The 57,671-nt window shown below is 66.4% G+C and carries 49 protein-coding genes (1 of these 49 running past the window's edge); 31 read left to right on the top strand and 18 right to left on the bottom strand.

Going from position 1 to position 57,671, the window contains the following annotated elements; genetic code table 11:
* Positions 1 to 298: the 5' end (the start) of a haloacid dehalogenase type II gene (locus AB4Y44_RS32635; protein WP_368701852.1), read on the bottom strand. It extends 476 nt beyond the left edge of the window; 298 of the gene's 774 nt are visible here — the first part of the coding sequence; the start codon lies at positions 296 to 298; its stop codon lies beyond the left edge, outside the window.
* 165 nt (positions 299 to 463) lie between these two features.
* On the opposite strand from AB4Y44_RS32635, the gene AB4Y44_RS32630 reads away from it, so the two are divergent.
* On the top strand, positions 464 to 1,366 hold the full coding sequence (locus AB4Y44_RS32630; RefSeq protein WP_201697182.1) for a LysR family transcriptional regulator: 903 nt from the start codon (positions 464 to 466) through the stop codon (positions 1,364 to 1,366).
* A gap of 192 nt (positions 1,367 to 1,558) precedes the next feature.
* Positions 1,559 to 1,993: a universal stress protein gene (locus AB4Y44_RS32625; RefSeq protein WP_028204090.1), complete on the top strand. Its 435-nt coding sequence runs from the start codon at positions 1,559 to 1,561 to the stop codon at positions 1,991 to 1,993.
* A gap of 227 nt (positions 1,994 to 2,220) precedes the next feature.
* Here AB4Y44_RS32625 and aceA read toward each other — a convergent pair whose 3' ends face one another.
* From aceA to AB4Y44_RS32610, 3 genes are all read right to left on the bottom strand, one after another.
* Entirely contained in the window at positions 2,221 to 3,528 is a 1,308-nt protein-coding gene (aceA, locus tag AB4Y44_RS32620; RefSeq protein WP_342921390.1) for an isocitrate lyase, read from the bottom strand.
* 419 nt (positions 3,529 to 3,947) lie between these two features.
* Positions 3,948 to 5,666: a DEAD/DEAH box helicase gene (locus tag AB4Y44_RS32615; protein ID WP_342921389.1), complete on the bottom strand. Its 1,719-nt coding sequence runs from the start codon at positions 5,664 to 5,666 to the stop codon at positions 3,948 to 3,950.
* Positions 5,667 to 6,078: 412 nt separating this feature from the next.
* Positions 6,079 to 6,348, bottom strand: a complete 270-nt coding sequence (locus AB4Y44_RS32610; RefSeq protein ID WP_028204087.1) for an acyl-CoA-binding protein — start codon at positions 6,346 to 6,348, stop codon at positions 6,079 to 6,081.
* Positions 6,349 to 6,536: 188 nt separating this feature from the next.
* Between AB4Y44_RS32610 and tsaB the strand changes: the two genes are divergently transcribed.
* The 4 genes from tsaB (at position 6,537) to AB4Y44_RS32590 (ending at position 9,850) form a co-directional block, all read left to right on the top strand.
* A complete protein-coding gene (tsaB, locus tag AB4Y44_RS32605) occupies positions 6,537 to 7,337 on the top strand; it encodes a tRNA (adenosine(37)-N6)-threonylcarbamoyltransferase complex dimerization subunit type 1 TsaB (RefSeq protein ID WP_368701851.1) in 801 nt (266 codons plus the stop codon).
* Complete coding sequence (rimI, locus tag AB4Y44_RS32600; RefSeq protein ID WP_321925390.1) at positions 7,334 to 7,828, top strand: ribosomal protein S18-alanine N-acetyltransferase; 495 nt, start codon at positions 7,334 to 7,336, stop codon at positions 7,826 to 7,828. Before tsaB ends, rimI begins: the two co-directional genes overlap by 4 nt.
* Complete coding sequence (locus tag AB4Y44_RS32595) at positions 7,815 to 8,807, top strand: uracil-DNA glycosylase family protein (RefSeq protein WP_368701850.1); 993 nt, start codon at positions 7,815 to 7,817, stop codon at positions 8,805 to 8,807. Before rimI ends, AB4Y44_RS32595 begins: the two co-directional genes overlap by 14 nt.
* An 83-nt stretch (positions 8,808 to 8,890) precedes the next feature.
* Positions 8,891 to 9,850, top strand: coding sequence for a DUF1853 family protein (locus AB4Y44_RS32590; RefSeq protein ID WP_368701849.1), 960 nt, complete (start codon positions 8,891 to 8,893; stop codon positions 9,848 to 9,850).
* A gap of 6 nt (positions 9,851 to 9,856) precedes the next feature.
* Here the strand turns inward: AB4Y44_RS32590 and thiD are convergent, their stop codons facing one another.
* Together thiD and lplT are read right to left on the bottom strand one after the other, a co-directional pair.
* Positions 9,857 to 10,663, bottom strand: coding sequence for a bifunctional hydroxymethylpyrimidine kinase/phosphomethylpyrimidine kinase (gene thiD, locus AB4Y44_RS32585; RefSeq protein ID WP_368701848.1), 807 nt, complete (start codon positions 10,661 to 10,663; stop codon positions 9,857 to 9,859).
* 119 nt (positions 10,664 to 10,782) lie between these two features.
* The gene (gene lplT / locus AB4Y44_RS32580) at positions 10,783 to 12,093 is read right to left on the bottom strand and encodes a lysophospholipid transporter LplT (RefSeq protein WP_368701847.1); all 1,311 of its coding nucleotides are present in this window, start codon (positions 12,091 to 12,093) and stop codon (positions 10,783 to 10,785) included.
* Positions 12,094 to 12,313: 220 nt separating this feature from the next.
* Between lplT and alr the strand changes: the two genes are divergently transcribed.
* The 3 genes from alr (at position 12,314) to AB4Y44_RS32565 (ending at position 15,181) form a co-directional block, all read left to right on the top strand.
* A complete protein-coding gene (alr, locus tag AB4Y44_RS32575) occupies positions 12,314 to 13,384 on the top strand; it encodes an alanine racemase (protein ID WP_368701846.1) in 1,071 nt (356 codons plus the stop codon).
* A 16-nt stretch (positions 13,385 to 13,400) separates the two neighbouring features.
* Complete coding sequence (radA, locus tag AB4Y44_RS32570; protein WP_368701856.1) at positions 13,401 to 14,777, top strand: DNA repair protein RadA; 1,377 nt, start codon at positions 13,401 to 13,403, stop codon at positions 14,775 to 14,777.
* Between the two features lie 140 nt (positions 14,778 to 14,917).
* Positions 14,918 to 15,181, top strand: coding sequence for a DUF2866 domain-containing protein (locus AB4Y44_RS32565; protein ID WP_028204079.1), 264 nt, complete (start codon positions 14,918 to 14,920; stop codon positions 15,179 to 15,181).
* A gap of 68 nt (positions 15,182 to 15,249) precedes the next feature.
* On the opposite strand, the gene AB4Y44_RS32560 is transcribed toward AB4Y44_RS32565, so the two are convergent.
* A complete protein-coding gene (locus tag AB4Y44_RS32560) occupies positions 15,250 to 16,497 on the bottom strand; it encodes a CaiB/BaiF CoA-transferase family protein (protein WP_342921382.1) in 1,248 nt (415 codons plus the stop codon).
* Positions 16,498 to 16,563: 66 nt separating this feature from the next.
* Positions 16,564 to 18,513, bottom strand: a complete 1,950-nt coding sequence (locus AB4Y44_RS32555; protein WP_368701845.1) for an ATP-binding cassette domain-containing protein — start codon at positions 18,511 to 18,513, stop codon at positions 16,564 to 16,566.
* A gap of 175 nt (positions 18,514 to 18,688) precedes the next feature.
* Here AB4Y44_RS32555 and AB4Y44_RS32550 point away from each other — a divergent pair, with 175 nt between their 5' ends.
* Complete coding sequence (locus AB4Y44_RS32550) at positions 18,689 to 19,171, top strand: glutathione peroxidase (protein WP_324141169.1); 483 nt, start codon at positions 18,689 to 18,691, stop codon at positions 19,169 to 19,171.
* Between the two features lie 24 nt (positions 19,172 to 19,195).
* Here AB4Y44_RS32550 and cls read toward each other — a convergent pair whose 3' ends face one another.
* From cls to dapC, 6 genes are all read right to left on the bottom strand, one after another.
* Positions 19,196 to 20,638 carry a cardiolipin synthase gene (cls, locus tag AB4Y44_RS32545; protein WP_368701844.1) on the bottom strand — a complete coding sequence of 481 codons (1,443 nt, stop codon included), beginning with the start codon at positions 20,636 to 20,638 and terminating at the stop codon, positions 19,196 to 19,198.
* 176 nt (positions 20,639 to 20,814) lie between these two features.
* Positions 20,815 to 21,711, bottom strand: a complete 897-nt coding sequence (prmB, locus tag AB4Y44_RS32540; protein WP_368701843.1) for a 50S ribosomal protein L3 N(5)-glutamine methyltransferase — start codon at positions 21,709 to 21,711, stop codon at positions 20,815 to 20,817.
* A 33-nt stretch (positions 21,712 to 21,744) separates the two neighbouring features.
* A complete protein-coding gene (gene dapE, locus AB4Y44_RS32535) occupies positions 21,745 to 22,884 on the bottom strand; it encodes a succinyl-diaminopimelate desuccinylase (RefSeq protein WP_368701842.1) in 1,140 nt (379 codons plus the stop codon).
* Between the two features lie 123 nt (positions 22,885 to 23,007).
* Positions 23,008 to 23,373, bottom strand: a complete 366-nt coding sequence (locus AB4Y44_RS32530) for an ArsC family reductase (RefSeq protein ID WP_368701841.1) — start codon at positions 23,371 to 23,373, stop codon at positions 23,008 to 23,010.
* Positions 23,373 to 24,200: a 2,3,4,5-tetrahydropyridine-2,6-dicarboxylate N-succinyltransferase gene (gene dapD / locus AB4Y44_RS32525; RefSeq protein WP_069265609.1), complete on the bottom strand. Its 828-nt coding sequence runs from the start codon at positions 24,198 to 24,200 to the stop codon at positions 23,373 to 23,375. Before dapD ends, AB4Y44_RS32530 begins: the two co-directional genes overlap by 1 nt.
* Before the next feature lie 82 nt (positions 24,201 to 24,282).
* The gene (gene dapC / locus AB4Y44_RS32520) at positions 24,283 to 25,506 is read right to left on the bottom strand and encodes a succinyldiaminopimelate transaminase (protein ID WP_368701840.1); all 1,224 of its coding nucleotides are present in this window, start codon (positions 25,504 to 25,506) and stop codon (positions 24,283 to 24,285) included.
* 309 nt (positions 25,507 to 25,815) lie between these two features.
* On the opposite strand from dapC, the gene AB4Y44_RS32515 reads away from it, so the two are divergent.
* The 5 genes from AB4Y44_RS32515 (at position 25,816) to def (ending at position 34,914) form a co-directional block, all read left to right on the top strand.
* Positions 25,816 to 26,919, top strand: a complete 1,104-nt coding sequence (locus AB4Y44_RS32515) for a DMT family transporter (protein ID WP_368701839.1) — start codon at positions 25,816 to 25,818, stop codon at positions 26,917 to 26,919.
* A 169-nt stretch (positions 26,920 to 27,088) separates the two neighbouring features.
* Positions 27,089 to 30,607: a chromosome segregation protein SMC gene (smc, locus tag AB4Y44_RS32510; protein WP_368701838.1), complete on the top strand. Its 3,519-nt coding sequence runs from the start codon at positions 27,089 to 27,091 to the stop codon at positions 30,605 to 30,607.
* Between the two features lie 114 nt (positions 30,608 to 30,721).
* Positions 30,722 to 32,017, top strand: a complete 1,296-nt coding sequence (locus AB4Y44_RS32505; RefSeq protein WP_368701837.1) for a cell division protein ZipA C-terminal FtsZ-binding domain-containing protein — start codon at positions 30,722 to 30,724, stop codon at positions 32,015 to 32,017.
* Between the two features lie 297 nt (positions 32,018 to 32,314).
* A complete protein-coding gene (gene ligA / locus AB4Y44_RS32500; protein WP_368701836.1) occupies positions 32,315 to 34,384 on the top strand; it encodes an NAD-dependent DNA ligase LigA in 2,070 nt (689 codons plus the stop codon).
* Positions 34,381 to 34,914, top strand: a complete 534-nt coding sequence (gene def, locus AB4Y44_RS32495) for a peptide deformylase (RefSeq protein WP_342921372.1) — start codon at positions 34,381 to 34,383, stop codon at positions 34,912 to 34,914. The genes ligA and def overlap by 4 nt, the downstream gene beginning before the upstream one ends.
* Positions 34,915 to 35,001: 87 nt before the next feature.
* Here the strand turns inward: def and AB4Y44_RS32490 are convergent, their stop codons facing one another.
* The 4 genes from AB4Y44_RS32490 to map all read right to left on the bottom strand — a co-directional run bounded on the left by AB4Y44_RS32490 (position 35,002) and on the right by map (position 40,707).
* Positions 35,002 to 35,901 (bottom strand): pseudouridine synthase, encoded by a 900-nt coding sequence (locus tag AB4Y44_RS32490; protein WP_368701835.1) that lies wholly within the window; start codon positions 35,899 to 35,901, stop codon positions 35,002 to 35,004.
* Entirely contained in the window at positions 35,898 to 36,581 is a 684-nt protein-coding gene (locus AB4Y44_RS32485; RefSeq protein ID WP_368701834.1) for a hypothetical protein, read from the bottom strand. Before AB4Y44_RS32485 ends, AB4Y44_RS32490 begins: the two co-directional genes overlap by 4 nt.
* A 455-nt stretch (positions 36,582 to 37,036) precedes the next feature.
* Positions 37,037 to 39,616 (bottom strand): [protein-PII] uridylyltransferase, encoded by a 2,580-nt coding sequence (locus AB4Y44_RS32480; RefSeq protein ID WP_368701833.1) that lies wholly within the window; start codon positions 39,614 to 39,616, stop codon positions 37,037 to 37,039.
* Positions 39,617 to 39,885: 269 nt separating this feature from the next.
* Entirely contained in the window at positions 39,886 to 40,707 is an 822-nt protein-coding gene (gene map, locus AB4Y44_RS32475) for a type I methionyl aminopeptidase (protein WP_069265615.1), read from the bottom strand.
* A gap of 418 nt (positions 40,708 to 41,125) precedes the next feature.
* Here map and rpsB point away from each other — a divergent pair, with 418 nt between their 5' ends.
* The 16 genes from rpsB to AB4Y44_RS32395 all read left to right on the top strand — a co-directional run bounded on the left by rpsB (position 41,126) and on the right by AB4Y44_RS32395 (position 57,506).
* Entirely contained in the window at positions 41,126 to 41,881 is a 756-nt protein-coding gene (rpsB, locus tag AB4Y44_RS32470) for a 30S ribosomal protein S2 (protein ID WP_342921368.1), read from the top strand.
* A gap of 210 nt (positions 41,882 to 42,091) precedes the next feature.
* Entirely contained in the window at positions 42,092 to 42,973 is an 882-nt protein-coding gene (tsf, locus tag AB4Y44_RS32465; RefSeq protein ID WP_069265617.1) for a translation elongation factor Ts, read from the top strand.
* Positions 42,974 to 43,240: 267 nt separating this feature from the next.
* Positions 43,241 to 43,957 (top strand): UMP kinase, encoded by a 717-nt coding sequence (pyrH, locus tag AB4Y44_RS32460; protein ID WP_028204061.1) that lies wholly within the window; start codon positions 43,241 to 43,243, stop codon positions 43,955 to 43,957.
* 92 nt (positions 43,958 to 44,049) lie between these two features.
* Positions 44,050 to 44,610 (top strand): ribosome recycling factor, encoded by a 561-nt coding sequence (gene frr / locus AB4Y44_RS32455; RefSeq protein ID WP_110384055.1) that lies wholly within the window; start codon positions 44,050 to 44,052, stop codon positions 44,608 to 44,610.
* A gap of 72 nt (positions 44,611 to 44,682) precedes the next feature.
* Positions 44,683 to 45,459, top strand: a complete 777-nt coding sequence (locus AB4Y44_RS32450) for an isoprenyl transferase (protein ID WP_254339278.1) — start codon at positions 44,683 to 44,685, stop codon at positions 45,457 to 45,459.
* Positions 45,453 to 46,262, top strand: coding sequence for a phosphatidate cytidylyltransferase (locus AB4Y44_RS32445; RefSeq protein WP_342921367.1), 810 nt, complete (start codon positions 45,453 to 45,455; stop codon positions 46,260 to 46,262). Before AB4Y44_RS32450 ends, AB4Y44_RS32445 begins: the two co-directional genes overlap by 7 nt.
* Positions 46,263 to 46,299: 37 nt before the next feature.
* Positions 46,300 to 47,481: a 1-deoxy-D-xylulose-5-phosphate reductoisomerase gene (locus tag AB4Y44_RS32440; RefSeq protein WP_368701832.1), complete on the top strand. Its 1,182-nt coding sequence runs from the start codon at positions 46,300 to 46,302 to the stop codon at positions 47,479 to 47,481.
* A 109-nt stretch (positions 47,482 to 47,590) separates the two neighbouring features.
* Entirely contained in the window at positions 47,591 to 48,979 is a 1,389-nt protein-coding gene (rseP, locus tag AB4Y44_RS32435; protein ID WP_342921365.1) for an RIP metalloprotease RseP, read from the top strand.
* 68 nt (positions 48,980 to 49,047) lie between these two features.
* Positions 49,048 to 51,354, top strand: a complete 2,307-nt coding sequence (bamA, locus tag AB4Y44_RS32430; RefSeq protein WP_069265622.1) for an outer membrane protein assembly factor BamA — start codon at positions 49,048 to 49,050, stop codon at positions 51,352 to 51,354.
* A gap of 71 nt (positions 51,355 to 51,425) precedes the next feature.
* On the top strand, positions 51,426 to 51,974 hold the full coding sequence (locus tag AB4Y44_RS32425) for an OmpH family outer membrane protein (RefSeq protein ID WP_342921424.1): 549 nt from the start codon (positions 51,426 to 51,428) through the stop codon (positions 51,972 to 51,974).
* Positions 51,975 to 52,011: 37 nt separating this feature from the next.
* Complete coding sequence (lpxD, locus tag AB4Y44_RS32420; RefSeq protein WP_342921364.1) at positions 52,012 to 53,085, top strand: UDP-3-O-(3-hydroxymyristoyl)glucosamine N-acyltransferase; 1,074 nt, start codon at positions 52,012 to 52,014, stop codon at positions 53,083 to 53,085.
* Between the two features lie 243 nt (positions 53,086 to 53,328).
* Positions 53,329 to 53,793: a 3-hydroxyacyl-ACP dehydratase FabZ gene (gene fabZ / locus AB4Y44_RS32415; protein WP_342921363.1), complete on the top strand. Its 465-nt coding sequence runs from the start codon at positions 53,329 to 53,331 to the stop codon at positions 53,791 to 53,793.
* Between the two features lie 78 nt (positions 53,794 to 53,871).
* Positions 53,872 to 54,660: an acyl-ACP--UDP-N-acetylglucosamine O-acyltransferase gene (gene lpxA, locus AB4Y44_RS32410; protein ID WP_342921362.1), complete on the top strand. Its 789-nt coding sequence runs from the start codon at positions 53,872 to 53,874 to the stop codon at positions 54,658 to 54,660.
* Positions 54,661 to 54,663: 3 nt separating this feature from the next.
* On the top strand, positions 54,664 to 55,833 hold the full coding sequence (lpxB, locus tag AB4Y44_RS32405; protein ID WP_368701831.1) for a lipid-A-disaccharide synthase: 1,170 nt from the start codon (positions 54,664 to 54,666) through the stop codon (positions 55,831 to 55,833).
* Positions 55,830 to 56,618: a ribonuclease HII gene (gene rnhB, locus AB4Y44_RS32400; protein WP_342921360.1), complete on the top strand. Its 789-nt coding sequence runs from the start codon at positions 55,830 to 55,832 to the stop codon at positions 56,616 to 56,618. The genes lpxB and rnhB overlap by 4 nt, the downstream gene beginning before the upstream one ends.
* Positions 56,619 to 56,720: 102 nt before the next feature.
* Positions 56,721 to 57,506, top strand: a complete 786-nt coding sequence (locus tag AB4Y44_RS32395; RefSeq protein ID WP_368701830.1) for a TrmH family RNA methyltransferase — start codon at positions 56,721 to 56,723, stop codon at positions 57,504 to 57,506.
* Positions 57,507 to 57,671 lie beyond the last annotated feature (165 nt).

Raw genomic sequence — 57,671 nt, 5'->3', positions numbered from 1 at the left:
GGCGCTTTTCGCCCGCGCCCGTGAGCGGCAGGTTCAGGCGGCGCGCGGCGTAGCGCAGCGCGTCGAGCGTGATGTCCCAGAACGGGCGATAGCGCGCGCCGGCAGGGTCCGAGAGCGTGCGCAGCTGCGTGTACTCGATTTGCTTGAGGCGCCACAACTGCGAGAGCGCTTCGCCCTGGCCGGGGAACATCTGCTCGGCGGCAGCGACGACCGAATGCACATCGAACAGCGTGCCGTACGCGTCGAAGACAACTGCCTTGGGAAATCGTGTCGTTGAGGGTGTCGTTGTGGCCGACATAGCCTTGCACTCCATCTTCAGAGGTCGAGGTCGATTGTATTCATGAGTCGTATCACTGAAAAAGGCGGGATTGATCACTTGATCTTTTACTTTTACCCACCTAATCTGTCGGCCTACCTTCTCTTTTCCACTGTTTCTGTCGCCCAGCGCGCGCAGTGTCCGCCGATGGACCGCTTCAAGCAGATCGAGACCTTCGTCACCGTGGCTGCCAAGGGCAGCCTTTCCGCCGCCGCCCAGGCCGAGGGCGTGGCGCCCGCCATCATCGGCCGGCGCATCGACGCGCTCGAAGAGCGCCTCGGCGTGAAGCTGCTCGTGCGCACCACGCGGCGCATCACGCTCACGTTCGAAGGATCGGCGTTCCTCGAGGACTGCCAGCGCATCATTCACGACATGCAGAACGCCGAGGCGAGTGTGTCCGAGGGCGGCGTGAAAGCGAGCGGGCACCTGCGCGTGTCCGCGCCGGCGGGCTTCGGGCGTCGCCACGTGGCGCCGCTCGTGCCCGATTTCACGGTTGCGCATCCGGACGTGAGCATCGCGCTCGATCTTTCGGACCGGCTCGTCGATCTCGTGAACGAAGGCTTCGACTGCGCCGTGCGCCTCGGCGAATTGCCCGATTCGTCTCTCGTGTCGCTCAAGCTCGGCGAGAACCGCCGCGTGTGCGTGGCGGCGCCTGCGTATCTGTCGCGCCGCGGCGAGCCCGAAACGCCCGCCGACCTCGCCCGCCACAACTGCCTCGCCTTCGGCGCGAGTCTGAACCAGCAGCGCGGCTGGGCGTTCCAGCAAGAGGGCAAGGTGGTGTCGATCCGCGTGGCGGGCACGATGGAATGCTCGGACGGCGCCGTGCTGCATGAGTGGTGTCTCGCGGGCCACGGTCTGGCGTGGCGCTCGTGGTGGGAAGTCGGCGAGGACATTGCGGCGGGCCGGCTCGTGACCGTGCTCGACGCGTTCGCCGCGCCGCCCATCGGCATTCACGCCGTGTTTCCGCAGCGCCGCCATTTGCCGCTGCGCGTGCGCCTCTTTCTCGACTATCTCAAGCATACCTACGGTCAACCCGGTTACTGGGGATAGGGGCGCCGTGCGTGTTTCCGATATCCGGAATGACCCGCACGCACGGCTTGCACTGATTTTTCGCGCACTACAATCGACTTTAGGGCCCAGGCGCTTGCTTGCGCGAGACGCCCGCCGAGTCTTTGCCCCGCGGCTTCACCCTTGACTTTGACCCTAGCCTTGCCCGTAATCCGATAGACCACGGAGGGCGCCATGTTCAAGCACATCCTCGTTCCGACGGACGGTTCCGAACTGTCGAAAAAGGCGATCGACGGCGCCATCGACCTCGCCCGTACCGTGGGCGCGCGCGTGACGGCCTACGCGTGCCTGCCGCAATATCCGTACTCGCCTTATGCCGACGTCGTGATCGAGCCGCCCGGCGACTTCCAGACGCGCAGTGAGCGAGAGGCGCGCGTGCATCTGGACGAAATCGAGGCGGCGGCGCGCAACGCGGGCGTGATCTGCGACAGCCGCACGAGCGTGCATCCTTCGCCGTATCTCGGCATCATCGAAGCCGCCGAAGCGGGCGGCTGCGACGTCATCTTCATGGCCTCGCATGGGCGTCGCGGGCTCGGCAGCCTGCTGATCGGCAGCGAGACGCAGCGCGTGCTCACCCATACGAAGATTCCGGTGATCGTGTATCGCTAGCGGGCGTGTTCGCGTGGATTCGCGATGAAGCACGAGGCCATGCTCGCCCGCTGCGTTGGCTGGGCGAGCCGCGGGCCGGATTCTGTCCAGCACGCGCGACCTGTGTCCTTTACCGCTTCCTCCCTGAACGTCCTGCGGCAAGCGGCCGGGCCGCGTCGGCAGGCGGCCGGCGCGCCCCGCCAAGGTACGCGTGCCGGCTGCCCGTTCGAGCGCGGCGGCCGGTGGTCTTACGCCACCTTCTTGTCGAAGAACTGCTCGTCTTCCGTCGAACCGTGCAGCGCCGTGGTCGAAGCCTCGCGCTCGACCGTCTGCGTCACGGCGTCGAAGTAGCCGGTGCCCACTTCGCGCTGATGCTTCACGGCGGTGAAGCCCTTCTCGGCGGCGGCGAACTCGGCCTGCTGCAGTTCCACGAACGCGCTCATGTTCTGGCGTGCATAGCCGTGCGCGAGGTTGAACATCGAGTAGTTGAGCGAGTGGAAGCCCGCGAGCGTGATGAACTGGAATTTGTAGCCCATCGCGCCCAGCTCGCGCTGGAAGCGGGCGATCGTCGCGTCGTCGAGGTTCTTCTTCCAGTTGAACGACGGCGAGCAGTTGTACGAGAGCAGCTTGCCCGGGAACTGCTTGTGGATCGCTTCGGCGAACTTCTTCGCGAATTCCAGATCCGGCTTGCCCGTCTCGCACCAGATCATGTCGGCATACGGCGCGTAGGCGAGACCGCGCGAGATCGCCTGCTCGAGGCCGTTCTTCGTGCGGAAGAAGCCTTCCACGGTGCGCTCGCCGGTGAGGAACGGGCGGTCGTTGTCGTCGATGTCCGAGGTCACGAGGTCGGCGGCTTCCGCATCCGTGCGGGCGAGCAGCACGGTCGGCACGCCGCAGACGTCGGCGGCCAGACGCGCGGCCGTGAGCTTGGCGACGTTCTCGCGCGTCGGCACGAGCACCTTGCCGCCCATGTGGCCGCACTTCTTCACCGAGGCGAGCTGGTCTTCGAAGTGCACGCCCGCGGCGCCCGCTTCGATCATCGCCTTCATCAGTTCGAACGCGTTGAGCACGCCGCCGAAGCCGGCTTCCGCGTCGGCCACGATCGGCTGGAAGTAATCGACATAGCCTTCGTCGCCGGGGTTCTTGCCTTCGGACCACTGGATCTGGTCGGCGCGCGTGAGCGTGTTGTTGATGCGCTTGACCACCTGCGGCACAGAGTTGGCCGGGTAGAGCGACTGGTCCGGGTACATTTCGCCGGCGAGGTTGGCGTCGCCCGCGACCTGCCAGCCCGAGAGATAGATCGCCTTGAGGCCGGCCTTCACCTGCTGCATGGCCTGGTTGCCCGTGAGCGCGCCCAGTGCGTTGATGAAAGGCTCGGTGTTCACGCCGTTCCAGAGCTTTTCGGCGCCGTGCTTCGCGAGCGTGTGCTCCGGCTGGAGCGAGCCGCGCAGGCGCACCACGTCTTCAGCGGTGTAGTTGCGCTTGATGCCCTTCCAGCGCGGATCGGTTTCCCATTGCTGTTGGAGTTGCTGAGCTTGCTGTTGACGAGTCGACATGGTGGGCTCCTTCGTTTGCCTGATGAGTGGATCGCTGAAACGAAACGGCTGAACCGCTGAATCGCGCGAAACGCAAGCGCCGGGGTTCTGGGTTTGGGCGTTTCGTTTCACGAACTCTTATATAAGAGTCTAGGCAAATCGATCGACCGGCGACAGGCAGGCAACGGGCTTTTTCGAGGTTTTTTATTTGAATAAATTCAATCGGTTATGTGATTTGTTTTGAGATGTGAAACGTTATTTTCCATCTTGCAATGGGTCCCTTTGTGCCACGCAGCACGATTTTTTACAAAGCAAAAAAATTTTTCGTATCGTGAAATTTGCGCGGGGATAAAAAAAGACCGGTGCCTGAACACCGGTCCTTGGTATTTCGCTACGGCGGCGGGGCGGCTCGAAGGCCGCGCCGCGCCGTTTTAGGCGATTTAGCTGTCGCGACGTGCGCCACGCGGGCCGTCGTTACGGCGCGCGCCGTAACCGCCACCGCCTTCGCGCGAACGGCCGTAGCCTTCGCGTTGCTGGCCGTAGCCGCCGCCGCGGTTGCCTTCGCCGCCGCGCGGGCCGCCGCCGAAGCCGCCTTCACGCGAACCCGAGTTGTAGCCGCCTTCGCGGGCACCGTAGCCGCCGCGCGAGCCTTCGGGCTTGTTGCCCCAGCTGTTGCCGTTGCGATCGCCGCCGTTGCCGCCATTGCCGCCACGGGCGCCGTAGCCACCCGGCTTGCCGTTACCGTTGCCGAAGCGACGGCCACCGCCATTGCCGCCACCCGGGCGACCGCGGCCGCCAAAACCACGGTTGGCCGGCGGCGCCTTGCGCGGCTCGAAGCCTTCCACGACGTTCACCGGCAGCGGCGAACGCACGAAGCGCTCGATACGCTTGAGGGCGCCTTGCTCGGCGTGATGCACGAGGCTCACTGCCGTGCCCGAACGGCCTGCACGACCGGTACGGCCGATACGGTGCACGTAGTCTTCGGCGAACTTCGGCAGGTCGTAGTTGAAGACGTGCGTGATGCCGGGGATGTCGATACCGCGCGCCGCCACGTCGGTCGCGACGAGCACGCGCACGCGACGCTCGCGCAGCGCACGGATCGTGCGGTTACGCGCGCCTTGCGGCAAGTCGCCGTGCAGCGCGGCGCTTTCGAAGCCGGCGTCGGCGAGCTTGCCGGCGAGCTGGTCGGCGTCCATCTTGGTGGCCGTGAACACGACGGCCTGGTCGAGGCTCTCGTCGCGCAGCAGGTGGTCGAGCAGGCGATCCTTGTGATCGCGGTCGTCCACGTAGTGCACGGTCTGCGCGATGTTCGAGTTTGCTTCGACCTTGCGCACGATCTCGATACGCTCCGGGTCCTTCAGCAGGCGGCCGGTGATCGAAGCGATCTTGCCGTCGAGCGTGGCCGAGAACAGCATCGTCTGACGCGTTTCGGGCGTAGCGGCGACGATCGTGTCGATGTCGTCGATGAAGCCCATGTCGAGCATGCGGTCGGCTTCGTCGAGCACGAGCATCTTGAGTTCGGACAGATCGATGCGGCCGCGCTCGAGGTGATCGAGCAGACGGCCCGGGGTCGCCACGAGAATCTCGGGGTTCTTCGCGAGCAGCATCAGCTGCTGGCCGTATGCCACGCCGCCGAGAATGCTGACCGTGCGCAGACGGCGCAGGTGCTTGCCGTACGTCGAAGCGGCCGTGGTCACCTGCATCGCCAGCTCACGCGTAGGCGTGAGGACGAGCAGTCCGGGGCGTGCCACCGGTTGCGGACGGCGTTGGCGGCGATCGCCTTGCTGGCCGTTCGCGCCTTGCGGGCGCGGCTCGCGCGGCTGGGCGGCCTGGGCCTTCTGGATCTGCGCGAAGCGCTCGATGGCGGGCAGCATGAACGCTGCGGTCTTGCCCGAACCGGTCGGGCTCGAGACCAGCAGGTCGCGGCCGGCGATGGCGGCAGGAATGGCGCGTTCCTGCACGGGCGTCGGGGCCTTGTAGCCCGCTGCGATCAGCGCGGAGACGATCTCCGGCGACAGACCGAGCGACGCGAACGCCGAACCGTCGGTCGCATCGGCAGCCTGCGCGGGGGCTTCAGCGGAAGCGTCGGCGGCGGCGGAAAGACCGAGGGCCTGATCGGCGATGGCGTCCAGGGGGCTTTGGGTATTGCTCGAAGTCATGAAAATCCTTGTTACACAGGAAATAGAACGTCGGCGCCAATCGGCATACCCAAGTCGTCGGATTTTGCGAACAAATCGAAAAACGGGGGCAATCCGCCCATAATGGCGGATTTTTCGTTAGAAGCTGTTTTGGGTGCGGCTCAGGCCGGGATTGGCCAGCCGCCAGCCTGATATTGACGGCCCGAAAAACAGGGCCATGGCAGGGGGGGACAGGTTCTAAACTGGATTGGAGCTTAACGCTACGTGGCGTTGTGCTGATCGAACGAGCGACCGGAGCGCAACGCAGCACGCAGTATATCTCGTTTTGTTGCGGCGCGCCAGAGCGACGCACCGCGAGGGCACGGGTGCGGCGGTGTGACGCAGTGGGCCGGGCGCCTCAACTCGTCACGCGCGCCTTGTCAGTTGCGCGCGTTCAGCTCGTGGCGCCGCTCTTGAGCGATTCGACGAGTTCGACGTATTGCTGCCTGGCCGTTTCCTGCGCGGTGCCTTGCAGCGCGGCCCACGCTTCGTACTTGTACTTGCCGACGATATCCGTGAAGCCGGGCTTGTCGCCGTGCACGTCGCCTTCGGTGGCCTGCTTGAAGAGTGCATAGAGGCGCAGCAGCGTCAGATTGCCGGGGCGCTCCGGCAGTTGCTGCACGTCTTGCTGGGCTTGGGCGAACTGGGTGTTCACGTCGCTCATGATTGTTTCCTCCGCATAGTGGTTCAGGTCAGCGCGCCGATGGTAGCAGCGCAAACTCCGGAAAAGCTGGAGCGATTCCTCCACTCGCGCCGGGCACGGGTGAGCCAGAGGAGGCCATGACGCCTGTGCATCCGCCAGTTGGCGAGAGCCCTGGGCCCGCGCGGGGGCGGGGCATTACAATAGCGCTCATGACCGAAACCGTGCTGCTTGCCCTCGATACTTCGACCGAATATTGCTCGGTCGCGCTGCTTCGCGTCGCCCCTGGCGACGCAGATCGTTCTCCCTCAACTGGTGGCGAGACCGCCTCCGCGTCGCGCTCGGAAGTCAGCGTCTGGGTGCGCCACGAAGCCACGGGCGCCGTCTCCAGCACGCGGCTCCTGCCGGCCATTGGCGAATTGTTCGACGAAGCCGGCCTCACGCTCGCCGACTGCGACGCGATCGCGTTCGGCGCGGGCCCGGGCTCCTTCACGGGGCTGCGCACGGCGACGGGCGTGGCACAAGGGCTCGCGTTCGGCCTCGACATCCCGGTGGTGCCCGTGGGCACGCTGCTCGTGTGCGCCGAGAGCGCGCGGCTGCGCGATCCCGCCGCGACCCGCGTGCTGGCCGCGCTCGACGCGCGCATGGACGAAGCTTACTGGGCCGACTACGCTTGGGACGCCGCAGCCGGCGACTGGCGCACGCTGCAGGCCGCATCGCTCGACTCGCCGGAGCACATCGCCGCGCCCGACGCGCCGTTCACGCTGGCGGGCAACGCCGCCGCCGCGTTCGGCGCGCGCCTGACGGCCGCCGCCGCCGCGCGCACGATCGACGCCGAGGCGCTCCCGCACGCGTTGCCGCTGGCGCACGCGGCGTTGCGCGCGTATCGCGCGGGCCGCACCCAACCCGCCGACCAGGCCGCGCCCGAATACGTGCGCAACAAGGTCGCGCAGACCACGGCCGAGCGCCTCGCCGCGAAGGCTGCCGCCCAGGGTGGCGAGGGCGCGCAATGAGCGGTGTGCTCATGACCGACCGCTACCTGTCGCCGATGACCGAAAGCGACCTGGACGAAGTCGCGATCGTCGAGCGTTCCGCCTATGAGTTTCCGTGGTCGCGCGGCAACTTCGAGGACTCGCTGCGCAATGGCTACTACGGGCTGTGCATGCGCCACGTCACCGGCACGCTGATCGGCTATTGCGTGCTGATGCCCGTGGTCGACGAGATGCATCTGCTGAATCTGTGCGTCGCGCCTCAGGCGCAGGGGGCGGGCGCCGGGCTCGCCATGCTGCGCGAGGCGGTGCGCATCGCGCGCATGCAGGGTCTCGAAGGCCTGCTGCTCGAAGTCCGGCCGTCGAATCACCGGGCAATCCGGCTTTACGAACAGTTCGGCTTCGTCACGATCGGCCGCCGCAAGAACTACTATCCGGCCCGGCATCACAGCCGCGAGGACGCACTCGTGATGCGTTTTTCTTTTGCAGGGGAGGGCGCGGATGTCGCTCGATGAGATCGCGCTGGAAGAGCTTGGGCTCGCGCCGCGCTGGGTGCGTAAAGGGGCGCGGGGTGCCGCGCCGCTCGAAGCGGCTCGCGAAAATGTGACCGTTGCGCCGTCGTCCGCGGTGACACGCGCGCAAGCCGAGGCACCGGCGGCGCCGGTGGTGCCGGTCGTGCAATCGACGCGTCCGGTCGCTGCGCCAGAGCCAGCCGAAGCACAACCGGCCGCCGCGGAGCGCTCGCAAGCACCGCAGCCCGTTGCGCGCGCCGCGTCGCCATCGACGCCCGCATCGCATTCATCCGACGAACCGCCGCCCCTCACCGACGAAGATTTCGCCTGGTTCGACTCAGTGGCCCAGCCGGTTCTGCCTCACGACGCCGAGCCGGCGGAGGCTGGCGGCGCACCGCGCAACGATGTCGCGACGCTCGACTGGGACGCGCTCGCCGAACGCGTGGCCTCGTGCACGCGTTGCCGCCTGTGCGAGAAGCGCACCAACACCGTGTTCGGCGTGGGCGATCGCGCGGCCGACTGGATGCTGATCGGCGAGGCGCCCGGCGAGAACGAAGACCGCCAGGGCGAGCCCTTCGTCGGCCAGGCCGGCAAGCTGCTCGACAACATGCTGCGCGCACTCTCGCTCGCCCGTGGCGAGAACGTCTATATCGCGAACGTCATCAAGTGCCGCCCGCCTGGCAACCGCAATCCTGAGCCCGACGAGGTCGCGCGCTGCGAGCCGTATCTGCAGCGCCAGGTGGCGCTCGTGAAGCCGAAGATCATCGTCGCGCTCGGACGTTTCGCGGCGCAAAGCCTGCTCAAGACCGATGGCAGCATCGCGTCGCTGCGCGGACGCGTCCACGAGTACGAGGGGGTGCCCGTCATCGTCACCTATCACCCCGCTTATTTGCTGCGCAGCCTGCACGACAAGGCGAAGGCCTGGACCGACCTCTGTCTCGCCCGCGACACCTGGCGTGCAGCGTCCGGCGGCGAGCAATGAACGCCGCGCGGCCCGCGAACGTGTCCGGCGCCCAATGTGCCGGGGGCGACGGCGGGCCGCAAGATGATGTTGGGTCTCAGCGCGTGCCCGCTACCGGCGCGAACCACGACATACTCGATCGCCTCGCCGATCCGGCCGTGCGCGATCTCGCGTGGCTGCTCTTCAGCGCCGATCTGTTGCGTGCGCAACCACCGCTCGCGCCATTGGCGCAATGGTGCGCCGATGCCGATGAAGCGCGCGCCACACGCGACTGGCTCGCGCAACTCGATCGCGATCCGGCGCGGCTGCACGAAGCGCTCATGGCCGCGCCGACGCACCGCCTCGGCCGCTACGCCGAAAGTTTGCTGGGATGGTTTCTCGCGCATGGACCGGCGGCGCAGCTCGTCGCGCAGAACGTGCCGCTGCGGCGTGCGGGGCTCACGCTCGGCGAGTGCGATTTTCTCGTGCGCACGCGCGCCGGCGAACGTCTGCATTGGGAACTGGCGGTGAAGTGCTACCTGCACGCAGGACCGGGCGATGACGCACGCGCATCGCTCGCCGAATTCGTCGGGCCGAATCTACGCGATCGCTTTGATCTGAAACTCACGCATCTACGCGACCGTCAACTGCGGTTGAGCGCACACGAAGAATTCGCCTCGCTGGGCTACGAAGGCCAGTGGCTCGCGCAGATGTTCGTGAAAGGCTGGCTTTTCTACCGGGCGGGAGAGGCGGCGCCGTCACGGGTGGAAGACGCCCCCGAGCTTGCCGCCGATCATGGGCGCGGTTGGTGGGTGACGCGCTCGGACTGGCTGGCTTTCGCCGGGCAACAGGCTGCCGATGGCTGGAGCGTGCTGCCGAGGCTCGCGTGGCTCGCGCCGCGCAGGCTGGCGGATGCGCCCTGCGTCGACCCCAACGCCTTACTCGACGCGTTAGCCCGGCCAGACGACCCCGTGCTAGTTGCGGCATTCACGGCCGACAGCGCAGGCGGCTACCGCGAACAGTCACGCGGCTTCATCGTTCCCGACGACTGGCCTGCGCGCGCCACGGCATTTGCACGTCAATAAGCACGCTCACCACCAGCGCCAGAAGTGATGCACGGGTCCGACGCCATGACCGACGTCGAGCCGCTCACTGGCCTCGAGCGCGGCCGTCAGATACTGCTTGGCTTCGCCAATGGCCGTTGCGAGCGTCCCGCGCTGCGGCCACAGTGCGGCAATCGCAGACGAGAGCGTGCAGCCCGTGCCGTGCGTATTCGTGACTGGCACGCGCGGGCCGCCCAGGCGCAGCGTGCCACTGGCTTCGATGAGCCAGTCGGGGCTGTCCGCGCTGCCCAGATGCCCGCCTTTCATGAGCACCGCCTGCGCACCGAGCGCGCGCAGCGCTTCGCCTTGCTCGACCATCGCGGCTTCGTCTGCGGCGGGCGGCACGCCGAGCAGCGCCGCGGCTTCCGGCAGATTCGGCGTGACGACGCCTGCCAGGGGCAGCAGCTCGTCGCGCAGCGCAGCGACGGCTTCGGGCGCGAGCAGGGCGTGATTGCTCTTCGAGATCATCACGGTGTCGAGCACGACGCGCGGCGGCTGATGGCGGCGCAGCGCGTCGGCGACGGCGCGCACGATCTGCGCGTTGGCGAGCATGCCGATCTTCACGGCGTCGATGCGGATGTCGTCGAACACGGCGTCGAGCTGCGCCGTGACGAAACTCGCGTCGGGCGCGTGGATCGCGGTGACGCCGCGCGTGTTCTGCGCGGTGAGCGCCGTAATGACGCTCGCGCCGTACGCGCCGAGCGCGGAGAACGCCTTGAGGTCGGCCTGAATGCCCGCACCGCCGCCCGAGTCGGAGCCGGCGATCGTGAGAACGTTGGAAATCGGTGAAGTCATGGCAGCGTCAGGTGCGCGTCGCGCGCGGCCGGGTCGACAAGACGTGCCGCGCGTGCGCAGGGAGGAAGGATCGATTCAGCAGACGTGGCGGCCGGATGGTGTGCGCACAGGCACGCCCGTCAATGCCTGTGATTTTCGCCGATCAGCGCGACCGAGTCGAACGAGCGTTGATTCGCCTGATGGCGACGCATCACGAGCCACATCATCAGACAGACGAACGTGCCGAACAGTACGATCACGATGGTCACCGGCACGTCGAGCCAGACGAGCACGGCGTAGAGGCACAGCATCACGAGCACCGAGAGGTTCTCGTTGAAGTTCTGCACGGCGATGGAGTGGCCCGCGGAGAGCAGCACGTGGCCGCGGTGCTGGAGCAGCGCGTTCATCGGCACGACGAAGAAGCCCGAAAGGCCGCCCACGAACATGAGGAAGAGGTACGCAAAGATCAGGTAGCCGGGAATGCGCATGTGGCCGATATGCAGGCCCCAATGCGGCGGAAAGAGATGGCGTGTGTAGAACGCCATCAGCATGACCGCAAGACCCATGATGATACCGACCGGCAGCACCGAGAGCGACTTCTTGAGCGGCACGCGCGCGGCCGCGATCACGGCGCCGGCCGCCACGCCGACGGCCACCACGGCCTGCAGCACAGCGCCTTCGGAGAGCGACATGCCGAGCGAGACTTCGGCCCACTTGAGCACGATGAATTGCAAAGTCGCGCCCGCGCCCCAGAAGAGCGTCGTGACCGCGAGCGAGATCTGCCCGAGCTTGTCGTTCCAGAGCGTGTTGAAGCAGTCGGCGAAGTCGGTGATGAGGCGGATGACACCGTGCTGCTGGCGCGGGTAGCGTGCGCCGGTGTCGGGAATGCGCAGATTGAAGAGGGCGGCGATTACGTAAATCACCATGATGACGACCATCGCGGCTTCGGCGGGCGTGCTGATCGCGCCGGGCGTATGGCGCAGGACATGCGAGGCGATGTGGGGGCTGATCAACGCGCCGCCGAGCACGGTGCCGAGGATGATCGAGCCGACTGTCGTGCCCTCGATCCAGCCGTTGGCGGCGACGAGGCGCTCAGGCGGCAGCAGTTCGGTCAGGATGCCGTACTTGGCGGGCGAATATGCCGCAGCGCCGAAACCCACTACGCCATAGGCCAACAAGGGATGGGTGCCTGCCAGCATCATGGCGCAGCCCACGACCTTGATCGTGTTCGTGATGAACATCACGCGGCCCTTGGGGCGGGAATCTGCAAAGGCGCCGACGAAGGCGGCAAGAACGACGTAGGAGAGGACGAAAAACAGCTTGAGCAGCGGCGTCATCCAGTTCGGGGCGTTGAGGTCTTTCAGCAGTGCAATTGCAGCGATGAGGAGCGCATTGTCGGCCAACGACGAAAAAAACTGCGCGGCCATGATGGTGTAAAAGCCTTTTTTCATCTGATGCGATGCTTTCCTCGCTGCGGTCCGTCCGCCCCGGACGGGTGGGAGGCATCCGGGCTTATTACGTTCGAAATGGGTTGTGCGCAGGGCTTTATATCACGAAAATAGGTGCATTCGGACTAGCACAATCCTTGAGCGCCCGTCAGGCGGGCCTGCGGGGTGCTGAAAACACCCTGTAAGCTCCTGATTCGAAAGCGTCTTTGCGAAAAAATCTCCCATGCCGCGCCCCCTCTCAGCAACGATTCACACCGCCGCTCTCGCCAATAACCTCGCCGTCGTCCGCAAGTACGCGCCAAAGTCGAAAATCTGGGCCGTGGTGAAGGCCAACGCCTACGGACACGGGCTTGCGCGCGCGTTCCCCGGCCTGCGCGCAACCGACGGTTTCGGCCTGCTCGACCTCGAGGAGGCCGTGAAGCTGCGCGAACTCGGCTGGGCCGGGCCGATCCTGCTGCTCGAAGGTTTTTTCCGGCCGACCGACATCGACGTGATCGACCGCTATAGCCTCACGACCGTCGTGCACAGCGACGAGCAGATGCGCATGCTCGAAATGGCGCGTCTGTCGAAGCCGGTCAACATCCAGCTCAAGATGAACAGCGGCATGAACCGGCTCGGCTATACGCCGGAGAAGTACCGTGCCGCATGGGAGCGTGCGCGCGCCTGCGCGGGCATTGGCCAGATCACGCTGATGACGCACTTCTCCGACGCCGACACGCCGCGCGGCGTCGGCGAGCAGATGGAGACGTTCGAGCGCGGCGCGCAAGGCATTGCCGGCGCGCGCAGCCTCGCCAATTCGGCCGCCACGCTCTGGCATCCTTCGACGCACTTCGACTGGGTGCGCCCCGGCATCATTCTTTATGGCGCGTCGCCATCGGGCTTCGCCTCGGCGCTCGAAGGCACCGGTCTGCAGCCGGCCATGACGCTCGCGTCGGAACTGATCGCCACGCAGCATGTGGCCGAAGGGCAGACCGTTGGCTACGGCTCGATCTTCACGGCGCGCAAGCCCATGCGCATCGGCGTGGTGGCGTGCGGTTATGCCGACGGCTATCCGCGCGTCGCGCCCGAAGGCACGCCCGTGATCGTCGACGGCGTGCTCACGCATGTGGTGGGCCGCGTCTCGATGGACATGCTCACCGTCGACCTCACGCCAGTGCACACCGCGGGCGTGGGCGCGCGCGTCGAACTGTGGGGCAACAATCTGCCGATCGACGACGTCGCGAAAGCCTGCGGCACGATCGGCTACGAGCTGATGTGCGCCGTTGCGCCGCGTGTTCCCGTGCGGGCCGAATAACGCCATGGCAAAGAGCATGGCGAAGGTCAAGACACTGTATACGTGTACCGAATGCGGCGGGCAGGCGCCCAAGTGGCAGGGCCAGTGCCCCGCGTGCGGCGCGTGGAACACGCTCGTGGAAGGCGTTGCCGAAACGGCGAGCAGCCACCGCTTCCAGTCGCTCGCGAAGAGCGCCCCGGTGCGGCGTCTCGCCGATATCGAGGCGTCCGACGTGCCGCGCTTCACGACCGGCGTAGGCGAGTTCGATCGGGTGCTGGGCGGCGGCCTCGTGGCGGGCGGCGTGGTGCTGATCGGCGGCGACCCCGGGATCGGCAAATCGACGCTGCTGCTGCAGTCGCTCGCGCAGATCGCCGCTGAGCGTCGCGCGCTCTATGTAAGCGGTGAAGAATCGGCGGCGCAGATCGCGTTGCGCGCGCAACGACTGGCGCTGCTCGACCCCGGCTCCATGGCGAGCGAGTTGCAGCTGCTCGCCGAGATCCAGTTCGAAAAGATCCAGGCGACGATCGAGGCCGAGAAGCCCGACGTCGCGGTCATCGACTCGATCCAGACGATCTACTCCGAAGCGCTGACTTCCGCACCCGGCTCGGTCGCGCAGGTGCGCGAGTGCGCGGCGCAGCTCACGCGCATCGCGAAGCAGTCGGGCACGGCGATCATCATGGTCGGCCACGTGACGAAGGAGGGCAACCTCGCGGGGCCGCGGGTGCTCGAGCACATCGTCGACACCGTGCTGTATTTCGAGGGCGACACGCATTCGTCGTTCCGGCTGGTGCGCGCGTTCAAGAACCGCTTCGGCGCAGTCAACGAGCTGGGTGTGTTCGCGATGACCGAGAAAGGCCTGCGCGGCGTGGCGAATCCGTCGGCGCTCTTCCTCTCGCAGCACGAGCAGAGCGTGCCGGGCTCCTGCGTGCTCGTGACCCAGGAAGGCTCGCGGCCGCTGCTCGTCGAGGTGCAGGCGCTCGTCGACACGGCGCACGTGCCGAATCCGCGGCGCCTCGCCGTCGGTCTCGAACAAAACCGGCTTGCCATGCTGCTGGCGGTGCTGCATCGCCATGCCGGCATCGCGTGCTTCGATCAGGACGTGTTCCTCAATGCCGTGGGCGGCGTGAAGATCACGGAGCCGGCCGCCGATCTGGCCGTGCTGCTCGCCATTCACTCTTCGATGCGTAACAAGGCGTTGCCCAAGGGTCTGATCGTTTTTGGCGAAGTCGGCCTCGCGGGCGAGATCCGACCCTCGCCGCGCGGCCAGGATCGTCTGAAGGAAGCGGCGAAGCTCGGTTTTTCATGCGCCCTGATTCCCCGCGCCAATGCGCCGAAGCAGCCGATCGAAGGCTTACAGGTGATTGCCGTGGAGCGCCTCGAAGAAGCGATCGACCGGATACGCGAGCTGGATTGAGCACGCCGCGCGCGCCGACGGCCTGTACTGGCGCGTAATGATTAGTAACAACCCTGGTTCCGGCTGTAACCATTTCAGACTGCGATTTCCCTATCCTTGGCGCGGTGTTCAACCCGTGTCGAGCGGAAAAGGATAGCGACTTGAAACAGACTGATACGTCCTTCGACGGTCGTTCGATCGTCGTGCGCGGCTGCCGGGTGTCCGAGCCGCTCATGCAACCCTGGGGCAGCACGTGCCGCATCGTCGAGTGGATCGACGGCGACGGGCGCATTTCGCGCCGCGTCGTGGCGGAAGACGTGACGGCGGCCGAAGTGCGCAGCACCATTGCGCACCACGTGGAAGGCCGCAAATACGTGATGTACGACGACGAACGGACGCCGCGGCAAACGCTGCCGCGACGCTAAATAAAAGTGGGCGCTGCGAAGCGCCCATTTTTCATTGTGCCCACGGATGATGCGGGAGACGGCGAGGGCTAGCCCCAAGGCCCGTAAGTGAAGGGCTTTTTGCCGCCAGGCGCGCCCGATGTGTCGGCGCCCTGGCCGGGCTGCGCAGGTTGGCCGGGTTGGACCGGCCGGGCAGGTTGGACGGCATGCGTGTCCGGCGGCTGACCGCCCGGCTGAAAAGGCGCCGCCTGCATACCGGGCGCGGCCTGCTGCGTTTGTCTCGCGGCCAATTCGTCCATCATGGCCTGCAGCACTTCGGCATTGAAGAGGGGATGGCGCGAAGCCTCGCCTGGCGTGAGGACGGGCGAAACACAGGTGTCGATCGCCTCCAGACGGTCGATCCAGGTCTGCAGCGACTCCGACTCGATGATGGCTGCCAGCTCGCGTGTGAGCGCGGCGGCATCGGCGCCGCCGATCGCCTGACCGAGACTCCAGTGACGCTCGGACCAGTCGTCGCGGCCGATGGCCCGGCACAGCGTCTGCCAGAACTTCAGTTCGAGCGCGCCCACGGCGAGCCACCGCCCGTCCTGCGTGCGATAGAGGTTGTAGCAGGGCACGCCGCCGTTGAGCAGACCGCCGCCCGGCTGCAGCGCCGCGGCGTCGTCGTTGGCCAGCGCGACCTGGGCGACCACGTTGTGCGCGTAGCTTGCATGCGCCATCGAAACATCGACGAAACGACCCTCGCCGCCGCGCGCCACATGCCAGAGCGCCGCGAGAATCTGCGTGACCGCGCTGAGCGCGCCGCCAAGCAGGTCGGCGATCTGGAAGTTGGGCAGCACCGGCACGCCGTCTCGCGTGGCCAACTGGTCGAGCACGCCCGAATAGGCGACATAGTTGATGTCGTGGCCCGGATGGCCGGCGAACGGGCCGGTCGTGCCGTAGCCCGTGATCGCGCAGTAGACGAGTTTCGGATTGACCTTGCGCAAGGCCTCGTAGCCTACGCCGAGGCGGTCCATCACACCGGGCCGGAAACTTTCGACGAGGACGTCGGCGTCGCGCGCGAGCGCGAGCAACACCGAGCGGCCGCTCTCGGTCTTCAGATCGACGCGCGTTTCGCGCTTGCCGCGATTGACGAGGCGATAGAACGCACCGGGGCGCGCGGCCACTTCGTCCACTGCACTCTGCATCATCACGCGCGCCGCGTCGCCGGCACCGGGCGGCTCGATTTTCAGGACATCGGCGCCCATTTCCGCGAGCCGCAAAGTGGCCACGGGCCCGGGCAGAAGGCGGGTCAGATCCAGTACGCGAAGGCCCTGCAATGCGGCGGGTGACGACACTCGTGGCTCCCTGGCGAAAATACCTGGCGAAAGCGCCTGATGGCGCGATGGTGACTCAGCGCTGCGCTAGCCGATCTGTTCGAGTTCCTCGTGCGCATCGAGCCATTCGGCTTCGAGCGTTTCGAGGCGCGCGGCGACTTCGGCCTGGCGGCGAATCGCTTCGGTCAGGCGGCTCTTCTGCTGAGGCTCGTAGCTCGCCGGGTCGGCGACGAAGGCATCGAGCGTGCTCTTTTCGCTGTTGAGCGCATCCATTTCCGTTTCGATCTTGCTGATTTTCGCCTGTAACGGCTTCTTCAGGTGCGCAACCTTCTGGCGCTGCTCGGCTTCCTGGCGGCGCTGTTCCTTGCGGTTGACGCCATCGGCGGCAGCTGCACCATTTGCCGCATCCGCCGTGCCGGAAGCGGCCTCCTTGAGCGCTGCGCGTTGCTCGGCCGCGTGCTGCAGCAGCCAGTCGCGGTAGTCGTCGAGGTCGCCGTCGAACGGCTGCAGACGGTGCTTCGCCACCAGCATGAATTGATCGGTCGTGGCGCGCAGCAAATGCCGGTCGTGCGACACGAGGATCAGCGTGCCTTCGAACTGCGCGAGCGCCATGGTCAGCGCATGGCGCGTTTCGAGGTCGAGGTGGTTGGTCGGCTCGTCGAGCAGCAGCAGGTTGGGCTTTTGCCAGATGATGAGCGCGAGCGCGAGGCGCGCCTTTTCACCGCCCGAGAACGGCGCGATGGGCGCCGTGGCCATCTCGCCGGGGAAGTTGAAGCCGCCGAGGAAGTCGCGCAGCTCCTGCTCGCGCGTGTCGGGCGCGAGCCGGGCGAGATGCTGGAGCGGCGAGTCGTCCGGGCGCAGCGTTTCGAGCTGGTGCTGCGCGAAATAGCCGATCTGCAGGCCCTTGCCCGTGCCCAGCTCGCCGGCGAGCGCCGCGAGCGTGCCTGCGAGCGTCTTGATGAGCGTGGACTTGCCCTGGCCGTTCGCACCGAGCAGGCCGATACGCTGGCCGTTCTGGATCGATAGCGTGACGCGCTCGACGATGGGCGTTTCGCTGCCGTCCTCGGCCCGATAGCCGCAGCGCACGTCTTCCATCACGAGCATCGGGTTGGGCGCGGAGTCGGGCGTGCGGAATTCGAACGTGAACGGCGAGCTGGCGTGCGCCGGCGCGATCAGCTCCATCTTTTCCAGCGCCTTCACGCGGCTTTGCGCCTGGCGCGCCTTGGTGGCCTTGGCCTTGAAGCGGTCGATGAAGCTTTGCAGGTGGGCGACGGTGCGCTGCTGCTTTTCATACGCGCTTTGCTGGAGCGCCAGTTGTTGCGCGCGCAGGATCTCGAACTGCGAGTAGTTGCCGCCGTAGCGCTTGATCTGCTGGTTCTCCAGATGCAGTGTGACGTTGCAGATCGAGTCGAGGAATTCGCGGTCGTGCGAGATCACGACGAGCGTGCCGGGATAGCGGTGCAGCCAGTCTTCGAGCCAGACGATCGCGTCCAGATCCAGATGGTTCGTGGGCTCGTCGAGCAGCAGCAGGTCGGAGCGGCACATGAGCGCCTGCGCGAGATTCAGGCGCATGCGCCAGCCGCCCGAGAAGCTCGAGACGCTCTGGCGCGTTTGTTCGAGCGTGAAGCCGAGGCCGAGCAGCAGCGCTTCGGCTCGCGCGGGGGCGGTGTAGCCATCGGCGTCCGCGAAGGCGCCGTGTGCTTCGGCCTCGGCCGCGCCGTCGTGCGCCGCCGAGGCCGCGGCGATGCGGGCCTCGATGTCGCGCAGCGCGGCGTCGCCGTCCAGCGCGTAGTCGAGCGCGGTGCGGTCGACCGCCGGAGTTTCCTGCGCGACGTGGGCGATACGCCAGGACGGCGGCAACGAGAAGTCGCCGGCGTCCGCGTGCAGCTCGCCGCGCAGCACGGCGAACAGGGTCGATTTGCCCGCGCCGTTCGCGCCGATGAGACCGACCTTTTCGCCCGGGTTCAGCGTGAACGAGGTCTGTTCGAAAAGCGGCTTGGTGCCGCGGGCAAGACTGAATTGGTTGAAGCGGATCACGACGGCGCCGGCGGGAAGAAAACGAAAGAAGGCGCTATTTTAGACCGGGACGCGCAGACCGGGGCGCGCAGCCTGGGCGCGCTGCAGCCGACATTGGCCGGACGGCTGGCCGTCTGGTCGAGTGCTAATTGCGCGTTTTCTCACGTAGACTGGCGCTTTTCCACGGGAGAGCCAGATGACATCGATCTATTCGTTTTCGGCGCAACCGCTCGGCGGCGGCGAGCCGGTGAGCCTCGAGCGCTATACGGGCAAGGTGCTCCTGATCGTCAATACCGCGAGCGAATGCGGTTTCACGCCGCAATACGCGGGTCTGCAAACGCTCTACGACCAGTACGCCGCGCGCGGGCTCGCGGTGCTCGGCTTTCCGTGCAACCAGTTCGGCAAGCAGGAACCCGGCGACGCCGCGCAGATCGGCAGCTTCTGCGAGAAGAACTTCGGGGTCACGTTCCCGATGTTCGAAAAAATCGACGTGAAAGGGGCGAACGCGCATCCGCTGTATCGCTGGCTCACGGGCGAGGCGCCGGGGCTGCTCGGGCTCGGCGCCATCAAGTGGAATTTCACGAAGTTTCTGGTCGATCGCAACGGCGACGTGGTGAAGCGCTATGCGCCGATGACGAAACCCGAGGCCATTGCGGCGGACATCGAAAAGCAGCTCTGAGCGCAGCCGGGCGGCACAGGCGCGCTAGAGAATCGGCGCGAAGAGGCGCGCGAGATGCATCGTGATCTTGCGCCACGCGGGCGCGTCGCGGTACTCGCTGCGATCGATCTCGAACGTCTCGTCGAAATCGCGCAGCAGCATCGCTTCGACTTCGGCCGCGAAGCCGCGATGAACGGTCAGCACCATGATCTCGAAGTTCAGGCGAAACGAGCGGTTGTCCAGATTCGCGCTGCCGATGGCGGCAGCCACGTCGTCGATCAGCACGACCTTCTGGTGCAAGAAGCCCGGCTTGTAGCGAAAGATGCGGATGCCCGCGCGCACCGCATCGAAGGCGTACAGCATCGACGCCTCGAAGACCACGTAATGGTCGCGCCGGCTCGGGATCATGATGCGCACGTCCACGCCTCGCAGCGCTGCGAGGCGCAGGGCCGAAAACACGGCCTCGTCGGGCACGAGGTAGGGCGTCGTGATCCACAGGCGTTTTTTCGCGGCGTTGATCGCCTCGACGAAGAATAGCGAGCAGGTCTCCTGGCGGTCCGCCGGCCCGGTGGGCAGGACGAGGCAATACATGTCGTCGCCGTCCTGCGGCACGACCGTCGGCGGCTCGCAGCCAGGAAGCTGCTGGGTGGCCCAGTACCAGTCCTCGGTGAAGGCGAACTGCACGTTGGCGACCGCCGGTCCGCGCAGCTCGATATGCGTGTCGCGCCACGGAGAAAGGCGCGCGTTCGCGCCCAGGTATTCGATGCCCACGTTGTGGCCGCCCACGAACGCGTGCTGGCCGTCTACCACGACGATCTTGCGGTGGTTGCGGAAGTTGAGCTGGAAGCGATTCACGAAGTGGCGCTTCGTCGAAAACGGGTGCACTTCCACGCCGCCGTCCTGCAACTCGTGCACGTAGCTGGCGGGCAGGTCGAACGAGCCGATGCTGTCGTACAGGAAGTACACGCGCACGCCGCGTTTGCTGCAGTCGAGCAGCACGTCCTTGAGCATGTCGCCGAGCGCGTCGGCGCGCACGATGAAGAACTGCACGATCACGTAGTGCCGGGCTTGCTCGATCGCATCGAAGATGGCGGAGAAGGTCGCTTCGCCGTTCACGAGCGTGCGCACGGCGTTGCCTGGCACGAGCGGCATCCCGCCCAGGCGCGCGAACGTGCGGATCACGCGTACGCCCAGATCGTCGGCGGGCCATTCGCCCGCGGAGACGAGCTTGTCCCAGTCGGGCGCGTGGGCGCGTGAGCGCAGGGTTTCGTTGCGCAGGCGCCGCGCGTCCGCATAGCCCGCGAACTTGCTGCGGCCGAGAAAGAGATACGGGACGAGCGTGAGGTAGGGCATCGTCGCGAGCGAGACGGCCCAGGCAATCGCGCCTTGCGAGGTGCGCGTGTTGAGGATGGCGTGGCACGCTGCGATCAGTCCGAGCAGATGGATGATCGCGAGCAGCGTGCCGAGGTGTGACCAGTCGAATCGCATAGATGCGTGGGACGCTCCTTCAGCCGGACGCAGTGCCGGCCCGCGCCGGGAAGCGCACGGCCGGAGGGTTCAATCTTACCGAACCCGCTGCGATGACGGCGATCGTCCCGGTCTTGCACGCGGCGAGACACGGCGCTCGGGCGCCGCGGCTCGCTCGGACAAGACGCACAGGACGATCAGACCGGCAGGTCGCAGGCCTGAATCAGGAAGACCTGGTCGTCGCCGGCGCTCGTCGAGAGCCAGACGAGATCGAGGCCGCCGAACGCCGCTTCCACGTTCTCGCGCTCGTTGCCGATCTCGATCACCAGCACACCGTCGTCGGTGAGCCAGTTGCGTGCGTCCTTGACGATGCGGCGCACGATGTCCATGCCGTCTGCGCCGCCCGCGAGCGCCATTTCCGGCTCGTGGCGGTATTCGGGCGGCAGCGCCTGCATCGAGTCGGCGTTCACGTACGGCGGGTTCGTGATGATCACGTCGTAGCGGCGCTCGGGCAGCGGCGCGTACAGGTCGCCTTCGAAGAGGGCGATGCGCTCGTCGAGATCGTGTTCGTGCACGTTACGCCGCGCGACTTCGAGTGCGGGCGCGGACAGATCGACGGCGTCGATGTCGGCGTTCGGAAATGCGTGCGCCGCGAGAATCGCAAGGCTCGCCGAGCCGGTGCACAGCTCCAGCACCGCGGTGACCTGCTCGGGATCTTCCACGTAGGGCTGCAGGCCATCTGCGAGCAGCTCGCCAATGAACGAGCGCGGCACGATGACGCGCTCATCCACGTAGAAGCGCAGGCCGTGCATCCACGCTTCCTGCGTGATGTAGGCCGCGGGGACGCGGTCGGTCGCGCGACGCTCGATCACGCCGAGCACCTTGTCGATTTCCTCGCTCGTGAGGCGCGCGTCGAGAAACGGGTCGAGCAGGTCGAGCGGCAAATGCAGCGTGTGCAGGATCAGGTACGCGGCTTCGTCGTAGGCGTTGTTCGAGCCGTGGCCGAACGCGAGTTGCGCGGCCGAAAAGCGCGAGACACCGTAGCGCAGCAGGTCGCGAACGGTGGCGAAAGTGGCGGCGAGCGGATGGGTCATGTTCTGGACTCCAGAGCGTGTTCGGAGGGCCGGTCAGGCGATCAGCTGTTCGAGCACGCGGCGATAGACGTTCTTGAGCGGATCGATGAATTTCACTTCGATATGCTCATCGATCTTGTGGATGCTGGCGTTCGGCGGCCCGAACTCCACCACCTGCTCGCACATGCGCGCGATGAAGCGGCCATCGGAAGTGCCGCCCGTGGTCGAAAGCTCGGTCGTGACGCCGGTTTCGTCGTGGATCGCTTTTTCGAGCGCATTCGAGAGCGCGCCGCGCGGCGTGAGGAAGGGCAGTCCGCTCACGCTCCAGTGCAGGTCGTACTCGAGGCCGTGCTTGTCGAGGATTGCGTGAACGCGCTTTTGCAGGCCTTCCACCGTGCTCGCGGTCGAGAAGCGGAAGTTGAACATCACATCGGCGTGGCCCGGAATCACGTTGCTCGCGCCGGTGCCGCTGTGCATGTTCGAGACCTGCCACGTGGTGGGCGGGAAGTACTCGTTGCCGTCGTCCCACTTTTCGGCGACGAGTTCGGCGAGCGCGGGCGCCAGCAGATGCACCGGGTTCTTCGCGAGATGCGGATAGGCGATATGCCCCTGCACACCTTTCACGACGAGCTTGCCCGACATCGAGCCGCGGCGACCATTCTTCACGCAGTCGCCGAGCGTATGCGTCGACGTCGGCTCGCCCACGATGCAGTAATCCATCTTCTCGCCGCGCGCCTGCAGCGCCTCGACGACCCTCACGGTGCCGTCGGTGGCCGGGCCTTCTTCGTCGCTCGTGATGAGGAATGCGATGGCGCCGCGATGCTGCGGATGCGCCGCCACGAACTCTTCGCTCGCCACCACGAAGGCCGCGAGCGAGGTCTTCATGTCGGCGGCGCCGCGGCCATAGAGAATGCCGTCGCGATGAGAGGGCTGGAACGGCGGCGAACTCCATTGCTCGATGGGGCCGGTGGGCACGACGTCGGTGTGGCCCGCGAAGGCGAGCAGCGGGCCTTGCGCGCCCGCGGTGCCGCGCTTGACGGCCCACAGGTTGGTCACGCCGTTGGATTCGATCGTTTCGCACGCGAAGCCGAGCGCGCCAAGGCGTTCGGTCATGATGCGCTGGCAGTGCTGGTCGTCGGGCGTGACGGACGCGCGCGCGATCAGGGCTTCGGTAAGGGCGAGGGTGGCGGACATAAAAAGACCACTTTCAATAAAAATGCCGGCGCCGCTGATGGAGCAGGGGCCGGCAACAACTTGTCATGACCGTGTGCCCGACCTGCCATGGGGCAGTTCAGGCGCACCGGTCTCATGCGGCGCTCAAGCGAACAGCTCCGCATACTGGTCGGCGGAAAAGCCGAGCGTCTTCACGCGGCCGTTCACCACGACGACGGGCCGCTTGATGATCGACGGCTTGTGGATCATCAGCGCGATCGCGCCGGCGGTCGTGTCGGCTTCGGCTTTGTGCACATCCGACAGGCCGCGCCAGGTCGTGCCGCGCTTGTTGATGAGCTGATCGAGCGACACGTCCTTGACCCAGTCCTGGACCAGCGCATTCGAGACGCCCGCTTTCTTGAAGTCGTGAAACTCGAACTCGACGCCGTGCTCTTCGAGCCACACACGGGCCTTCTTCACGGTGTCGCAGTTCGGAATGCCGTAGACGACGGTTTTGGCCGACTTCGCCATCAGTCGCCTCGCAGCAGCTCGTTCAGGCCGACCTTGGCGCGCGTTTTCGCGTCGACCTTCTTGACGATCACGGCGCAGTACAGGCTGTGCGAGCCGTCCTTCGAGGGCAGGTTGCCCGCGACCACGACCGAGCCCGCCGGGATGCGGCCGTACGAGACTTCGCCGGTTTCGCGGTCGTAAATCTTGGTCGACTGGCCGAGGTACACGCCCATCGAGATGACCGAGTTCTCTTCGACGATCACGCCTTCCACGACTTCCGAGCGCGCGCCGATGAAGCAGTTGTCTTCGATGATGACCGGGTTGGCCTGCAGCGGCTCCAGCACGCCGCCGATGCCGACGCCGCCCGAGAGGTGCACGTTCTTGCCGATCTGCGCGCACGAACCGACCGTGGCCCACGTATCGACCATCGTGCCTTCATCGACATACGCGCCGATGTTGGTGTACGACGGCATCAGCACGACGTTCTTCGCGATGAACGAGCCGCGGCGCGCGATGGCCGGCGGCACGACGCGGAATCCGCCCGCGGCGAAGTCTTCGGCCGTGTAATTGGCGAACTTCGAGGGTACCTTGTCGTAGAACTGGCTGTAGCCGCCGGCGGGCATCGGTGCGTTGTCTTCCAGGCGGAACGACAGCAGCACGGCCTTCTTCACCCATTGGTTGACGACCCAGTCGCCGTCCTTCTTCTCGGCGCAGCGCAGCGCGCCTTTGTCCAGCTCGGCGATGACGTGGGCGACGGCTTCGCGCACGTCGTTCGGCGCCGACCTGGGCGAGAAGTCGGCGCGGTTTTCCCAGGCGGTGTCGATGATCTGCTGAAGTTGTTGCGACATGGTGGTGATTTCGTGAGATTGATGGTTGAAAGCTGTGTTGCGCGCCGCGAGGTGCGGGACCCCGGCGCGCACGAAAAAGGCTTTACGGTTTGAGCGAGCGGCAGAATTCGACGATGCGCTGCGCGCCCTCGATGCACTCCTCGACGTCGGCGACGAGCGCCATGCGCACGAAGTCTTTACCCGGATTCGTGCCATGCGCCTCGCGCGCGAGGAACGAGCCGGGCAGAACCGTCACATTATAGTCGGCGTAGAGACGCTGGGCGAACGCGGTGTCCGTGAGGCCGGTGCGCGCGACGTTGGCCCAGAGATAGAACGCGGCGTCGGGCAATTTCACGTCGAGCACGTCGGCGAGCATGGGCGTGACGGTCGAGAACTTGCGCACGTATTTCGCGCGGTTTTCGCGCACGTGCGCCTCGTCGCCCCAGGCCGCGATGCTGGCGGACTGCCAGACCGGCGACATGGCCGAGCCGTGATAGGTGCGGTACAGCAGGAACTGCTTGAGGATGGCGGCGTCCCCGGCGACGAAGCCCGAGCGCATGCCCGGCGCGTTCGAGCGCTTCGAAAGGCTCGACAGCATGACGAGGCGCTCGAAGCCGCGGCCCAGCTTGTGCGCCGCTTCGAGACCGCCGAGCGGCGGCGTGGCTTCGTCGAAGTAGATCTCCGAGTAGCACTCGTCCGAAGCGATCACGAAGCCGTAGCGGTCGGAGAGCGCGAACAGCTCGCGCCAGTCGTCGAGCGTGATCACGGCACCCGTGGGATTGCCGGGCGAGCACACGTACAGCAGCTGCGTGCGCGCCCAGACTTCTTCGGGAACCTGCGAATAGTCGCAGGCGAAGTTGCGGGCCGGATCGCTGTTCACGAAGTACGGCTCGCCGCCACCCAGCAGCGCGGCGCCTTCGTAGATCTGGTAGAAAGGGTTCGGGCAGAGTACGATCGCCCGCTTTGCCGGGTCTTTCACGCCCGCGGTCGGGTCGATCACGGCCTGCGCGAGCGCGAACAGCGCCTCGCGCGAGCCGGACACAGGCAGGATTTCCGTGTTCGCATCGATGGCCGGCAGCCCGTAGCGCGCCTTCACCCAGTTCGCAATCGACTCGCGCAGCGCCGGGGTGCCCGCCGTGGCCGGGTACGACGAGAGGCCGTCGAGAGAAGCGACGATGGCGTCGCGGATCAGCGCCGGCGTCGGGTGTTTCGGCTCGCCGATCCCGAAGCTGATGTGGCGCAGGCCGGCGTTCGGCGTGACGTCCTTGAAGAGCACACGCAGCTTTTCGAAGGGGTAGGACTGAAGGGTGTCGAGTAGCGGATTCACTTGGGGCTGGACAGGCGTGAGCGAAAGACGGATGGCGTGGCGCGCAGGATTGGAGTGGCCACTGCGGGCCGGCGAGCCGTTTGCACCGCGCTGGGCGAAAAAACGGATGCGCGGCGCGGCCTTGCGGCTGCAAGCGGTCGATTATAGCGTGGCGCCGCTGCTGCTGCGGGCGCCGGCCGGATCCCGCCCCGGCGCCGCCGGTGCCGGCCGGGCGACACAATAAAGGAAAAGCATGAAATCTTCGAACGACGTTTCGAACCGCGGCGCAGGCGCGGCGAACGCGCGGCCGGCCCAAGGGCAGCGCGAGCCATGAGCCAGAGCACGGGCTTGCGCGCCGCCTGGCCGACGCTCGCCATCATGATTGGCGCGTCCGTCTGGGGTTTTGTCTGGTATCCGCTACGCATGCTGGCGGCCGCCGGGCTCACCGGTACGGCCTCGAGCGCGGCAACGAGCGCGGCCGGCTGCCTCTTCGTGCTGGTGCTGCGCTGGCGCTCGCTCGCGAGCGTGCGCTGGCACTGGGTGCTGCCGATGCTCGGACTCGCCGCGGGCGTGACCAACGTCGGCTTCGTGTGGGGCGCCATCCACGGCGAAGTGATGCGCGTGCTGCTGCTCTTTTATCTTACCCCGGCGTGGACGGCGATCTTCGCGCACTTCATCCTGCACGAGCGCCTGAACTGGGCGGGCGGCGCGCTTGCCGCGCTTTCGCTGCTCGGTGCGGTGCTGATGCTCTGGTCGCCGCGGCTCGGCGTGCCGCTGCCCGCCAACGCGGCCGAATGGGCGGGGCTGATCGGCGGCATGGGTTTCGCGATGAGCAACGTGCTGGTGGTGAAGACGAGCCGCGTGCTGCCGCACATGAAGCCCGAGATGCGCACGGCCGTGATCTTCGCGGGCGCGGCGCTGTTCGGCGCACTGACCTCCTGTTTCGAGCCGATGTCGACCGCGCCGGCGGGCGAGCATCTCGCGCGCGTCGTGCTGCTCGTGCTCGCGCTCGGCATCGTGCTCGGCAGCAACAACATGCTCGTTCAGTACGGGCTCGCCTGCGTGCCGGCGAACCGCGCCTCCATCATCATGCTGTTCGAGATCGTCGTGACGGCGCTCACGTCGTGGCTCTTCGCCGGCGAGACGCCGGGCCCGCGCGAATGGGCGGGCGGCGCGTGCATCGTGCTGGCTTCCCTGCTGTCGAGCTGGGTGCACCGGGCACAGGATGCGCGCAAGCGCGGCGCGCACGCGAGCGCCGATGCGAGCGTCATGACCCACGCCGACGCGAGCCGCACCGATGACGCGGACGCCGCCGACGGCAACGGCCCCGGCGGCGACGATGACAACGGCGGCGGCAACGGCGACGGTAACGCAGGCGGCGGGACGGGCCCAGGGCCTTCCCGCGCGCGGAATGGCGCGCGTGCGATGGTATGATTGCCGCTGATTCCCGTCGGCCGCACGCGTGCATGCGCGTTCGTACGGCGAGCCGTGGCGGCTGCCCAGTGCGCACTCCGCCGTCGCGCGATCGATTGCGGATGCGCGGCGGCAAGCGAGGTACGGCACGGGCGGTCCCGTTCACCACTATTCAAACAGCGATATCGCCGTGCGTCTGACCTCGATTAAACTCGCTGGCTTCAAATCATTCGTCGATCCCACGCATTTCCAGGTTCCGGGCCAACTCGTCGGGGTGGTCGGGCCAAACGGCTGTGGGAAATCCAACATCATCGACGCGGTGCGCTGGGTGCTCGGAGAATCCCGGGCGTCCGAGCTGCGCGGCGAGTCGATGCAGGACGTCATCTTCAACGGTTCCACCGCGCGCAAGCCGGGCAGCCGCGCGAGCGTCGAACTGGTGTTCGACAACGCCGATGGCCGCGCCGCCGGCCAGTGGGGCCAGTATGCCGAGATCGCCGTGAAGCGCGTGCTCACGCGCGACGGCACCTCGAGCTACTACATCAACAACCTGCCGGCGCGCCGGCGCGACATCCAGGACATCTTCCTCGGTACGGGCCTCGGCCCGCGCGCCTACGCGATCATCGGGCAGGGCATGATCGCGCGGATCATCGAGGCGAAGCCCGAAGAGCTGCGCGTGTTCCTCGAAGAAGCCGCGGGCGTTTCGAAATACAAGGAACGCCGCCGCGAGACCGAAAACCGCCTGCACGACACGCGCGAGAACCTCACGCGGGTCGAGGACATCGTGCGCGAGTTGTCCAGCAACCTGGAAAAGCTCGAGGGCCAGGCGGTCGTCGCCACGAAATACCGCGAGCTGCAGTCCGAGGGCGAGGAAAAGCAGCGCCTCCTGTGGCTCCTGCGCAAGAACGAGGCAGCGGGCGAGCAGCAACGCCAGCAGCGCGCGATCGAGCAGGCGCAGATCGACCTGGAGCGCCATACCGCGCAGCTGCGCGAAGTGGAAGCGCAACTCGAAACGCTGCGCGTGGCCCACTACTCGGCGAGCGACGCCATGCAGGGCGCGCAGGGCGCGCTTTACGAGGCGAACGCCGAGGTGAGCCGCCTCGAGGCCGAGATCAAGTTCATCGTCGAGTCGCGCAACCGCGTGCAGGCGCAGATCGCCGCGCTCACCGCGCAGCGCGAGCAATGGCAAGTCCAGGCGCAGAAGGCGCAGGACGATATCGAAGACGCCGAAGAACAGCTGGCGATCGCCGAGGAAAAGGCGGCGCTGGCCGAGGAAGATGCGGCGGCGAAGCAGGAAGCGCTGCCCGCGCTCGAAAACCGCTGGCGCGACGCACAGGCGCAACTGAACGACGAGCGCGCGGGCATCGCGCGCACCGAGCAGGCCATCAAGCTCGAAGCCGCGCATCAACGCAACGCCGACCAGCTGCTCCAGCAGCTTCAGCAGCGCCACGAGCGTCTGAAGTCGGAGGAAGGCGGCCTCGACGCGCCCGACGAAGCCCAGCTCGAAGAGCTGCGTATGCAGCTGGCCGAGCAGGAGGAAGTCCTGCACGAAGCGCAGGCGCGTCTCGGCGACGCTCAGGAAACAGTACCGCGCCTCGACGCGGAACGCCGCGCCGCGCACGAGCGCGTGCAGGCGGAAAATGCACAGATTCACCAGTTCGAAGCCCGTCTCGCTGCACTCAAGCAGTTGCAGGAAAACGTGCAGACGGAAGGCAAGATCCAGCCGTGGCTCGAACGTCACGAACTGGGCGCGTTGCCGCGGCTGTGGAAAAAGCTGCACGTCGAAGCGGGTTGGGAAACGGCGCTCGAATCGGTGCTGCGCGAGCGGCTCGCCGCGCTCGAGGTGTCGAACCTCGACTGGGTGAAGGCCTTCGCGAGCGATGCTCCGCCTGCCAAGCTCGCGTTCTACTCGCCGCCGGCCGCGGGGCAGGCGCCCGCAGCGGCCGCGGGCCTCACGCCGCTGCTCTCGCTCGTGCGCATCGACGATGCGGGCTTGCGCGCGGTGCTCACCGAATGGCTCGGCTCGACCTACGTTGCGAACGATCTCGCCGAGGCGCTCGCCCAGCGTGCGCAGTTGCCCGGCAGCGGTGCGTTCGTCGTGAAGGCCGGTCATATGGTCACGCGCGTGGGTGTGCAGCTGTACGCCGCCGACACCGAGCAGGCCGGCATGCTCGCGCGTCAGCAGGAAATCGAGAATCTCGAGCGCCAGGTGCGCGCCCAGACGCTGCTCGCCGACGACGCCCGCACGGCTGTCGTGCGCGCGGAAGCGGCGCACACCCAGGCCGCCCAGGTGCTCACGGATGTGCGCCAGCAGGCCGAGCGCGCGACCCAGCGCGTGCATGCGCTGCAGATGGACGTGCTCAAGCTCACCCAGGCGCATGAGCGCTACACCGCGCGCAGTACGCAGATCCGCGAAGAGCTCGACGAGATCCGCACGCAGATCGAAGAGCAGCGCGCGTTGCGCGCGGAGTCGGAAGCGAATTTCGAGCGCCACGATGTGGAACTCGCCGAACTGCAGGCCCGTTTCGAGGACAACCAGCTCGCCTTCGAGTCGCTCGACGAGGAACTCGGCGCGGCTCGCAATGAGGCGCGCGACCTCGAGCGTTCGGCGGCCGACGCACGCTTTGCCGCGCGCAACATGGCGAACCGCATCGAGGAGTTGAAGCGCAACATTCAGGTCGCGCACGATCAGAGCGAACGCGTAGCGGCGTCGCTCGAAGACGCGCGCGCCGAACTGGAAACGATCAACGAGCAGACTGCGCACACGGGCCTGCAGGACGCGCTGGAAATTCGCGCGCAGAAGGAAGACACGCTGCGCGCCGCGCGCGCCGAACTCGACGACCTGAGCGCGAAGCTGCGCGCCGCCGACGAAACGCGCCTTGCCGCGGAGCGCGCACTGCAGCCGCTGCGCGACCGCATCACCGAACTTCAGCTGAAGGAGCAGGCCGCGCGCCTGAACGGCGAGCAGTTCGTCGAGCAGCTGCAGGCCGCGGGCGTCGACGAGGCCGCGCTGCAGGAAAAGCTCACGGCCGATATGAAGCCGTCGTATCTGCAAGGCGAGGTCACGCGCATCAACAACGCAATCACGGCGCTCGGCCCCGTGAACATGGCCGCGCTCGACGAGCTGGCCGCGGCGAAGGAGCGCAAGACTTTCCTCGACGCGCAGTCGGCCGACCTTACGAGCGCGATCGAAACGCTCGAAGACGCGATTCGCAAGATCGACCAGGAAACGCGCACGCTGCTGCAGGGCACCTTCGACGAAGTGAACCGTCATTTCGGCGAGCTGTTCCCGCGCCTGTTCGGCGGCGGTCAGGCGAAGCTCATCATGACCGGCGACGAGATTCTCGACGCCGGCGTGCAGGTGATGGCGCAACCGCCCGGCAAGAAGAATTCGACGATTCACCTGCTTTCCGGCGGCGAGAAAGCGCTCACGGCCACGGCCCTCGTGTTCGCGATGTTCCAGCTCAACCCGGCGCCGTTCTGCCTGCTCGACGAAGTGGACGCGCCGCTCGACGACGCGAACACCGAGCGCTTCGCGAACCTTGTTCGCGCGATGTCGGACAAAACACAGTTCCTGTTCATTTCGCACAACAAGATCGCCATGGAGATGGCGCAGCAGCTCATTGGCGTGACGATGCAGGAGCAGGGCGTTTCGCGCATCGTCGCGGTCGACATGGAAACTGCGGCGGGTTTCGCCCAAAATACGGTCTAATCGATTTATACGGTCTAACGGACGGCGCGCGATGGCGCGGCCGGCGGCGCCATCGGTGACAGCCGCCGCGCGCAATGCGCGCGCCGTCGAATAAGAATTGCTGATGGAGCATGCATGGATGAGTTGACTCTCGGGTTGATCGGCGCGGGCGCCGTGGTCGTCGGGGGCGTGGTGGTGTACAACGCGTGGCAGGGCGCGAGGGTGCGCCGGCGCATGCCGCGCCCGATGCCCGAAGAGGCGGTCGAAGCGCCGCAGCGCGACGAGTTCCAGGAGCCCAGCCCGTTCATCGAACCGGCGCATGCGCCGTCGCGCCGCGAGCCGTCGCTCGCGGGCAACACGGAAGCCGAGCGGGTGGAGCCGGGTTTCGGGACCGCGGCGCCGCTCGACACGCCGGCCGACATCCAGGCGGAAACGACGACGCCCAACGGCTTTCCGGAGGCCGAATCCGGTGCTGAGGAGGCTGCCGAAAAGGCCGCTGACAAGGCGCCGGCTGCAAGTGCGGCTGCCCCGCAACCCGCAAAGGACGACGCCGACGAAGCCGAGCGCATCGAGCCGGTCATGCCGGCCGCCACGACGATCTCTTCGGCGCCGCCCGCCGTGGTCGACCGTCGCATCGACTGCATCGTGCCGATCCGGCTGGGTGCGCCGGTGGCGGGCGAGCGGGTGATTCCGTTTGCGCAGCGGCTGCGCCGCGCGGGCAGCAAGCCGGTTCACATCGAAGGCAAGCCCGAAGGGGGCGACGGCTGGGAGTTGCTCCAGAGCGGCGTGCGCTACGAAGAACTGCGCGCGGCTGCGCAACTCGCGAATCGCAACGGCCCGCTCAACGAACTCGAGTTCTCGGAATTCGTGACCGGCGTGCAGCAGTTCGCCGACGCGCTCGACGCCGCGCCCGAGTTCCCGGACATGATGGAGACGGTCGCGATGGCGCGCGAGCTGGACGGCTTCGCGGCACAATGCGACGCGCAGCTTTCCGTCAATGTGATGTCTGATGGCGCGCCTTGGTCGGCAAACTACGTGCAGGCGGTGGCGGCGCAGGACGGCCTGCTGCTTTCGCGCGACGGCACGCGCTTCGTGAAGCTCGACGCGAAGCAGAGCCCGGTTTTCATGCTGCAGTTCGGCGACACCAACTTCCTGCGCGACGACCTCACGTACAAGGGCGGCGAGCTGATCACGCTGATCCTCGACGTGCCCGTGGCCGACGAAGACATCCTGCCATTCCGCCTGATGTGCGACTACGCGAAGTCGCTCGCCGAGCGCATTGGCGGGCGCGTGGTCGACGACCAGCGCCGGCCGCTGCCGGAATCGGTGCTGCAGTCGATCGACAAGCAGCTCATGACGCTTTACGCGAAGCTGGAGCAGGCCGGCATTCCGGCCGGCTCGCCGGCCACGCGGCGATTGTTCAGCCAGTAACGCCGCGCGCCTGCAGGCGACCAACAGACGAGGCGCGACGCCCTAAGGGCGCCGCGCCTTTTTTGCGCGCAGGCGATACAGCGTAGCGGGCATCGGCACGCGTGTTGCAGTGCATTCGGGTTCGTCTTGCTGGACCTGGGCGGCAATGCGACGGAAGCGGCGTTCGCCATTCGGCCAGGGCGCTGGCGAGGCCCGTTCGGCGGCGCACGAAGATGGCCGCTCGGCCGATGCGACACGCGCTGCTTCCTGAGATAATCTGACGTCCGAAATCATTTCTCACAGCGAGTTGCCCAAGGCATGGTCCGTACTCCCGCCCGTCCTCCCGAAGAAGCCACCGCTGCGCAGCGCGCGGTGTGGTTGCGCGCCGAACTCGAGCGTGCGAATCACGCCTACTACGTGCTCGACCAGCCGGAGCTGCCCGACGCGGAATACGACAAGCTGTTCGGCGAACTTCAGCAGATCGAGGCCGAGCACCCCGACCTCATCACACCCGATTCGCCCACTCAGCGCGTGGGTGGCGAAGTCGCCGGAGGCTTCGAGCCCGTGGTCCACGACGTGCCGATGCTGTCGCTCAACAACGGCTTTGCCGACGAGGACATCGTCGCGTTCGACAAGCGCGTGGCCGACGCGCTCGGCAAGATCGAGGGCGCCGGCGTCGTCGAGGTCGAATACGCCGCCGAACTCAAGTTCGACGGCCTCGCCATCTCGCTGCGCTACGTCGACGGCGTGTTCGTCCAGGCGTCCACGCGCGGCGACGGCGCGACCGGCGAGAACGTCACGGAGAACGTGCGCACGATCCGCTCGCTGCCGTTGCGCCTGAAGGGCAAGCGCGTGCCGAAGGTGCTCGACGTGCGCGGCGAGGTGCTGATGTTCCGCCGCGACTTCGAGCGCATGAACCAGCGTCAGCGCGACGCCGGCCACAAGGAATTCGCGAACCCGCGCAACGCGGCGGCGGGCAGCCTGCGCCAGCTCGATCCGAAAATCACGGCGCAGCGGCCGCTGTCGTTTTTCGCCTACGGCATTGGCGTGCTCGAGGGCGAGCCGATGCCGGCCACCCATAGCGAGCTGCTGGACTGGTACGCGGAAATGGGCCTGCCGGTCAATGCCGAGCGCGCGGTCGTGAAAGGCGCGCAAGGCCTGCTGGACTTCTTCCGCGCCATGGGCGAGAAGCGCGACGGCCTGCCGTACGACATCGACGGCGTGGTCTACAAGGTGAACCGCCGCGACGAGCAGGACGCGCTCGGCTTCGTCTCGCGTGCGCCGCGCTTTGCGCTCGCGCACAAGTTCCCGGCCCAGGAAGCGCTCACGAAGCTGCTGGCGATCGACGTTCAGGTCGGCCGCACGGGCGCGATTACGCCGGTGGCGCGGCTCGAGCCGGTGTTCGTCGGCGGCGCGACCGTGACCAACGCCACGCTGCACAACGAAGACGAAGTGCGGCGCGAGGACATCCGCATCGGCGACACGGTGATCGTGCGGCGCGCCGGCGACGTGATTCCCGAGGTGGTCAGCGCGCTCATGGACCGCCGTCCGGCCGACGCCCACGAATTCGTGATGCCGACCGAATGCCCGGTCTGCGGATCGCGCATCGAGCGGCTGCCCGACGAGGCGATCGCACGCTGCACGGGTGGGCTGTTCTGTCCGGCGCAGCGCAAGCAGGCGCTCTGGCACTTCGCCCAGCGCCGCGCGCTCGATATCGACGGCCTGGGCGAGAAGATCATCGACCAGCTGGTCGACCAGAACCTCGTGCGCACGCCCGCCGATCTGTTCAATCTCGGCTTCGGCACGCTCGCGCAGCTCGAGCGCATGGCGGACAAGTCGGCGCAGAACCTGCTCGACTCGCTCGAGAAGGCCAAGGCCACGACGCTGGCGCGCTTCATCTACGCGCTCGGTATCCGGCACGTGGGCGAATCGACGGCGAAGGATCTTGCGAAGCACTTTGGCTCGCTCGATCCGATCATGAGCGCGTCGGTCGAAGAATTGCTCGAAGTCAACGATGTGGGCCCTATCGTCGCGCTCGCGATCCACGAGTTTTTTGCGGAAGAGCATAACCGCACAGTGATCGAGCAGCTGCGCGCGCCGGGCAAAGTAACATGGGCGGAAGGCCCGCCCGCGCCGAAGGCGCCGGTGGGCGTGCTGGCCGGCAAGACGGTGGTGCTCACGGGTACGCTGCCCACGCTCTCGCGCGACGAGGCGAAGGAGATGCTGGAAGCAGCCGGTGCGAAGGTCGCCGGCTCGGTGTCGAAGAAGACCGATTACGTGGTGGCGGGCGCCGACGCGGGCAGCAAGCTCGCAAAAGCCGAGGAACTCGGCGTGCCGGTGCTCGACGAAGAAGGAATGCGCAAGCGCCTGGAGGGGCACACGACATGATTCGCGAAATTCTCAGAATGGGCGATCCGCGCCTGCTTGGCATAGCGAGGCCGGTCGATCACTTCGACACGCCCGAGTTGCACGAACTCATTGCCGATATGTTCGACACCATGCACGCAGCCAACGGCGCCGGACTCGCCGCCCCGCAGATTGGCGTCGACCTGCAGGTGGTGATCTTCGGTTTCGAGCAGAACGAGCGCTATCCCGAGGCGCCGGCCGTGCCGCAAACGGTGCTCATCAACCCGGTCATCCACCCGCTCTCGCACGACATGGAAGAGGGCTGGGAGGGCTGTCTGTCGGTGCCGGGCATGCGCGGCGCCGTGAGCCGCTATTCGATGATCCGCTATGACGGCTTCGATCAGTACGGCACGCCCATCGAGCGGGTGGCCGAGGGCTTTCACGCGCGGGTCGTCCAGCACGAATGCGATCACCTGATCGGCAAGCTGTACCCCATGCGCATTACCGACTTCTCGAAGTTCGGCTTCACCGATGTCCTGTTTCCGGAACTCGACCCGAACAGCGACAACTGAAAATCGAAGCATCAAGAAAAACGGGAGCCAGATGGCTCCCGTTTTCATTTGGCGCGGTGTCAGGCGCCGATGTGGCCCGATGTGGCGTTAGAACGCTTCGTCGGCGGCCAGATAGCGCCATTGGCCCTGCGGCAGCGCGCCGAGCAACACGCGGCCCATGCGCACGCGCTTGAGGCCCACGACCTTGAGGCCGACCAGTTCGCACATGCGGCGGATCTGGCGCTTCTTGCCTTCGCGCAGCACGAAACGCAACTGCTCGCCGTTTTGCCAGCTCACCTGCGCGGGCTTGAGCGGCACGTCGTCGAGCGACAGGCCGTGGCGCAGTTGCGCGAGCAACTCGGGCGGGAAGTGCTGGTCGATTTCGGTCTCGATCTCGTTGTAGGTGACGCGCACGAGGTATTCCTTGTCGATGTCCGAGCTCTCGCCGATCAACTGCTTGGCCACGCGACCGTCCTGGGTCAGCACGAGCAGGCCGGTCGAGTCGATGTCGAGCCGGCCGGCGGGCGCGAGCGTGCGCAGATGCTTTGCCGAGAAGCGGATACCCGAGTGGTCGCCGTCCCAGTGGTTCTCGCCGGTGATGAGCGTGGCGGCGGGCTCATAGCCGTCCTCGGCCTGACCCGACACATAGCCCACGGGCTTGTGCAGCAGGATCGTCACCTGGCGCGCCTGCGCGGCGAGCGCGGCCGGATCGACTTCGATGCGCTGATTCGGTGTGACCTTGGCGCCGAGCGTGTCGACGACTTCGCCGTCCACATAGACCCAGCCTTTCTCGATCCATTCATCGGCTTCGCGGCGCGAGCACAGGCCCAGTTCGGACATGCGCTTGGACAGGCGCAGGGTGTTGTCGCCGTCGACTTCTTCCCGCGGCGCGCGGCGTGGTGCGGAGTCGGCGTCATCGGTGCGGCGTGGGGGCTTCCCGGCTGATTTGACCGGGCTGGCGGTCTTGCGGCCGCCGCCTTCGCGGTCATCGCGCGAGGTGGTTTTCACCGGGCGCGCGAAACGGCGCTCCGTGCCCTCGTCGCGAGTGCGTGCGGGGCGGCGCTCGTCGCTGTCCGTGCGGCGGGCGAAGCGTCCCTCGCTGCCTTCGCCGCGGCTGCGCGGCGGACGGCGATCATCGCCTTCGGTGCGCCGTTCGAAGCGACGTTCGCCACCTTCCTCGCGGCTGCGCGGCGGACGGCGGTCATCACCCTCGGGGCGGCGCGCGAAGGAGCGTGCGCCACCTTCCTCGCGGCTGCGCGGCGGGCGGCGATCATCGCCTTCGGGGCGGCGCGCAAAGGGGCGTGGACCGCCTTCCTCGCGGCTGCGCGGCGGACGGCGATCATCGCCTTCGGTGCGTCGTTCGAAGCGGCGTTCGCCACCGTCTTCGCGGCTACGCGGCGGGCGGCGGTCGTCGCCTTCGCCACGGCGCGCGAAGGGGCGTGCACCGGCTTCATCGCGGCCACGTGCGGGGCGGCGATCATCGCCTTCGGTGCGTCGTTCGAAGCGGCGCTCGCCACCTTCTTCACGGCTGCGTGGCGGGCGCCGGTCATCACCCTCGGCACGGCGCGCGAAGGAGCGTGCGCCGCCTTCTTCGCGGCTACGCGGCGGACGACGGTCATCACCCTCGGCACGGCGCGCGAAGGAGCGTGCGCCACCTTCGTCGCGGCTACGCGGCGGGCGTCGGTCATCACCCTCGGCACGGCGCGCGAAGGAGCGTGCGCCACCTTCCTCGCGGCTACGCGGCGGGCGTCGGTCGTCGCCTTCGGGGCGGTGCGCAAAGGGGCGTGCGCTGCCTTCGTCACGGCCGCGCGCAAATCCACGCGCCTCATCGCCGGTGCGACGCGCCAGGCGGCGCTCGTCGCCGAATCCGCCTTCGCGAGCCGGCCGCGCCGCGCGGTCGCCCGGGCGCTTATCGCCGGTGCGAGGCGTGGCTCGCCCAGTTGAGGAGGCGCGCACGGGCTTCCCGGCAGGAGTCTTCGCGGCCGATGCCGGCCGAGCGTCCGCCGGCCGCGCCTCTGCCGGCCGCACCGGCTTACGCGCGGTCGTACTGCCGCGGCGGACGGGGGCGCGTTCCGGAGTGGTCGGGCGCGGATGTTTGGCTGTCAGTTTGGCTCGCATGGATCTGGTATTTCGCTTGGGTCATTCACACTGCGATCGCGCGCAGCAATTCGGTTTCGACGTGAATCTGCTGGCGGTTGTCGGAAAGTCCCGAACCGTCGAGCAGAAACACGTCTTCCACGCGTTCGCCGAGCGTATTGATCCGCGCCGCATGGACGCCGACATGATGCTCCGCGAGCACGCGCGCGATGGAATAGAGGAGGCCCGGCCGGTCGTTCGCCGACACGGACAGGATGTAGTATTGGCCGCGCTCGTCGGCCCGCAGGTCGACTCGCGGCGTCACCGGGAAGGTGCGCGACAGGCGCGAGAGGCGGCCCTTCGACGGCTCGGGCAGTACATTGCCCGTCGCCTTCAGGCGCGCGGCGAGTTCCTGCTCGACGAGGTTCGCGATATCGCGGTAATGCACGTCGCCCTCGGTGTGGGCGACGATGAAGTTATCGAGCGCGTAGCCGTGACGCGTGGTGCTCACGCGCGCATCGAGCACGGACAGGCCGCTGCGGTCGAAGTACGCGCACATCGTCGCGAACAGGTCGGGGCGGTCCTGCGCATAGACCAGCACCTGCAGCGCCTCGCCGATCGGCGACGGTCGTGCGCGCACGACCGGCTCCGGCGCCTCGACGTGGCGGTAGAGCACGCGCGTTTGCCAGGCGATGTCGGCGGCGTCGTGGCGCAGGAAGTAGCCGACGTCGAGCTTGTCCCAGAGCGCGCGGTGCGCGTGCTCCGGCACGGTCTCGAGACGCAGCAGCGCAAGCGCCAGCTCCTGGCGCGTCTTGAGTTCCGAGTGCGCGTCCGGCTTGGCGCCGCCGAGCACGGCCAGCGTCGAGCGGTAGAGGTCTTCGAGCAGCTTGCCCTTCCAGTTGTTCCAGACCTTCGGGCTCGTGCCGCGAATGTCGGCGACCGTGAGCAGGTAGAGCGCCGAAAGACGCCGCTCCGTGCCGACCAGTTCGGCGAAGCGCTTCACGACCTCGGGGTCGGTGATGTCCTGCTTCTGGGCGACCTGGCTCATCGTCAGGTGCTGCTGCACGAGCCAGACGACCAGCTCCGCGTCGTCGCCCGTGATGTCGTGCTCACGGCAAAAGCGCCGCGCGTCGGCCATGCCGAGCTGCGAGTGGTCGCCGCCGCGGCCCTTGGCGATGTCGTGGAACAGCGACGCGACGTAGAGCACCCATGGGCGCTCGAAATTGGCGATGAGCTGGCTGCAGAACGGATACTCGTGCGCATGCTCGGCCACGGCGAAGCGGCGCATATTGCGCAGCACCATCAGGATGTGCTGATCGACCGTATAGACGTGATAGAGGTCGTGCTGCATCTGCCCGACGATGCGGCGGAAATTCAGCAGATAGCGCCCGAGCACGCTCGTCTGGTTCATGAGCCGCATGGCGTGCGTGATACCGGCCGGCTGCTTGAGGATCTCCATGAAGAGCCGGCGGTTCTCCGGGTCGCGGCGCCAGCGCTGGTCCATGGTCTCGCGCGCGTTGTAGAGCGCGCGCAGCGTGCGCGCCGACAGGCCCTTCACGCCGGGCACCTGCTCGTAGAGCAGGAACGCTTCGAGAATCGCGTGAGGCTCGCGCTCGAACACGTCGTCGCTGACGATTTCCAGCATTCCCTGCTTTTCGACGAAGTGCTCGGAGAGCGTGCGCGTGATGCCGCTCGTGCTCGGGAACAGCTGCGCCTCGATGTTCTGGATCAGGATCGTGGACAGCTGCGTGACCGCCTTCGCGGCCCAGTAGTAGCGGCGCATGAGCTGCTCGCTCGCCCGCCGCGCGCTGCTGGCCTTGTAACCGAAGCTCTCGGCCACGGCCGTCTGCAGGTCGAACACGAGGATGTCCTGGCGGCGCCCCGCGATCACATGCAGGCGCGCGCGCAGCGCCTTGAGAAATGCTTCGTTGCGGCGCAGTTCGCGCGCCTCGCGCCCGGTGATGAGGCCGCGCTGGTCCAGCTCCTTCCAGCTGCTGCCGAAGGCGGCGGCCTCGGTGATCCAGAGGATCAGTTGCAGGTCGCGCAGGCCGCCGGGGCTTTCCTTGACATTGGGTTCGAGCGAATAGGGCGTGTCCTGGAAGCGCGCATGGCGCTGGCGCATTTCGAGCACCTTCGCCTGGAAGAACGCGCGCGGGTCCATGGCGTCGCGAAAGCGCTGCGCGAAGTCGCCGAACAGCGTCGCGCTGCCCGTGATGCGGCGCGCCTCGAGGAGCGACGTGCGCACCGTGACGTCGTTGGCCGCTTCTTCGAGGCACTGCGAGACGCTGCGCACGCTGCTGCCGATATCGAGTCCGAGATCCCACGCAAGGCCGATAAAACGCTCGATGCGTTCTTCGAGCGGCGCGAGCGGCTCGTCATCCGGCAGCAGCACGAGGATGTCGACGTCGGACCAGGGCGCGAGCTCGCCGCGCCCGAAGCCGCCCACTGCCACGAGCGCCAGCGTGGCCGGCAGCTCGCACAGGTTCCAGGCGCTGCGCAAGGTGTCGTCGGTGGTGCGGGCGAGGGCGCGCATCAGCGAGTCGACATTGGTCGCGGTCTTGAAACGCTCGAGCAACTGGGCCTTGGCGGCCTTGTAGTCGGACTTCAGCGACGACGTATCGGGAACGGCGACAGCGGGAACACTCATGGGCTCGGGTCGTGTCTGGCGTGGTTGGGCGGGCGGCTGGTCGTGCGCGCGGCAGGCCTCGCGAGGGCGGCTGGCCGCGTTGCTTCGTCGGATCGTGCGTCGGCTGCCTGGCAGGCTGCCTCATCGTGCTGTGGGCGCCGGGCGGCGTCCGCATCGGGTGCATCGCTCGCGTTGAGCGTACTGTCCCGACGCGCAGGCCGGTTTCTACGAGTGCATCCATTTTGCGCCGGATCGCGCCACGAAGCGCTTTCCGGCACTTTTTCCGGCGCTCAGGCCGCCGTGCCCGCCATCTGCGCGACGATGGCCGGCTTCGCGGGCGTGCCCGCCGAGACCGTCAGGACCTCGTAGCCCGTTTCCGTCACGAGTACCGTGTGTTCCCACTGTGCCGAGAGGCTGCGGTCCTTCGTCTTGACGGTCCACTGGTCCGGCATGGTGCGAATGTCGCGGCGGCCGGCATTGATCATCGGCTCGACGGTGAAGATCATGCCGGGCACGAGCTCGATGCCGGTGCCGGGGCGGCCGTAGTGCAGGACCTGCGGGTCTTCGTGGAACACCGTGCCGATGCCGTGGCCGCAGTATTCGCGCACCACGCTGTAGCCCTGGCTTTCGGCGTAGCGCTGAATGGCATGGCCGATGTCGCCCAGATGGCCGCCGGGACGCACCTGGTCGATGCCGAGCCACATGCATTCATAGGTGGTCTGCACGAGGCGCTTCGCGAGGATGGAGCCTTCGCCGACGATGAACATGCGGCTCGTGTCGCCGAAATAGCCTTCCTTGATGACGGTGATGTCGATATTGAGCGCGTCGCCGTTCTTCAGCGCCTTGTCGCCCGGAATACCGTGACAGATCACGTCGTTCACGGAAGTGCAGATCGCCTTCGGGTAGGGCGGATAGCCCGGCGGCTGATAGTTCAGCGGCGCGGGCACCGTGCCCTGCACGTTGGTCATGTACTCGTGGCACAAGCGGTCGAGTTCACCCGTCGTCACGCCCGCGGTGACGAACGGCGTGATGTAATCGAGCACCTCGCTCGCCAGCCGGCAGGCGACGCGCATTTGCGCGATGTCTTGTTCGTTCTTGATCGAAATGGCCATGGTATGCGCCCGGAAATGCAGTCGAATATTGAATTATCGCACCTAATGCCAGGGGTCGCTGATTTTTGAGAAGGCGGGGTGGGATCCGGCGCCCACGCTCGGCGCCGTATTCCGCGGGTAAAAGCTGTCTTGAGTAAGGGGCAGTTGGCGTGCTATACTCTTCGGCTAAGTCGCTTCCCATATCCTTCGAATTCGCGTTCGAGGTTCGTGGGAAAGGCTGAATCCGCCGTTGCCGCGGAGCGCCTTGCCAAAGATGGATTCTGGCGGGTGCGCGAAGAACATTCGGAAGCATCTTCTTCAGGCAGCACACTCGCAAGCCGGCGCACCCAGGGTGTCGGGCGCGTCGATCTCCGGAAATGGGAGGGCGCACCGATACGGCAGCCGGCTTCAGACCCAAACCCTAGCGGAGAATTGAAACATGGCAGTTACCATGCGCCAGATGCTGGAAGCCGGTGTCCACTTCGGTCACCAAACGCGCTTCTGGAACCCGAAGATGGCCCCGTTCATCTTCGGTCATCGCAACAAGATTCACATCATCAACCTCGAAAAGACGCTGCCGATGTACAACGACGCGCTGAAGTACGTGCGTCAACTGGCAGCTAATCGCGGCACGATCCTGTTCGTCGGCACGAAGCGTCAATCGCGCGACACGATCGCGCAAGAAGCGCAACGCGCTGGCATGCCGTTCGTGAACGCGCGCTGGCTCGGCGGCATGCTGACCAACTTCAAGACGCTGAAGGTTTCGATCAAGCGCCTGAAGGACATGGAAGCAGCCGTGGAAGCGGGCGAGCTCGAGAAGATGAGCAAGAAGGAAGCGCTCCTGTTCGAGCGCGAAATCGCCAAGCTGCAAAAGTCGATCGGCGGCGTGAAGGACATGGGCGGCATTCCGGACGCGATCTTCGTGGTCGACGTCGGCTACCACAAGATTGCCGTGACGGAAGCGAACAAGCTGGGCATCCCCGTGATCGCTGTGGTCGATACGAACCACTCGCCGGAAGGCATCGATTACGTGATCCCGGGTAACGACGACGCGAGCAAGGCCGTTGCGCTCTACACGCAAGGCGTGGCTGACGCGATCCTCGAAGGCCGTGCGAACGCGGTCAACGACGTGGTTGTCGCCGCGCGCGGCAACGACGGCGACGACGAGTTCGTCGAGGTCAACCCGGAGGCGTAAGCTGCCCCGTGTCCGGCAAGAAAAGGGGGCTTTCCATAGGCCCCTTTTTTTTAAGCCGCGACTTTCGTTGCCGCGTCATATGAGCGGCACCGTAGCCCTGTAGAAGCAGCTGTAAAAAAGCGTTTCACGGCAGGCTCAGACGGAAACGAATTTCTGCCGGCCGCGTCGAAAGGCGGGCGGCGTGTACCAGACAGACTCAAGGAGCGAATGATGGCGGCAATTACCGCAAGCATGGTGGCAGAACTGCGCGCGAAGACCGATGCGCCGATGATGGAATGCAAGAAGGCGCTGACGGAAGCCGACGGCGACCTGGCGCGCGCCGAAGAACTGCTGCGCGTGAAGCTCGGCAACAAGGCCAGCAAGGCCGCTTCGCGCGTCACGGCTGAAGGCGTGATCTCGTCGTTCATTGGCGGCGGCGCCGGCGCGATCGTCGAGCTGAACTGCGAAACCGACTTCGTTTCGAAGAACGACGACTTCATCGGCTTCTCGAAGAAGATCGCCGAACTCGTCGCCACGCAAAACCCGGCTGACGTCGCCGCCCTGTCGGCGCTGGCGCTGGACGGCTCGACGGTCGACGCAGTGCGCCTCGCGCTGGTCGGCAAGATCGGCGAAAACCTCTCGATCCGCCGTTTCGCGCGTTTCGAAACCGCCAACCAGCTGGCTGCGTACCTGCACGGCACGCGCATCGGCGTGCTGGTCGAGTACACGGGCGCCGACGAGCAGGTGGGCAAGGACGTCGCGATGCACATCGCCGCGATGAAGCCGGTCTCGCTGTCGTCGGACGACGTGCCGGCCGACCTGATCGCCAAGGAACGCAGCATCGCCGAGCAGAAGGCCGCCGAATCGGGCAAGCCGGCTGAGATCGTCGCGAAGATGGTCGAAGGTTCGGTCCAGAAGTACCTGAAGGAAGTCTCGCTGCTGAACCAGCCGTTCGTTAAGAACGACAAGCAGACGATCGAACAGATGCTCAAGGCTGCTGGCACGACGGTGCAGAAGTTCGCCCTCTTCGTGGTGGGCGAAGGCATCGAGAAGCGCCAGGACGACTTCGCTGCCGAAGTGGCCGCGCAAGTCGCTGCTGCAAAGCAGCAATAAAGACCGGTCAGCCCGCCTCGTCGCGCCCAGCGCGGCAGGCGGCAACCGCAGTTGTTGCAGCACCGCAGTTAGCACCGCAGTTTGCTGAGTTGTAAGCCGTGGCGGAGCAATCCGCCGTGGCGGGCAGCGTAGCGGCGACGCGCATGGTAGTCCCCCGCCGTGCGCGGCGTCGGAAATCTTCGCTATTTCTGGCGGCGCTTGCCCGAAGCCGTATTTCACCCCTACAGTTTCAAGTTATTGCCTTTGCGCGCGATCCTGGATACCTCCATGCCCACACCCGCCTATAAACGCGTCCTGCTCAAACTTTCCGGCGAAGCCCTGATGGGCGATGATGCCTTCGGCATCAATCGCGCCACGATCGAACGTATGGTGGCAGACGTGGCCGAGGTGGTGCGTCTGGGCACCCAGCTCGCAGTCGTGATCGGCGGGGGCAACATTTTCCGCGGCGTCGCGGGCGGCGCGGCCGGTATGGACCGCGCAACGGCCGACTACATGGGCATGCTGGCCACGATGATGAACGCGCTCGCGCTGCAGGACGCCATGCGTCACGCCGGCATCGAGGCTCGCGTGCAGTCGGCGCTGCGCATGGACCAGGTCGTCGAGCCATACATCCGCCCCCGCGCGATTCGCCAGCTCGAAGAAGGCAAGGTCGTGATCTTCGCCGCCGGCACGGGCAACCCGTTCTTCACCACCGACACGGCTGCCGCGCTGCGCGGCTCGGAAGTCGGCGCCGAAGTCGTGCTGAAGGCCACCAAGGTCGACGGCGTCTACTCGGCCGACCCGAAGAAGGACCCGACCGCGACGCGCTACTCGACGATCAGCTTCGACGAGGCAATTGGCCGCAACCTGCAGGTGATGGACGCCACCGCGTTCGCGCTGTGCCGCGACCAGAAGCTGCCGATCCGGGTTTTTTCCATTGTCAAGCCGGGTGCGCTCAAGCGCATCGTTCTGGGCGAAGACGAAGGTACGCTCGTCCACGTGTAAACTCTCGTTTCACGAGAGGTTCGAACACGGGCCGCGCCGCCCATCAGCGCGCAGGCGGGCCCGTTCCGTTATGAAGGTTCGGAGGTATCAAAATGGCTGTGGCTGACATCAAGAAGGGCGCCGAGCAGAAAATGCAGCGCTCGATCGAAGCGTTCAAGAGCGATCTGGCGAAAATCCGCACGGGTCGCGCCCATACCGGCTTGCTCGACCACATCCAGGTCGACTACTACGGTTCGCCCGTGCCCATTTCGCAGGTCGCGAACCTCACGCTCGTCGACGCGCGCACGATCGGCGTGCAGGCGTGGGAAAAGAAGATGGTGCCGGTCATCGAAAAGGCGATCCGCGAGTCGGATCTCGGCCTGAACCCGGCCACGCACGGCGACCTGATCCGCGTGCCGATGCCCGCACTGACCGAAGAGCGCCGCAAGGAGCTCACGAAGGTCGTCAAGAACGAAGGTGAAACGGCGAAGGTCGCCGTGCGCAACCTGCGTCGCGACGCCAACGAGCAGCTCAAGAAGCTCGTGAAGGACAAGGAAATTTCCGAAGACGACGAGCGCCGCGGCAGCGACGAAGTCCAGAAGCTGACTGACCGCTTCGTGACCGAGATCGACAAGCTCGTGCAAACGAAGGAAGCCGAGATCATGACGGTCTGAGGCCTCAGGGCTTCCAGATTCGCCTGACTTCCGGCGGCTTCCCTTTTTTATCGCAGTTACAGTCCGACGGCCATGACCTATACCAGCTCAACCGTTCGCGTGCCCGACGTGGCGGCCGTGCCGCGCCACATCGCGATCATCATGGACGGCAATGGCCGTTGGGCAACCCAGCGGCGCCTGCCTCGCGTCGCAGGCCACACGCGCGGCGTCGATGCCGTGCGTTCGGTCGTCGAATCGTGCGTGGAGCGCGGCGTCGAATACGTCACGCTCTTCGCCTTCAGTTCCGAGAACTGGCGTCGCCCGACCGACGAAGTGTCGTTCCTCATGCGCCTGTTCGTCACCGCGCTCGAGCGCGAGGTGGCGCGCCTGCACGCGAACGGCATCCGCCTGCGCGTGGTCGGCGACCTGTCGATGTTCAACGAGCGCATCCAGGACCTGATTCGCCGCGCGGAAACCAAAACCGCGCGCAACACCCGTCTCACCCTCACGATCGCCGCGAACTACGGCGGCCGCTGGGATATCCTGCAGGCCACGCGCAAGCTGGTCGAGGAAGCGGCAGCCACGGGCCAGCCGGTTCCCGTCACCGAAGACACGCTGTCCCAGCATCTGGCCATGGCCTATGCGCCCGAACCGGACCTCTTCATCCGCACGGGCGGCGAGCAGCGCGTGAGCAACTTCTTGCTGTGGCAACTCGCCTACGCCGAGTTCTATTTCACCGACACGTTCTGGCCGGATTTCGACGCCGAAGCGCTCAGCCGCGCCATCGCGTCGTATGCCGAGCGCGAGCGCCGCTTCGGCCGCACGAGCGCGCAGGTCGTCGCCCAGAACGCCGATTCCCTTTCATGCTGAAGACCCGCGTCATTACGGCGCTCGTCCTGCTGGCAGTCTTCCTGCCGATCACGCTGTTCGCGCCCGTGGCGGCGTTTGGCGCGCTGATCGGCGTCGTGGTCGTGTTCGCCGCGTGGGAGTGGGCGCGCCTCCTGAAGGCGGGCGCGGCCGGCTCGATCGTCTACGCCGTGATCGCGGCGGCCGCCGTGGCGCTCAGCACGCGTCTGCCGGCGCCCCAGCCGCTCTTTCAGGCCGCGGGCGTGTTCTGGATCATCGCCGGTCCTTACGTGCTGCTGCGCAAGCCGGTGCTCGCCGCCGGCGCCTGGCGCGCCTTCCTGCTGGCCGCCGGTCTCGTCGTCTTCGCGGCCTGCTGGCACGCCCTCGTGGCCGCGCGCACGGCCGGCGTGGCGTTCGTTTTGTCCCTGTTGCTCGTGGTCTGGCTGGCCGATATCGGCGCATACTTTGCAGGTAAGGCATTCGGAAAGCATAAGCTTGCGCTTTCGATCAGCCCCGGCAAGACCTGGGAGGGCGCCGTGGGCGGCTGGGCCGCTGTGATGGTGGTGTCCGGCGCGGCAATCGCGCTGCACGCGTTCGAACCCACGCTGTATTCCGCGCTCGCCGCCCAGATCGGGCTCGGCCGTGCGCTTTTCGTACTTACGGTGCTGGTCGCGTTCAGCGTGATCGGCGATCTGTTCGAGTCGATGCTGAAGCGCCAGGCCGGCGTGAAGGATTCGAGCGGGCTCCTGCCGGGCCACGGCGGAGTCCTCGACCGCATCGACGCACTGCTGCCCGTGCTGCCGCTTGCCATGCTGCTGCTCGGCTAAAGGCGCCTGGCCAGGACGCCCGGTTAGAGATTTGAATATGCAAAAACGACTCACACTGCTCGGTTCCACCGGCTCGATCGGAGACAGCACGCTCGACGTCGTCGCGCGTCATCCGCAACGCTTCTCGGTCTATGCGCTCACTGCGCATCGCAACGGCGAGAAACTCGTCGAACAATGCCTGCGCTTCGCCCCCGAAGTGGCCGTGGTCGGCGACGCCGACACCGCCGCACAGGTCGAGCGCAAGCTGCGCGCGGCCGGCTCGAAGACCGTCGTGACCTACGGGCCGCAGGCGCTCGTCGAAGTCTCGAAGAGCGACGGCTGCGACACCGTGGTCGCGGCCATCGTCGGCGCGGCGGGTCTCGCACCCACGCTCGCGGCGGCGCAGGCTGGCAAGCAGATCCTGCTCGCCAACAAGGAAGCGCTCGTGATGTCGGGCGACATCTTCATCGACGCCGTGTGCGACAGCGGCGCCGTGCTGCTGCCGCTCGACAGCGAGCACAACGCCGTGTTCCAGTGCTTCCCGCGCGAAAACGCCGGGCGCGACGGCGTCACGAAGATCATCCTGACCGCCTCGGGCGGCCCGTTCCGCACCCGCGAGCCCTCGACGCTCGTGAACGTGACGCCCGACGAGGCCTGCAAGCACCCGAACTGGTCGATGGGCCGCAAGATCTCCGTCGATTCGGCCACGATGATGAACAAGGGCCTCGAAGTGATCGAGGCGCACTATCTGTTCGACCTGCCGGGCGAGCGCATCGACGTGCTGATCCACCCGCAGAGCGTGATCCACTCGATGGTTTCGTACGCCGACGGTTCGGTGCTCGCGCAACTAGGCAACCCCGACATGCGCACGCCGATTGCGCACGCGCTGGCATACCCGGACCGCGTCGACTCCGGCGTCGCACAGCTGGATCTTGCGCAGATCGCGACGCTCACGTTCGAAAAGCCCGACTACGCACGCTTTCCGTGTCTCGCACTCGCGATGCAGGCCTTGGCCGCCGGCGGCGTGGCGAGCGCGGCGCTCAACGCGGCGAACGAAGTGGCAGTGGAAGCATTTTTGAACCGGCGCATCGGCTTCATGGCCATCGCCCAGACGGTGGATGCCGTACTGAACGCACTCGAGAACCGCAACGCGTCGAGTCTCGAAGTCGTGCTCGAAGCCGATGCGGCCGCTCGCCGCGCGGCTCACACCATCATCGACAGCCTGCCGGTGCCGGCCTGACAGGTCAGCGAGGGGCTTGCGGAAGGGCCCAGGCGGCCCCTCAGGCACGCAAGCCTGACCTCGGGGCCGCTTCCGCACCGGTGCGCTGCTTCCAGCCCAGGAGGCGCTCATGAACCTGCTTACCGAACTGGTCGCATTCGTCGTGGCGATCGGCGTGCTGGTCGTCGTGCACGAATACGGGCACTACAGCGTCGCGCGCCTGTGCGGCGTGAAGGTCCTGCGTTTCTCGATCGGCTTTGGCCGGCCGCTCGTCCAGTGGGTCAGCAAAAAGAGCGGCACCGAGTGGACCATTGCGGCGCTGCCGCTCGGCGGCTACGTGAAGATGCTCGACGAGCGCGAATCGCCCGAGCAGATTCCCGTGAGCGATTTGCCGCGCGCGTTCAACCGCCAGTCGGTCGGCAAGCGCATCGCGATCGTCGCGGCGGGGCCGATCGCCAATTTCGTACTGGCCATTGCGCTCTTTTCGGTGGTCTACGCGAGCGGGGTGACCGAGCAGAAGGCCATCGTCGCGGCGCCGCCCGCGCAAACCGCGGCGGCTCGGGCCGGCTTCCAGGGCGGCGAAACAATTCTTTCGGTGAGCGATGCAAACGGCAGCCGCACCGAGCCCGTGCGTTCGTGGTCGGACCTGCGCTGGAAGCTGCTCGGCACGGCGTTCGACCAGGGCCATGTCGTCCTTGCCGCGCGTGATGGCGAAGGCACCTACGATTTCCCGCTCGATCTCTCGCAACTGACCGGCAAGGATCTCGACGACGACTTCATGGCGAAGCTCGGCCTCGAGGCGGGCGGCAACACGCTCAGGGTGGCGGCCGTGGAGGCGGGTAGTGCGGCGCAACATGCCGGGCTGCAGGCGGGCGACCAACTGCGCGCCGTCGACGGCCGGCCCGTGGACAGCGCAAGCACTTTCATCGCCTACGTGAAGGCGCGTGCAGGCAAGCCCGTGCGGCTCACGGTCGCGCGCGGCGACGCTGCCGGGCACGCGCAGCAGACGCTCACGCTCACGGTCACGCCCGCGTTGCAGCGCGACGCGCAGACGGGTGAGGAAGTGGGTCGAATCGGCGCGGCGCTCTCGGCGCAGGCGCCTTCCGTGGATGTGCGCTACGGGCCGCTCGAGAGCGTGCGGCTCGGTGCGCATCGCACGTGGGACATCGCCGTATATTCGCTGCGGATGTTCGGCCGCATGATCACGGGCGAAGCCTCGCTGAAGAATCTGTCGGGCCCGGTGACGATTGCCGACTATGCCGGCAAGAGCGCGAGACTCGGTCCTTCGGCGTTCCTGTCGTTCCTCGCTCTCGTGAGCATCAGCCTCGGCGTATTGAATCTGCTCCCAATTCCGGTATTGGACGGGGGGCATCTGTTATATTATGCGGTTGAAGCCGTAACGGGCAAAGCCGTCTCGGACCGCTGGCAGCTCGTACTGCAGCGCGCGGGACTTGCCTGCATCGTCGCACTGTCGGCGATCGCGTTGTTCAACGATCTGGCTCGGTTAATCCATTTTTAAAGATGTCTGGCGGCGTCCGTGGGCGGGCCGCCTGACCTGATGCAGCTATACATAATTGGGGAAGCACGTTGTTTAGACCTCATCGCTTGGTTCCAAAAACGGTTGCGGCCGCGGCGATCGCCGCACATGGACTCGTTGCCCACGCAGCAACGACGCCTTTCGTGGTTCAGGACATCCGCATCGAAGGGCTGCAACGCGTCGAGCCGGGCACGGTGTTCGCCTACCTGCCGATCAAGCAGGGCGACACGTTCACCGACGACAAGGCGTCCGAGGCCATCCGCGCACTGTATGCGACGGGCTTCTTCAACGACGTGAAGATCGCCACCGAAGGCGGCGTAGTGGTGGTGCAGGTGCAGGAGCGCCCGGCCATCGGCACGATCGACTTCGCGGGCATCAAGGAATTCGACAAGGACAACCTCACGAAGGCGCTGCGCGCAGTCGGTCTCTCGCAAGGCCGCTACTACGACAAGGCGCTCGTCGACAAGGCCGAGCAGGAACTCAAGCGCCAGTACCTCACGCGCGGTTTTTACGCCGCCGAGGTCACGACCACGGTCACGCCGATCGACCGCAATCGCGTCGGTCTGCTGTTTTCGGTGGTCGAAGGTCCGAGCGCGAAGATCCGCCAGATCAACTTCATCGGCAACAAGACGTACAGCAGCGGCACGCTCCTCTCGGAGATGCAGCTGTCCACGCCGAACTGGTTCTCGTGGTACACGAAGAACGACCTCTACTCGAAGGAAAAGCTCACGGGCGACCTCGAGAACGTGCGCTCGTACTACCTGAATCACGGCTACCTCGAGTTCAACATCGACTCGACGCAGGTCTCGATCTCGCCCGACAAGAAGGACATGTACCTCACCATCGGCATTCACGAAGGTGAGCCGTACAAGGTGTCGGGCATCCAGCTGTCGGGCAACCTGCTCGACCGCGAGGCCGAGCTCAAGAAGCTCATCAAGATCAAGCCGGGCGATACCTTCTCGGCCGAGAAGCTGCAGGCCACGACCAAGGCCATCGTCGACAAGCTCGGCGAGTACGGTTACGCGTTCGCGACCGTCAACGCGCTCCCGCAGATCGATCAGGCGAACCACACGGTCAATCTCACGCTGCAGGTCGATCCGAGCCGCCGCGTGTACGTGCGCCGCATCAACGTGGTGGGCAACACGCGCACGCGCGACGAAGTCGTGCGCCGCGAAATGCGCCAGCTCGAAAGCTCGTGGTTCGATTCGAATCGCCTCGCGCTGTCGAAGGATCGTATCAACCGTCTGGGCTACTTCACCGACGTCGACGTGACCACGGTGCCCGTGGAAGGCACGGCCGACCAGGTGGACGTCAACGTGAAGGTTGCCGAAAAGCCGACCGGCGCGATCACGCTGGGTGCGGGCTTCTCGTCGACGGACAAGGTGGTGCTGTCGGCGGGCGTGTCGCAGGACAACGTGTTCGGTTCGGGCACCTCGCTCTCGCTGAACGTGAACACCGCGAAGACGTACCGCACGCTGGCCCTCACGCAGGTGGACCCGTACTTCACGGTGGACGGCATCAAGCGCATTACCGACGTCTACTACCGCACGTACCAGCCGCTGTACTACTCGACCGATTCGAGCTTCCGCATCATTACGATGGGCGGCGACCTCAAGTTCGGCATTCCGTTCTCGGAAGTCGACACGGTCTACTTCGGCGCCGGCTTCGAGCAGGACACGCTCGACGTCGACTCGAACACGCCGCAGAGCTATATCGACTACGTGAACCAGTTTGGCCGCGTGTCGAACAACGTGCCGCTCACGGTGGGCTGGTCGCGCGACGCGCGTGACAGCGCGCTCGTACCGAGCAAGGGCTACTTCACGCAGGCGAACGCCGAGTACGGCACGCCGGTTGGCGGTACGCAGTACTACAAGGCCGATATCCAGGCGCAGTACTACTACTCGTTCGCGCGCGGCTTCGTGCTGGGCCTGAACTTCCAGGGCGGCTACGGTAACGGCCTCAGCGGCAAGCCGTACCCGATCTTCAAGAACTACTACGCCGGTGGTATCGGTTCGGTGCGTGGCTACGAGCCGAGCTCGCTGGGTCCGCGCGACAAGACGACGAACGACCCGATCGGCGGCTCGAAGATGCTGGTCGGCAACATCGAGCTGACCTTCCCGCTGCCGGGTACGGGCTATGACCGCACGCTACGCGTCTTCACGTTCGTCGATGGTGGTAACGTCTGGGGCACGGAAGGCAACAGTATCGGCGCCAACGGCCTGCGTTACAGCTACGGCTTCGGTCTCGCGTGGATTTCGCCGATCGGCCCGCTCAAGCTGAGCCTGGGCTTCCCGGTGACCAAGCACACGGGCGACCAGTACCAGAAGTTCCAGTTCCAGATCGGGACGGCATTCTGACGTATGTTTTGCCCGGCGTTCGTTGCGCGCGCAGCGCACGACGCCGGACTCCAGGAAACGAGAGGATGACTTTGCTAACGGGTATGTTTTCCAGACGGTCGATCGGGGCGATAACCGTGTCGCTGGCGCTCCTCGGTTTTGGCATGGGCGTGGCGCAGGCGCAGGAAGCCAGGATCGCGGCGGTGAACTCCGATCGCATCCTGCGCGAATCCGCTCCCGCGAAGGCCGCGCAGACCAAGCTCGAAGCCGAGTTCGCCAAGCGCGACAAGGATCTGCAGGACATGGCGCAGCGCCTGAAATCGATGTCCGATTCGCTCGACAAGAACGGCCCGTCGATGTCGCCGACCGATCGCGCGTCGAAGCAGCGCGACCTGTCCGCGCTCGACAGCGACTTCCAGCGCAAGCAGCGCGAATTCCGCGAAGACCTGAACCAGCGCCGCAATGAGGAACTGGCGGCGGTGCTCGACCGGGCGAACAAGGTGATCAAGCAGATCGCCGAGCAGCAGCATTACGACCTGATCGTGCAGGAAGCGGTGTACGTGAGCCCGCGCATCGACATCACCGATCAGGTGCTGAAGGCGCTCGCAGCGAATAGCGCCGGCGGTAGCAGCAGCAACTAAGGCAACGAAAAGCAACTAAGGCAGGAGCAGCACGCGCATGGCATTTACGCTTGAGGACATCGTCGGGCGGTTCGGCGGCGAAGTGGTGGGCGATGCGACGCAACGCGTCAGTTCGCTGGCGCCGCTCGACCAGGCCGGTCCGCAACAGCTCGCGTTCCTCGCCAATCCGAAGTATCTCGCGCAGGTCGAGACGACCCGCGCGGGCGCGGTGCTCATCAGCCCCGGCGACCTCGAGAAGCTCGCATCGCGCGAAGGACGCAACTTCATCGTCACACCGAATCCGTATGCTTACTTCGCGCGTGTCGCGCAGGCGTATATCGACCTCGCCGCGCCGAAGGCGCAGCCGGGCATCCACGCCAGCGCCCACGTCGACGCGAAGGCGCAGGTTGCCGCGAGCGCGGTGATCGGCCCGAACGTCACGGTCGAAGCGGGCGCCGTGATCGGGGAAAACGTACGGCTCGACGCGAACGTCTTCATCGGCCGCGGCACCCAGGTGGACGAGGGCTCGCACCTGTATCCGGGCGTGACCGTCTACCACAGCTGCAAGCTCGGCCCGCGCGCCATCGTGCATGCCGGCGCCGTGATCGGCTCGGACGGTTTTGGTTTCGCCCCCGATTTCACGGGCGAAGGCGACGCGCGCACGGGTAGCTGGGTCAAGATTCCGCAGGTGGGCGGCGTGGCCATCGGGCCGGACGTCGAAATCGGCGCGAACACCACGATCGACCGTGGCGCGATGGCCGATACGATCATCGAAGAATGCGTGAAGATCGATAACCTCGTGCAGATCGGCCACAACTGCCGGATCGGCGCGTACACGGTCATCGCGGGCTGCGCCGGCATTGCGGGCAGCACGACGATCGGGCGCCATTGCATGATCGGCGGCGCGGTGGGCATCGCGGGGCACGTCACGCTGGGCGACTACGTGATCGTCACGGCGAAGTCGGGTGTCTCGAAGTCGTTGCCGAAGGCTGGCATCTACACGAGCGCTTTCCCGGCGGTCGATCACGCCGACTGGAACAAGAGCGCGGCGCTGTTGCGTAACATCGACAAGCTGCGCGACCGTATCAAGGCGCTGGAGGCGGCGGTAGCCCAGAAGCCGCAGGGCGAATAAGAAAGCAGTATCGAGGTAGCGGGCGGCGTGTCGCGGGAGCGGCGCGCCGCTTTGCGTAGCGGACGGCCAAAGCCGCTCGCCTTGGGGATTCCCCGCAGGGGGTGCCCTCCGCCCGGGGCAATACGCATGCACGGGAGCCCGGGCGTGGCGCATACTTCGCGTCAGCGCGGGCGAGTTTGGTCCGGCGCCTCGAATATCGAAATCGAAAGTCACACGCGCAATTCCTGCGTGAGCAGAACCACCATGAACATCGAAAAACTCAACTTCGACATCCACAAGATTCTCACGCTGCTGCCGCACCGCTATCCGTTCCTGATGGTGGACCGGGTCATCGAGCTCGAGCCGCACAAGAGCATCAAGGCGTTGAAGAACGTGACGGTCAACGAGCCCTTTTTCACGGGACACTTCCCGCAGCGTCCGGTCATGCCCGGCGTGATGATTCTCGAAGCGCTGGCGCAAACCGCCGCGCTGCTCACGTTCTCGGAGGAAGAGCAGGACTTCGAGAACACGCTGTACTACTTCGTGGGCATCGACGGCGCGCGCTTCAAGCGCGTGGTCGAGCCGGGCGACCAGCTCATCCTCAACGTGACGTTCGAGCGCTACATGCGCGGCATCTGGAAGTTCAAGGCGGTGGCCGAAGTGGAAGGCGCCGTGGCCTGCGAGGCGGAACTCATGTGCACCGTCAAGAAAATGGACGCGGCGCAATAAGAAGCGCCGCCGCATGCCGCAGCGCGCCTTGACCTCGAGGCGCCGGCGCACGGAAACAGAATCGGAGAGCGAGGACGAATGAGCAGGATCCATCCCACTGCGGTCGTCGAGTCGGGCGCGCAGATCGACGAATCGGTCGAAATCGGACCGTTCGCGGTCATCGGTGCGAACGTCACCATCGGCGCGCGCACGAAGGTCGGTTCGCATAGCGTGCTGGAAGGCCACACGACGATCGGCGAAGACAACACGATCGGCCACTACGCGTCGATCGGCGGCCGTCCGCAGGACATGAAGTACAAGGGCGAGCCGACCAAACTCGTGATCGGCAGCCGCAACACCATCCGCGAGTTCACGACGCTGCATACGGGCACGGTGCAGGACACCGGCGTGACGATCATCGGCGACGACAACTGGATCATGGCCTACGTGCACGTGGGCCATGACTGCCGTCTGGGCAACAATGTCATCATGTCGAGCAACGCGCAGCTCGCGGGTCACGTGTTCGTCGAAGACCATGCGATCGTCGGTGGCATGACCGGCGTGCACCAGTTCGTGCGCATCGGCGCGCATTCAATGGTCGGCGGCGCCTCGGCGCTCGTGCAGGACGTGCCGCCGTTCGTGATCGCCGCCGGCAACAAGGCGGTGCCGCACGGCATCAACGTCGAAGGTCTGCGCCGTCGCGGCTTTTCGGCTGACGCGATTTCCGCGCTGCGCTCGGCGTATCGCACGCTCTACAAGAACGGGCTCTCGCTCGAAGAGGCGAAGGTGCAACTCGCCGACCTCGCGCAGGCGGGCGGCGACGGCGACGTGCACGTGAAGGCGCTGCTCGACTTCGTCGAGCAGTCGCAACGCGGCATCATTCGCTGATCGATGGCGCTGACAACGCGTCCGCTGCGCCTCGCAATGGTCGCCGGCGAGCCGTCCGGCGACCTGCTTGCGTCATCGCTGCTCGCGGGTCTCAAAGCCCGCTTGCCTGACACTACGCAGTACTACGGAATTGGCGGCCCGCGCATGACGGCCGCCGGCTTCGACGCGCACTGGCCGATGGAAAAACTCTCGGTGCGCGGCTACGTCGAGGCGCTGCGGCACATTCCCGAGATTCTGCGCATCCGCAACGAGCTCAAGCATCAGCTGCTGGCCGAACCGCCTGACGCCTTCATCGGCGTGGACGCGCCTGACTTCAACTTCGGCCTCGAGCACGCGCTGCGCGACGCGGGCATTCCGACGATCCACTTCGTCTGCCCGTCGATCTGGGCGTGGCGCGGCGGTCGGATCAAGAAGATCCAGAAGGCCGTGGATCACATGCTGTGCGTGTTTCCGTTCGAAACGGCGCTGCTCGAGAAGTCCGGGGTGGCGGCATCGTACGTGGGCCATCCGCTCGCCGACGAGATTCCGCTCGAACCGGACATGCCCGGCGCGCGCCGCACGCTCGGCCTGCCGGAAAGCGGCCCGGTGATCGCGGTGCTGCCGGGCAGCCGCCGCTCGGAAATCAACCTGATCGGCCCGACCTTCTTCGACGCGATGCAGATCATGCAGCGGCGCGAGCCGGCGCTGCGTTTCGTGATGCCGGCGGCAACGCCGGCCATCCACGCGCAGCTGCAGGAACTCGCAAGCGCGCATCAGGGTCTCGCGCTCACGATCATCGACGGCCAGTCGCAACTCGCCATGACAGCCGCCGACGCGATCCTCGTGAAGAGTGGCACGGTCACGCTCGAAGCGGCGCTGCTCAAGAAGCCGATGGTCATCTCCTACAAGGTGCCCTGGCTCACGGGGCAGATCATGCGCCGCCAGGCCTATCTGCCGTACGTGGGCCTGCCGAACATTCTCGCGGGCCGCTTCGTCGTGCCGGAAATCCTGCAGCACTTCGCGACGCCGGAGGCGCTTGCAGACGCGACGCTCACGCAGTTGCAGGACGAGGCAAACCGGCGCACGCTGACCGAGGTGTTCACGCAGATGCATCTGACCCTGCGCCAGAACACCGCGGAGCGCGCGGCCGAGGTGGTCGCGAGCATCGTCGAAGGCCGAAAGGGGCGGGCATGAGCGAGGGCACGATCAAGCGCACGGCCAGGCGCACGACAGCGCAGGCGGAGAAAAAGCCGCCGTCGCAGGCGGCGCTCAAGCTCGCCGCGCGTCGCAAGGCGGCGCGCCAGGCCGGACTGCTGTTCGAATCGCCGGACGACGTGATCTGCGGCGTGGACGAAGCCGGCCGCGGGCCGCTCGCCGGGCCTGTGGTTGCCGCGGCCGTGATTCTCGATCCGGCTCGGCCGATTCGCGGGCTCAACGATTCGAAGATGCTGACGGCGCAGGCGCGCGAAACGCTCTACGAGCGCATCGTCGAACGCTCGCTCGCGTGGTGCGTCGCATCGGCGAGCGTCGAGGAAATCGACACCCTCAACATCCTGCACGCGACGATGCTGGCGATGCGGCGTGCAGTCGAAGGTTTGAGCATCGTGCCGACGCTCGCGAAGATCGACGGCAATCGCTGCCCGGTGATGCCGGTGCGCAGCGAGGCCGTGATCGGCGGCGACGCGCTCGTGCCGAGCATTTCGGCGGCGTCGATCATCGCCAAGGTCACGCGCGACCGCATGCTGGTCGATCTGCACCAACTCCATCCGCATTACGGTTTCGACGCCCATGCGGGCTACGGCACGCCGCAGCACCTCGAGGCGTTGCGCGTGCATGGTCCGTGCGAGCACCACCGGCGCTCGTTCGCGCCCGTGCGCGACGCGTATGTACTGCACGGCATCGTCCTGCCCGGTGCTTCGACGGTGGTCAGCGACGTCGCCGGCCTCGAAGCAGACGACGCCTTCGCGCCGCTTTCTTGAGCCGCCGCTGACGGCGTCTCGCGCGAGCCTGCGCCGTTTCGCGTATTGCCGCGCCGCCGTTTTTCCATCTCCCGATCCTCATCTGACCCGCCAGAGCCGCCCGTGAAAGCCATTACCTCGCGCGACAATCCGCTCTACAAGCGCCTCAAGGCGCTCGCCGGCTCGACGCATCAACAGCGGCGCAGCCATCAGGCCTTGCTCGAAGGCTTCCATCTCGCGAGCGCGTGGCTCGACGGCGGCACACAGCCCGAGTACTGCGTCGTGACCGAAGGCGCGCTCGCGCATGACGAAGCGCAGGCGATCGTCGCCCGCGTCGACGAGCGCCGCGTGATTACACTGCCCGATGCGCTCTTCGGGCAGCTCTCGAACGTAGTGCACGGCGTGGGGCTGCTGCTGCTCGTCGATATGCCTGAAGCGCAGTTGCCCGAGCGCGTCGCATCGACCTGCCTCGTGCTCGACGGCTTGCAGGACGCCGGCAACGTCGGCTCGATCCTGCGCAGCGCGGCGGCGGCCGGCATCGACACGGTGTTCTGCACGCCGGGTACGGCCTATGTGTGGTCGTCGAAGGTGCTGCGCTCGGCAATGGGCGCGCATTTCCTCTTGCAGGTCTACGAAAACGTGGAGGCCGAAGCGCTCGTCGGGATGCTCGGCGTGCCGGTGGTGATCACCGATTCGCACGGCGCGCAGGCGATCGACGAGGCCGATCTCACGGGTCAGGTCGCGTGGGTGTTCGGCAACGAAGGCGCGGGCGTCTCGCAGGTATGGCGCGACGCGGCCGCGCTGCGCGTGACGATTCCGCAGCCGGGCGGCATGGAGTCGCTCAACGTCGCGGCGGCGGCGGCCGTGTGCGTGTTCGAGCAATGCCGGCAGCAGCGCCACGCACGTTGACGCGCGCGCCGGTGAGCAATAAAAAAGCCCGCTCAGATGCTAATGCCGTTCAGTTAAGGTCTTTTTTAAGGTACCGAACGGAGTAACGCGAGGGGCGGGACTTGACGACCCGGTCGCATGCGCGGCCGGGTCGTTTTTCGTTGGGAAGAGACTTCAGCCGCTCCC

Origin of the sequence: Paraburkholderia sp. BR10937 (genome assembly GCF_040965695.1) — a bacterium.
Taxonomy (GTDB): Bacteria; Pseudomonadota; Gammaproteobacteria; order Burkholderiales; family Burkholderiaceae; genus Paraburkholderia.
The sequence above is the reverse complement of the archived record's forward strand: the minus strand, read 5'-3'. Positions and strand labels throughout refer to the sequence as shown.

Coding starts and splice junctions, on each gene's coding strand:
- AB4Y44_RS32450 (WP_254339278.1), top strand. CDS start 44,683: ATGACCTATACCAGCTCAACCGTTCGCGTGCCCGACGTGGCGGCCGTG.
- AB4Y44_RS32445 (WP_342921367.1), top strand. CDS start 45,453: ATGCTGAAGACCCGCGTCATTACGGCGCTCGTCCTGCTGGCAGTCTTC.
- lplT (WP_368701847.1), bottom strand. CDS start 12,093: ATGAAAAAAGGCTTTTACACCATCATGGCCGCGCAGTTTTTTTCGTCG.
- dapE (WP_368701842.1), bottom strand. CDS start 22,884: ATGTCCGCCACCCTCGCCCTTACCGAAGCCCTGATCGCGCGCGCGTCC.
- lpxB (WP_368701831.1), top strand. CDS start 54,664: ATGGCGCTGACAACGCGTCCGCTGCGCCTCGCAATGGTCGCCGGCGAG.
- tsaB (WP_368701851.1), top strand. CDS start 6,537: ATGACCGAAACCGTGCTGCTTGCCCTCGATACTTCGACCGAATATTGC.
- thiD (WP_368701848.1), bottom strand. CDS start 10,663: ATGACTTCACCGATTTCCAACGTTCTCACGATCGCCGGCTCCGACTCG.
- frr (WP_110384055.1), top strand. CDS start 44,050: ATGGCTGTGGCTGACATCAAGAAGGGCGCCGAGCAGAAAATGCAGCGC.
- AB4Y44_RS32550 (WP_324141169.1), top strand. CDS start 18,689: ATGACATCGATCTATTCGTTTTCGGCGCAACCGCTCGGCGGCGGCGAG.
- AB4Y44_RS32485 (WP_368701834.1), bottom strand. CDS start 36,581: ATGACCGACGCCCGCCGCGTAGCCGCGACGAAGGTGGCGCACGCTCCT.
- map (WP_069265615.1), bottom strand. CDS start 40,707: ATGGCCATTTCGATCAAGAACGAACAAGACATCGCGCAAATGCGCGTC.
- prmB (WP_368701843.1), bottom strand. CDS start 21,711: ATGACCCATCCGCTCGCCGCCACTTTCGCCACCGTTCGCGACCTGCTG.
- radA (WP_368701856.1), top strand. CDS start 13,401: ATGGCGAAGGTCAAGACACTGTATACGTGTACCGAATGCGGCGGGCAG.
- AB4Y44_RS32530 (WP_368701841.1), bottom strand. CDS start 23,373: ATGGCGAAGTCGGCCAAAACCGTCGTCTACGGCATTCCGAACTGCGAC.
- AB4Y44_RS32440 (WP_368701832.1), top strand. CDS start 46,300: ATGCAAAAACGACTCACACTGCTCGGTTCCACCGGCTCGATCGGAGAC.
- rseP (WP_342921365.1), top strand. CDS start 47,591: ATGAACCTGCTTACCGAACTGGTCGCATTCGTCGTGGCGATCGGCGTG.
- rpsB (WP_342921368.1), top strand. CDS start 41,126: ATGGCAGTTACCATGCGCCAGATGCTGGAAGCCGGTGTCCACTTCGGT.
- AB4Y44_RS32515 (WP_368701839.1), top strand. CDS start 25,816: ATGAGCCAGAGCACGGGCTTGCGCGCCGCCTGGCCGACGCTCGCCATC.
- dapD (WP_069265609.1), bottom strand. CDS start 24,200: ATGTCGCAACAACTTCAGCAGATCATCGACACCGCCTGGGAAAACCGC.
- alr (WP_368701846.1), top strand. CDS start 12,314: ATGCCGCGCCCCCTCTCAGCAACGATTCACACCGCCGCTCTCGCCAAT.
- pyrH (WP_028204061.1), top strand. CDS start 43,241: ATGCCCACACCCGCCTATAAACGCGTCCTGCTCAAACTTTCCGGCGAA.
- ligA (WP_368701836.1), top strand. CDS start 32,315: ATGGTCCGTACTCCCGCCCGTCCTCCCGAAGAAGCCACCGCTGCGCAG.
- AB4Y44_RS32595 (WP_368701850.1), top strand. CDS start 7,815: ATGTCGCTCGATGAGATCGCGCTGGAAGAGCTTGGGCTCGCGCCGCGC.
- lpxA (WP_342921362.1), top strand. CDS start 53,872: ATGAGCAGGATCCATCCCACTGCGGTCGTCGAGTCGGGCGCGCAGATC.
- fabZ (WP_342921363.1), top strand. CDS start 53,329: ATGAACATCGAAAAACTCAACTTCGACATCCACAAGATTCTCACGCTG.
- rnhB (WP_342921360.1), top strand. CDS start 55,830: ATGAGCGAGGGCACGATCAAGCGCACGGCCAGGCGCACGACAGCGCAG.
- AB4Y44_RS32630 (WP_201697182.1), top strand. CDS start 464: ATGGACCGCTTCAAGCAGATCGAGACCTTCGTCACCGTGGCTGCCAAG.
- aceA (WP_342921390.1), bottom strand. CDS start 3,528: ATGTCGACTCGTCAACAGCAAGCTCAGCAACTCCAACAGCAATGGGAA.
- AB4Y44_RS32625 (WP_028204090.1), top strand. CDS start 1,559: ATGTTCAAGCACATCCTCGTTCCGACGGACGGTTCCGAACTGTCGAAA.
- AB4Y44_RS32480 (WP_368701833.1), bottom strand. CDS start 39,616: ATGAGTGTTCCCGCTGTCGCCGTTCCCGATACGTCGTCGCTGAAGTCC.
- AB4Y44_RS32610 (WP_028204087.1), bottom strand. CDS start 6,348: ATGAGCGACGTGAACACCCAGTTCGCCCAAGCCCAGCAAGACGTGCAG.
- AB4Y44_RS32615 (WP_342921389.1), bottom strand. CDS start 5,666: ATGACTTCGAGCAATACCCAAAGCCCCCTGGACGCCATCGCCGATCAG.
- lpxD (WP_342921364.1), top strand. CDS start 52,012: ATGGCATTTACGCTTGAGGACATCGTCGGGCGGTTCGGCGGCGAAGTG.
- def (WP_342921372.1), top strand. CDS start 34,381: ATGATTCGCGAAATTCTCAGAATGGGCGATCCGCGCCTGCTTGGCATA.
- rimI (WP_321925390.1), top strand. CDS start 7,334: ATGAGCGGTGTGCTCATGACCGACCGCTACCTGTCGCCGATGACCGAA.
- AB4Y44_RS32505 (WP_368701837.1), top strand. CDS start 30,722: ATGGATGAGTTGACTCTCGGGTTGATCGGCGCGGGCGCCGTGGTCGTC.
- tsf (WP_069265617.1), top strand. CDS start 42,092: ATGGCGGCAATTACCGCAAGCATGGTGGCAGAACTGCGCGCGAAGACC.
- cls (WP_368701844.1), bottom strand. CDS start 20,638: ATGCGATTCGACTGGTCACACCTCGGCACGCTGCTCGCGATCATCCAT.